48 protein-coding genes (2 of these 48 cut by a window edge) are annotated in these 57,671 nt (G+C 36.0%); 22 read left to right on the top strand and 26 right to left on the bottom strand.

Annotated elements, in window-relative coordinates:
* From OL225_RS02705 to OL225_RS02695, 3 genes are all read left to right on the top strand, one after another.
* On the top strand, nt 1-490 hold the 3' portion of the coding sequence (locus OL225_RS02705) for a helix-turn-helix domain-containing protein (protein WP_264517185.1). Its footprint begins 302 nt before the window's first position; 490 of the gene's 792 nt are visible here — the last part of the coding sequence; its start codon lies off the left edge, out of view; the stop codon is at nt 488-490.
* 151 nt (nt 491-641) lie between these two features.
* The gene (locus tag OL225_RS02700) at nt 642-1,061 is read left to right on the top strand and encodes a DoxX protein (RefSeq protein ID WP_264517184.1); all 420 of its coding nucleotides are present in this window, start codon (nt 642-644) and stop codon (nt 1,059-1,061) included.
* A 19-nt stretch (nt 1,062-1,080) separates the two neighbouring features.
* Entirely contained in the window at nt 1,081-1,434 is a 354-nt protein-coding gene (locus OL225_RS02695; RefSeq protein WP_047378689.1) for a cupin domain-containing protein, read from the top strand.
* Between the two features lie 74 nt (nt 1,435-1,508).
* On the opposite strand, the gene OL225_RS02690 is transcribed toward OL225_RS02695, so the two are convergent.
* From OL225_RS02690 to OL225_RS02665, 6 genes are all read right to left on the bottom strand, one after another.
* Nucleotides 1,509-2,618: a DUF1624 domain-containing protein gene (locus tag OL225_RS02690; RefSeq protein ID WP_264517183.1), complete on the bottom strand. Its 1,110-nt coding sequence runs from the start codon at nt 2,616-2,618 to the stop codon at nt 1,509-1,511.
* Nucleotides 2,619-2,915: 297 nt separating this feature from the next.
* Nucleotides 2,916-4,058 carry a cytochrome-c peroxidase gene (locus OL225_RS02685; protein ID WP_264517182.1) on the bottom strand — a complete coding sequence of 381 codons (1,143 nt, stop codon included), beginning with the start codon at nt 4,056-4,058 and terminating at the stop codon, nt 2,916-2,918.
* Nucleotides 4,059-4,065: 7 nt separating this feature from the next.
* Nucleotides 4,066-5,652: a DUF6850 family outer membrane beta-barrel protein gene (locus OL225_RS02680; protein WP_264517181.1), complete on the bottom strand. Its 1,587-nt coding sequence runs from the start codon at nt 5,650-5,652 to the stop codon at nt 4,066-4,068.
* Complete coding sequence (locus OL225_RS02675; RefSeq protein WP_264517180.1) at nt 5,642-6,991, bottom strand: DUF4876 domain-containing protein; 1,350 nt, start codon at nt 6,989-6,991, stop codon at nt 5,642-5,644. The genes OL225_RS02680 and OL225_RS02675 overlap by 11 nt, the downstream gene beginning before the upstream one ends.
* Nucleotides 6,992-7,011: 20 nt before the next feature.
* Nucleotides 7,012-9,732 carry a TonB-dependent receptor plug domain-containing protein gene (locus OL225_RS02670; protein ID WP_264517179.1) on the bottom strand — a complete coding sequence of 907 codons (2,721 nt, stop codon included), beginning with the start codon at nt 9,730-9,732 and terminating at the stop codon, nt 7,012-7,014.
* 279 nt (nt 9,733-10,011) lie between these two features.
* Nucleotides 10,012-10,455, bottom strand: a complete 444-nt coding sequence (locus tag OL225_RS02665; RefSeq protein ID WP_047379525.1) for a DUF3291 domain-containing protein — start codon at nt 10,453-10,455, stop codon at nt 10,012-10,014.
* Nucleotides 10,456-10,548: 93 nt separating this feature from the next.
* Between OL225_RS02665 and OL225_RS02660 the strand changes: the two genes are divergently transcribed.
* A complete protein-coding gene (locus OL225_RS02660) occupies nt 10,549-10,911 on the top strand; it encodes a winged helix-turn-helix transcriptional regulator (protein WP_264517178.1) in 363 nt (120 codons plus the stop codon).
* Nucleotides 10,912-11,133: 222 nt separating this feature from the next.
* Here the strand turns inward: OL225_RS02660 and OL225_RS02655 are convergent, their stop codons facing one another.
* A complete protein-coding gene (locus tag OL225_RS02655; RefSeq protein ID WP_264517177.1) occupies nt 11,134-11,673 on the bottom strand; it encodes a hypothetical protein in 540 nt (179 codons plus the stop codon).
* A 135-nt stretch (nt 11,674-11,808) separates the two neighbouring features.
* Here OL225_RS02655 and OL225_RS02650 point away from each other — a divergent pair, with 135 nt between their 5' ends.
* Entirely contained in the window at nt 11,809-12,699 is an 891-nt protein-coding gene (locus OL225_RS02650; RefSeq protein ID WP_264517176.1) for a winged helix-turn-helix domain-containing protein, read from the top strand.
* A gap of 125 nt (nt 12,700-12,824) precedes the next feature.
* Here the strand turns inward: OL225_RS02650 and dnaK are convergent, their stop codons facing one another.
* Nucleotides 12,825-14,723 carry a molecular chaperone DnaK gene (gene dnaK, locus OL225_RS02645; protein ID WP_047378697.1) on the bottom strand — a complete coding sequence of 633 codons (1,899 nt, stop codon included), beginning with the start codon at nt 14,721-14,723 and terminating at the stop codon, nt 12,825-12,827.
* Between the two features lie 152 nt (nt 14,724-14,875).
* The gene (locus OL225_RS02640; RefSeq protein WP_081995532.1) at nt 14,876-16,114 is read right to left on the bottom strand and encodes a zinc-dependent metalloprotease; all 1,239 of its coding nucleotides are present in this window, start codon (nt 16,112-16,114) and stop codon (nt 14,876-14,878) included.
* A 345-nt stretch (nt 16,115-16,459) separates the two neighbouring features.
* Here OL225_RS02640 and ppk1 point away from each other — a divergent pair, with 345 nt between their 5' ends.
* From ppk1 to OL225_RS02605, 7 genes are all read left to right on the top strand, one after another.
* Nucleotides 16,460-18,532: a polyphosphate kinase 1 gene (gene ppk1, locus OL225_RS02635; RefSeq protein WP_264517175.1), complete on the top strand. Its 2,073-nt coding sequence runs from the start codon at nt 16,460-16,462 to the stop codon at nt 18,530-18,532.
* On the top strand, nt 18,529-19,413 hold the full coding sequence (locus OL225_RS02630) for an exopolyphosphatase (RefSeq protein ID WP_047378699.1): 885 nt from the start codon (nt 18,529-18,531) through the stop codon (nt 19,411-19,413). Before ppk1 ends, OL225_RS02630 begins: the two co-directional genes overlap by 4 nt.
* Nucleotides 19,414-19,727: 314 nt before the next feature.
* Nucleotides 19,728-20,381, top strand: coding sequence for an NAD-dependent epimerase/dehydratase family protein (locus tag OL225_RS02625; protein WP_047378700.1), 654 nt, complete (start codon nt 19,728-19,730; stop codon nt 20,379-20,381).
* Entirely contained in the window at nt 20,378-20,527 is a 150-nt protein-coding gene (locus OL225_RS02620) for a hypothetical protein (protein ID WP_156118480.1), read from the top strand. The genes OL225_RS02625 and OL225_RS02620 overlap by 4 nt, the downstream gene beginning before the upstream one ends.
* A gap of 140 nt (nt 20,528-20,667) precedes the next feature.
* Nucleotides 20,668-23,706: a choice-of-anchor I family protein gene (locus OL225_RS02615; RefSeq protein WP_264517174.1), complete on the top strand. Its 3,039-nt coding sequence runs from the start codon at nt 20,668-20,670 to the stop codon at nt 23,704-23,706.
* 182 nt (nt 23,707-23,888) lie between these two features.
* Nucleotides 23,889-24,281 carry a DUF3060 domain-containing protein gene (locus OL225_RS02610; protein ID WP_264517173.1) on the top strand — a complete coding sequence of 131 codons (393 nt, stop codon included), beginning with the start codon at nt 23,889-23,891 and terminating at the stop codon, nt 24,279-24,281.
* A 24-nt stretch (nt 24,282-24,305) separates the two neighbouring features.
* Complete coding sequence (locus OL225_RS02605; protein WP_264517172.1) at nt 24,306-25,013, top strand: barstar family protein; 708 nt, start codon at nt 24,306-24,308, stop codon at nt 25,011-25,013.
* Between the two features lie 128 nt (nt 25,014-25,141).
* Here OL225_RS02605 and OL225_RS02600 read toward each other — a convergent pair whose 3' ends face one another.
* The 4 genes from OL225_RS02600 to OL225_RS02585 all read right to left on the bottom strand — a co-directional run bounded on the left by OL225_RS02600 (nt 25,142) and on the right by OL225_RS02585 (nt 29,404).
* Entirely contained in the window at nt 25,142-25,390 is a 249-nt protein-coding gene (locus tag OL225_RS02600; protein WP_002977212.1) for a NifU family protein, read from the bottom strand.
* A gap of 46 nt (nt 25,391-25,436) precedes the next feature.
* Nucleotides 25,437-26,543: an Mrp/NBP35 family ATP-binding protein gene (locus OL225_RS02595; protein WP_047378704.1), complete on the bottom strand. Its 1,107-nt coding sequence runs from the start codon at nt 26,541-26,543 to the stop codon at nt 25,437-25,439.
* A 118-nt stretch (nt 26,544-26,661) separates the two neighbouring features.
* Nucleotides 26,662-27,408, bottom strand: coding sequence for a hypothetical protein (locus OL225_RS02590; RefSeq protein ID WP_264517171.1), 747 nt, complete (start codon nt 27,406-27,408; stop codon nt 26,662-26,664).
* 40 nt (nt 27,409-27,448) lie between these two features.
* Nucleotides 27,449-29,404 carry a hypothetical protein gene (locus OL225_RS02585; protein ID WP_264517170.1) on the bottom strand — a complete coding sequence of 652 codons (1,956 nt, stop codon included), beginning with the start codon at nt 29,402-29,404 and terminating at the stop codon, nt 27,449-27,451.
* 224 nt (nt 29,405-29,628) lie between these two features.
* Between OL225_RS02585 and OL225_RS02580 the strand changes: the two genes are divergently transcribed.
* Complete coding sequence (locus OL225_RS02580; protein WP_264517169.1) at nt 29,629-30,084, top strand: hypothetical protein; 456 nt, start codon at nt 29,629-29,631, stop codon at nt 30,082-30,084.
* Nucleotides 30,085-30,199: 115 nt separating this feature from the next.
* On the opposite strand, the gene OL225_RS02575 is transcribed toward OL225_RS02580, so the two are convergent.
* Nucleotides 30,200-32,542 (bottom strand): TonB-dependent receptor domain-containing protein, encoded by a 2,343-nt coding sequence (locus tag OL225_RS02575; RefSeq protein ID WP_264517168.1) that lies wholly within the window; start codon nt 32,540-32,542, stop codon nt 30,200-30,202.
* A 94-nt stretch (nt 32,543-32,636) separates the two neighbouring features.
* On the opposite strand from OL225_RS02575, the gene OL225_RS02570 reads away from it, so the two are divergent.
* Nucleotides 32,637-35,438, top strand: coding sequence for a GH92 family glycosyl hydrolase (locus OL225_RS02570; protein WP_264517167.1), 2,802 nt, complete (start codon nt 32,637-32,639; stop codon nt 35,436-35,438).
* 16 nt (nt 35,439-35,454) lie between these two features.
* On the top strand, nt 35,455-36,225 hold the full coding sequence (locus OL225_RS02565) for a hypothetical protein (RefSeq protein ID WP_264517166.1): 771 nt from the start codon (nt 35,455-35,457) through the stop codon (nt 36,223-36,225).
* Between the two features lie 70 nt (nt 36,226-36,295).
* On the opposite strand, the gene OL225_RS02560 is transcribed toward OL225_RS02565, so the two are convergent.
* Nucleotides 36,296-37,018, bottom strand: coding sequence for a phytanoyl-CoA dioxygenase family protein (locus OL225_RS02560; protein WP_264517165.1), 723 nt, complete (start codon nt 37,016-37,018; stop codon nt 36,296-36,298).
* 8 nt (nt 37,019-37,026) lie between these two features.
* Nucleotides 37,027-38,277, bottom strand: a complete 1,251-nt coding sequence (locus tag OL225_RS02555; RefSeq protein ID WP_047378712.1) for a dicarboxylate/amino acid:cation symporter — start codon at nt 38,275-38,277, stop codon at nt 37,027-37,029.
* A gap of 220 nt (nt 38,278-38,497) precedes the next feature.
* Here OL225_RS02555 and OL225_RS02550 point away from each other — a divergent pair, with 220 nt between their 5' ends.
* The 4 genes from OL225_RS02550 to OL225_RS02535 all read left to right on the top strand — a co-directional run bounded on the left by OL225_RS02550 (nt 38,498) and on the right by OL225_RS02535 (nt 44,267).
* Complete coding sequence (locus tag OL225_RS02550; protein ID WP_264517164.1) at nt 38,498-38,992, top strand: BON domain-containing protein; 495 nt, start codon at nt 38,498-38,500, stop codon at nt 38,990-38,992.
* Between the two features lie 6 nt (nt 38,993-38,998).
* Entirely contained in the window at nt 38,999-39,418 is a 420-nt protein-coding gene (locus OL225_RS02545; RefSeq protein WP_047378714.1) for an SH3 domain-containing protein, read from the top strand.
* Nucleotides 39,419-39,512: 94 nt separating this feature from the next.
* Nucleotides 39,513-42,278 carry a TonB-dependent receptor gene (locus OL225_RS02540; protein WP_264517163.1) on the top strand — a complete coding sequence of 922 codons (2,766 nt, stop codon included), beginning with the start codon at nt 39,513-39,515 and terminating at the stop codon, nt 42,276-42,278.
* 129 nt (nt 42,279-42,407) lie between these two features.
* A complete protein-coding gene (locus tag OL225_RS02535; protein WP_264517162.1) occupies nt 42,408-44,267 on the top strand; it encodes a CocE/NonD family hydrolase in 1,860 nt (619 codons plus the stop codon).
* A gap of 137 nt (nt 44,268-44,404) precedes the next feature.
* Here the strand turns inward: OL225_RS02535 and OL225_RS02530 are convergent, their stop codons facing one another.
* The 3 genes from OL225_RS02530 to speB form a co-directional block, all read right to left on the bottom strand.
* Nucleotides 44,405-45,013 (bottom strand): alpha-ketoglutarate-dependent dioxygenase AlkB family protein, encoded by a 609-nt coding sequence (locus tag OL225_RS02530; protein WP_264518682.1) that lies wholly within the window; start codon nt 45,011-45,013, stop codon nt 44,405-44,407.
* A gap of 201 nt (nt 45,014-45,214) precedes the next feature.
* Nucleotides 45,215-46,057, bottom strand: coding sequence for a bifunctional helix-turn-helix domain-containing protein/methylated-DNA--[protein]-cysteine S-methyltransferase (locus OL225_RS02525; protein ID WP_047378717.1), 843 nt, complete (start codon nt 46,055-46,057; stop codon nt 45,215-45,217).
* A 69-nt stretch (nt 46,058-46,126) separates the two neighbouring features.
* Nucleotides 46,127-46,984 (bottom strand): agmatinase, encoded by an 858-nt coding sequence (speB, locus tag OL225_RS02520; protein WP_264517161.1) that lies wholly within the window; start codon nt 46,982-46,984, stop codon nt 46,127-46,129.
* A gap of 197 nt (nt 46,985-47,181) precedes the next feature.
* On the opposite strand from speB, the gene OL225_RS02515 reads away from it, so the two are divergent.
* Nucleotides 47,182-47,841 (top strand): HAD family hydrolase, encoded by a 660-nt coding sequence (locus tag OL225_RS02515; protein ID WP_264517160.1) that lies wholly within the window; start codon nt 47,182-47,184, stop codon nt 47,839-47,841.
* Nucleotides 47,842-47,951: 110 nt separating this feature from the next.
* Here the strand turns inward: OL225_RS02515 and OL225_RS02510 are convergent, their stop codons facing one another.
* The 6 genes from OL225_RS02510 to OL225_RS02485 all read right to left on the bottom strand — a co-directional run bounded on the left by OL225_RS02510 (nt 47,952) and on the right by OL225_RS02485 (nt 55,199).
* Nucleotides 47,952-49,346, bottom strand: a complete 1,395-nt coding sequence (locus tag OL225_RS02510; RefSeq protein WP_047378719.1) for a decarboxylase — start codon at nt 49,344-49,346, stop codon at nt 47,952-47,954.
* Between the two features lie 122 nt (nt 49,347-49,468).
* Nucleotides 49,469-50,344 carry a tyrosine-protein phosphatase gene (locus OL225_RS02505; protein ID WP_264517159.1) on the bottom strand — a complete coding sequence of 292 codons (876 nt, stop codon included), beginning with the start codon at nt 50,342-50,344 and terminating at the stop codon, nt 49,469-49,471.
* A 118-nt stretch (nt 50,345-50,462) separates the two neighbouring features.
* The gene (locus OL225_RS02500; protein ID WP_264517158.1) at nt 50,463-51,110 is read right to left on the bottom strand and encodes a thiamine diphosphokinase; all 648 of its coding nucleotides are present in this window, start codon (nt 51,108-51,110) and stop codon (nt 50,463-50,465) included.
* On the bottom strand, nt 51,100-51,669 hold the full coding sequence (locus OL225_RS02495) for a cob(I)yrinic acid a,c-diamide adenosyltransferase (protein WP_264517157.1): 570 nt from the start codon (nt 51,667-51,669) through the stop codon (nt 51,100-51,102). Before OL225_RS02495 ends, OL225_RS02500 begins: the two co-directional genes overlap by 11 nt.
* Nucleotides 51,670-51,861: 192 nt before the next feature.
* Complete coding sequence (locus OL225_RS02490; RefSeq protein WP_047378723.1) at nt 51,862-54,282, bottom strand: TonB-dependent receptor plug domain-containing protein; 2,421 nt, start codon at nt 54,280-54,282, stop codon at nt 51,862-51,864.
* Between the two features lie 332 nt (nt 54,283-54,614).
* A complete protein-coding gene (locus OL225_RS02485; RefSeq protein WP_264517156.1) occupies nt 54,615-55,199 on the bottom strand; it encodes a hypothetical protein in 585 nt (194 codons plus the stop codon).
* A gap of 163 nt (nt 55,200-55,362) precedes the next feature.
* Between OL225_RS02485 and OL225_RS02480 the strand changes: the two genes are divergently transcribed.
* Complete coding sequence (locus OL225_RS02480) at nt 55,363-55,854, top strand: DinB family protein (protein ID WP_264517155.1); 492 nt, start codon at nt 55,363-55,365, stop codon at nt 55,852-55,854.
* A gap of 228 nt (nt 55,855-56,082) precedes the next feature.
* Here the strand turns inward: OL225_RS02480 and OL225_RS02475 are convergent, their stop codons facing one another.
* Nucleotides 56,083-57,036, bottom strand: coding sequence for a helix-turn-helix transcriptional regulator (locus OL225_RS02475; protein WP_264517154.1), 954 nt, complete (start codon nt 57,034-57,036; stop codon nt 56,083-56,085).
* Nucleotides 57,037-57,131: 95 nt separating this feature from the next.
* Between OL225_RS02475 and OL225_RS02470 the strand changes: the two genes are divergently transcribed.
* Nucleotides 57,132-57,671, top strand: the 5' portion of a protein-coding gene (locus tag OL225_RS02470) for a Crp/Fnr family transcriptional regulator (RefSeq protein WP_264517153.1). The gene runs 33 nt beyond the window's last position; the window shows 540 of its 573 coding nt (coding positions 1-540); it begins with the start codon at nt 57,132-57,134; its stop codon lies off the right edge, out of view.

Here is a 57,671-nt window from a genome sequence, read left to right as displayed (position 1 = left end):
TACTGTACAAAATCCTGTATTTTTCACTGAAACCTTAAACACCATTGAAAAAGAAATCCAGGAACAGCCCTATCAATATCTGATCTCAACGCATTCCCTGGTTGAATTATTGTTGGTAGAAATCAACCGCAGTAAAATTGCCAACGGTGATGAAATCTGGAAACCGGATGCCTTATTCTTAAAGTTCCTGGAAAGTGTCAGAAACAATTTCAAAAATAATTATCAGATCTCTCATTTTGCTGATATCCTTGGAACCACTGAAGCTAAACTGAATGAGGTTTCAAAACTCCACACCAGCAAAACCGCTCAGAATGTGATCTACAGCCTCATTATTTCTGAAGCAAAGAGACTTTTGCTCTATGAAAAACTAACAGTGAAAGAAATTGCTTACCTGCTTGGTTTTAATGATCCTTTCTATTTTTCAAATTTCTTTAAAAAACATACTTCTCGTTCTCCTAAAGATTATCAGAAGGCGGTAAAGGAAATCTGAAAGAAGAAATCAGCAGCTTCATATTAACTTCCAGCCTCCAGCTTCCCTTCTCCCTTCTAAATATTATATGCTTTTTCCGGAATCGTCTATTCTTTAGACAATGGTTTTCCCTGAACTTTGTACCTGTAATTAAGACCTAAAAATTATAAGTATGAAAACTCAACAGGACATTGCCGTTTTTTTATTAAGGATAGCTCTGGTATTCGGATTTTTATCAGCTGTAGCAAGCAGGCTGAATCTTTGGGGAGCCCAATCTTCGGGTTGGAAAAAATTTGTTGATTATACTGCTGAAACCAATTCATTTTTACCACAGTCATGGGCTTCCATTATTGCCGTATTGTCCACTGTTGCTGAATTATCAGTTGGCATTCTCCTTTTGGTAGGGTATCAGATAAAAGGAACAGCACGGTGCGCTTCTATCCTTACTTTATTTTTTGCAGTTGCCATGAGTATTTCTTTTGGTATAAAAGAACCTTTGGATTATTCTGTCTTCGCATTCAGTGCCGGAGCTTTTCTCCTGAGTACCTTTCCCCGCTCCCCATGGAGTGTAGACCAATTTTTACATCAATAACAATTTAAATATATATATCATGAACACCAACATCCACGATTACATCGTAAAAACAGAACAGAAAGAATGGCAGCCTTTAATTGAAAAAGGGATTCATTACGAAGGTATTTTTGTAAAATCTTTAAAATTTGATCCGGAGAAAAACCGCTCAACCAGCATTCTTTTAAAATTTGAGCCGGGAGCCAGCTACCCTTATCACAATCATCCTGCAGGTGAAGAACTGTTTATCATGGAAGGAAATGCTGTTATTGCAGGAGCTGAACTTGAAAAAGGAGATTATTTGTACACTCCACCCAATTTCAAACATTCTGTGACATCTGAAAAGGGCTGTACCATTCTTTTTGTAGTACCTGAGGAAGTGGAAATTCTTTAACACGATTACAAAACAAAACCACAGTAAGCCTTTTTACTGTGGCTTTTTATATTTTTTAAAAGATAAAATTGGAACTATTTCAAAGCTGTTTTATCCGGTGATATGGGCCTGAAAACAATCAATGTTTTTTTCTTTCTTATGATATCTACCAAAGTCTGCACTGAAAAAGTGAGAATGATATACAATACAATCAGGGCTGACACATAACCAATTTCATGCTGTCTGTATCCGAAAATACCTTTTCCCCATGAGATCAGTATCCATTGGATCATGTACATTGAGGTTAAATTTTTACTGCAATATTTTAGAACACGCATAAAACCATTTTCTTTAACGTTAGCAGTAATTGTATTGATCAGCCATAAAAACAGTAACGTCCAGCCTGCAAAATAAATAACTCCTCCAGGTCCCATATGGTAAAAACCATTGTAATTATAATCGCCATACAAAAATACCAGCGGTGCTCCTATGCCAATAAATAACAACCCCACATAAAGCATATTTCTAAATATCTGTTTGATATCGTAATTCAGTTCCTGAAACCATTTACCGAAAAACATTCCGATGATAATAAAAGCCATCCATGGAAAAACAGGAAAATAAACATATGCCGGATAATCAGTATTGAAAAGAAGATCCAGAATGTAATTGATTACCGGATAATCAGGATTAATTCCGCTAACTTCTCTGGATATCAATGCAACGAATAAACCTATTGCCAGCATGATATATTTATTTTTCACATACTCTCTGATAAACCCTACAAACAGCAAAGACATTCCCGCCAGCTGTAAAATATCACCTAGCTGTACCAGATAGACATACTGCTGTTCTATAGGCGCATGCCATCCATATTTTTGGATAAAATTATCGGAAGCAAAATTAAAAATCACAGGAATCATAAACTTCATAAAATTCATGAACAAACCTGCAAATACAAGTAAAGCACCTCGCTTCAATGCACTCTTAAGACTTTGATGGCTGGAAGTCATGAAAGTAATTCCCATGCAGATTAAAAATATTGAGGTTCCTCTCCCCAGAAAGACGATAAAACTGCCGATTGCTGTTTCATATTGTGATTTTACATTGGCATACACCAGCAAAGTATGTATGATAATCATTCCGATAACACTTATACCTTTTATTAAATCCAGCGTGAGGATTCTTTTGTTTTGTTGTTCCATAGTTTTTTAGTGAAAATGGTGGATTAGATGGATAAAATTGTATTCATTATTGTTTTTTTAAATAATATTTTTATTTATTCTAAATAAAAATCAAATATACAAATTAAAACTACTTCTTATAGTTCATCAATCAATTTTCATAAAATAGCATTAACCAAATATATAAACTCGAATTAAAGACAGTTTTGGGTAAATAGTTCATCTTATAATTTACATTTGAAACAAAGCAAAAATGAAATAATTAATACCCTATAGATAAAAAAACTCTTCCGGCTGGAAGAGTTTTTACTATAATTGTTATGATTTAGGTAATTCCGGTGGACGCATTTTGTATTTGTAACTGTTCAGGGTTTTTAAAAATGCAACGATATCAAAAACTTCGTCATCCGTCAGGTTTAGTTTTTCTACCATTCCGGATTTGTGGGGAAACTTAGGATCATTGATCTGATCCCCTTTGGGAGTTTCTCTTCCCATTCCTGCGTTGTACATCATGACGATGTTGGCCAATTCAGGGAAAAGTCCGTTATGCATGTAAGGTTTATTCTCAGAAACTTCTCTCAGTGTGGGTGTTTTGAACTTTCCTACATCTTCATTCTTTTTGGTAACAATATATCTTCCCAGATCTTCATATTTTTTTCCGTAGTAGGTGAGTCCAAGATTGTGGAACTTCTGATCAGAAAAATAAGGGGTGTTGTGACAATTGATGCAGTTCGCTTTGGTACGGAATAAGTGAAGTCCGTTGATTTCAGAATCCGTTAAAGCATCCTTTTTTCCGGTAACGAATTTATCAAATTTCGATGGCGGGCTTATCAGAGAGCGTTCAAATGTTGCAACAGCTTTTGCAATTTTCTCTTCCGTTACTTCCCCATTCCCGAAGGCTTTTACAAAGAAAGTTTTATAGCCTTTAATCTTTCTGATATTCTTTGTGGCCATTGACATATGAAGATTCATTTCTACCGGATTTTCGATAGGAGCTTTCACCTGCTCTTCCAAAGTCGCTGAACGGCCATCCCAGAAAAACGTTTTTGCATAACCAATGTTCACTAAAGTCGGAGCATTTCTAGTTCCCGTCTGCCTGTCGTGGCCAAAGGACACCCTGCTTCCGTCTGACCAGCCAATTTCAGGATTATGACAGTTGGCACAGGAGATCTGTCCGCTTTTGGAAAGTCTCGGATCAAAAAATAACATTTTCCCCAGCTCCATTTTATCTTCGGAATAGGGATTGTCATCAGGAAAATTCATTTTAGGTAAAGGTCCTATATCCTGAAACCCTTCTTTCGCTTCGTCAAATAAGTGGGCAGCCGGCCATTTATTCTGATCCCCGCTGCTGTATAAAGTACGAAGCTCTTCCGCGGTATATCCCGTAGGGTCATTTGAAGTATAACTTAATAAACATACTATTCCGGCAATGGCCAGAAAAGCGAGATATCTGTCTTTCATTTATTTTTTAATAATAAACATTCAATCCTACTAAGGCAACATGGTTAGCTTTGCCATTGTAGTTCACTTGATTTTTATACGTACTGTTCATCAGCCAGGTTTGTGAAAAACTTCCAAACAGCTCATACCTGATTTTATTCTGATCGAAAATATAACTTGCGTTAAAATTAAGACCAATCTTAGGCGTTGCATCATAAGCAAAGTCCGGCTGAGCGATTTTAGTTGCAAAGATATTCTCTTTTGTGCTTTGATAAGGCTGATAATTGAATTCTTTTTCCAATGGAACATACAGATTTTGAGAAAGACCAACAGCTAATTTATGCGAAGGTTTTAAAACAAATTCCTTTTCTGCTCCCAGACGGTAATTGAAAAAGGAAAGTTTTCTGTCCATTACTACTGATAAATCTTTTACATGATTTTTCCCATATGCTGCATCAAAAAGGACTTTGAATGCTTCATTTTTATGATTAAACCAAACTACACTATTCTGCCAGAAAAGATTTTTATGTTCCAGACGGTACGATGTGTACTCCAGAGGATAGTTGTAATTGGTATCCAGCTGATCCTGATACGTCATCATGGAAGCCCATTTTTTTCCATTATAATTTCCTAAAAAATTAAGGTAGAAACTGTGCAGATCTGTTTTCAGGCCGGAATATTTTGTATAGTCTTTATGCCAGTTAAAGCTAGCATCCTGATATTCGAAAACTCTGTAGAAACGTTCAATCAGGTTTTTATAATCATATCCGGCAGAGAAATGGGTATCCGCACTGTTAAAAGCATATTCTCCCCCCCAGATATAACCTCCCATTTTATATTCGGAAGTTTTGTACTGGGTATTTCCGATATACTGATTACCATAACCTTCATTATAGCGGATATAAATGCTGTCGTTCGCAGGTACATTTCCTTTCATATTCACAAACATGATATCGTTTCCCTTATAATGGTGTACGTAACTCAGCTTTCCGAAAATGGCATGCTGCTTCCATTTTAACCCTAATTTTGCAAATGCTTTATATTTATAATCGTCTACTTTAGGCCTTGGGTCTGCATTCTGGCGGTAAGATTTAGCATAAGCCCCTTCTCCTCCTACTTGAAGAATCACTGGTTTTACAGGATTATAAGCAAACTGCCCGTTGATAAAATAGCTTTGTTTCTGCCATCTTGCCGAGCGGGAAACCCAATAATAAGAAGGGTTATAAATAAAAGAAGAGTTGGCAGTTCTCTCGTCACTTAGGATATAAGGAACATCTTCTTCAGTAGTTTTGTCTGCTTTAAGCCTTCCTGATAATGCAATTTTATCATTAAGTTGATAAACTCCTTCTGACTGAAAACTAAAGCTTCCTGTTTCTCCCGCGGTCTGTACTCTCTTAAAATTTTGTTTTGTAGAAGAATACTGAAAGGTTGTACGCGAAAAATCCAAAGGCTGAAAAAATGCAATATAAGGATCATTAATCCTGATATTCTTTTCTACAGAACTTATATTAATACTGTCTAACTGAGTTGCCTGTGCATGAAAGAACTGACTGCCTAATGCGGCCAATCCTAATATACCGTATTGAAAAACTTTAATTGTCTTATTATTGTGCATATCCTCGAGGGTTTGCTTTAATCGTTACAAAATCATTGGCAGAATTATTTGTATCCTGCAACACCACACGTCCATTGATAATTTCCTTTGTTTTACGGATTACAGAAAGTCCGGAAAAAGTACCTTCAGCCTGTCCAAGTGTGTTGACAATGAAAGTTCTTGAAGCATCTATATCTGCAGGGAAGTCTTTAGGAACTTTCTGCTCTTTATCGGTAATATCTATTCCGTCAATGATATAGTTTTTAGGAATTTGTAAAAACAGGGTTCCGGCAGGAGCTTTAGGAGCGGCTACCTTTTGCCAGCTTGCCACTTCTGCATCAGTTGCTCTCAGAATCCCCAATCCCAGCATGGAATTTACATTCAGGATTAAGTCATTAGAGGCAATACTCCAGTATGACACCAGCATATCCGGAACCATAATATTCTGAATATCCCATGCAAAAGGTTTCTTACCAATGCTTGTATTATAATCTCCCATATAGGTTTCAAAGTCTGCATGGCTCAAATCAACAGTTCTGTCAGGCTCCTGTATCGCTACACCTGTACCGTTGATATCATCAAAAGGCATTTTATGATTAATGGCTGTTTGAGCTATAACAATACTTTTTCCGGGTAAAATTGGATATTGATTTCCGCTTCCAGGTATTTTAATAAATATATTGGAGTACACATAGTCTGTATTTGCAGCAGACCCGCCACCAGCAGTTTTGCTCCAGTCATACTGCCCGTTAGATAAAGTATAGGTGGTTGGATTGTTATTTATATTGCCTTCCAGAAATACGAGATATAAACCGTCAGCATAAATAGTCTGATCAGAATTGTTATGAATCTCAATAAACTGATCTCTGAAATTGGCTCCTAACTTGTTATCTGAACCTGCATAATAATATTGTTTGATCACAAGATCCCCAAGGTTTCCACTGGTGATTCTGACCAGTTTTGAAGATGTATTGGCATTAACGGTTACTTTTTCATCGAAGCCTCCAAAGTGTACAATTTCATAGATTGTTTCTTCTCCAATCTGCTGTTCATATTCACTTTGCTTCAGCTGCAGTTCTGCCTGAATGCTGTAAGTTCCCGGTAGAACGGCATCCAGTATAAGGTCACCGTCTGCATTTGTTTTTCCTATGATCTGATCTTCTGTTGCAGCATTTTTCAGGATAACGGTTACATTTGCAACCCCTTTGTCTGCAACGGAAGGGTATTTGGAAGCATCATATTTAATATTTACAGTGAACGGAACGGGCTTAATCTCATTATTTCCTCCAAAATCATCATCTCTGTTGCATCCCGAAAGGATCAGAACAGGAATCATTAACAATAGTATTAATCGTTTCATTATTTTTATTTTTAGTATTATTAAAATCTATATGAAATATTTCCTCCAAACGAAGTAGAAGTAAAGTTGCCGTAAACACTTCCTCTTTCATCATATGCCTTTAAATTGAAAACATTACTTACGTATATTGACAATCTGAAACCGCTTAAGAAATCCTTTGTAACTCTTAAATGAACATTATGCAGCGTTTTGTTATATAAACCTGAGAGCTTTTCATCTGAAGGTTTCAGAAACAATCCCTGATATTTTGGATTGGTACGGTCGCTTTCAGGAATCATCTGCATTTCTCCATTATGTTTGATATACCCTATCGGATAAATGTCATTCATTCCTGTTAAAGATCTGTCTGAAAGAAAATGATCTGTTCTCAGACCAATGATTAATCCTGATGAAGGCAGGTGATAGTCGAAGCTGAAACTTGCTCTGGCCATGGATTTTTTATTTTTAATATCATTATAAATCCCATATTGGTAATCCTTATCCATGATTTCTGGTGCGCTGATTTTATAAAGACCTTCATCTTTGTGACCTGAAGTTTCTATATAACTGGCATTAAAACCAATAACAAGATTAAGGGCTTCTATTTTTTTGAAACTGGCCATCAGCTCCAGTCCTTTATCTACAGATTGATATCCATTAACAATTCTGTTCTGGAGATAATTAAATTTTTCAGTTCCTACAATCTCGAAAGTAGGCACATCTGTCCCTGATATATTGACATTAACTTTGGCTTTATCCATTATTTTATGGACACTCATGGTAGTAAAGCCATCAAACAATCTGTTGTAATAAGCGGTAAGGTTAACCGTTGCAAAAGGAAATCTGTAATCCACTCCTACTTCTGTTTTCCAGCTTCGAGATGGTTTCAGATTGGCATTATCTCCCGGAGTTACTACTGTCTGCATAATGGCTGCTGAATAATATCCAGGCAGACGATAATCCCCAAGAAGGAAATCAAAATACCTTGGGGCTGTATAGATTTGATTCAATGAAGGAGCTTTAGAAGTGAGTCCAAAACCTCCTCTCACAGAAAATTTCCCCATCTGATATGAGGTATTAACCCTTGGTGAATAGGTAGAATATGAATTCTGCAGATCATAACGAAGTCCCAGATTGGTTCTTAAAATATGTTTGTTGGCGAAAGCTTTCGTAATATTATCCTGGATATAAAATGCATACTGTTTGGTGGCAAAAACATTATCACGGTAATTAAAATCTCTCATTCCATTGCCCCCCTGTCCTGCAGCATTAATTGTTGTGAACTGTCCCGCTGTTCCGTAACGACCTTTTCCAAAATTATTTCCATATCTGAAATTGGCTCCGATACTGTACATGTGAACCCATTTGGATGCTGTTACTTTACTTCCATTAACACTTAAATCTGTAAAAATATTAAGAGGTTTACCATCCGAAAAAGCCTGGTTCTCATAACTTGGAGGTGTATAAGGAGCGTAATAAACACCATCGGTTGTTGAGTTTCCATAAGGACGCGCACCTTGATTCAACCAATATCTGCGCTCTGTAAGCTGTGTTGAATAGCTGATCCCTACATCTGCACTTATCGTTCTGAAAAATGGTTTATTTCCGTTTCTGTTAAAATTATAACTGATATTATTTCCTAATGAAAAGCTCTTATTATCCACATTAATAATGATTCCGTCAAGATCATCCGGATCTTTCTTTCCTTTACTGGTATTGGTAGAAAATGATGCTGAAAGTTTATTACTGAATCCTTTACTGTTTCTTGATGACCAAAGGAAGTTAACATTCGTTCTGTCATACCCTACCAGACTGGTTCTTGGATCAGAAAGTGAATTCATATAGTCTACAGATACATTAAGCGCATTATTGTTTTTAAGCTTAAAACCTTTGGTAAGACCTACCTGATAAGTTCCTTCTCTGAGAGATGCATCCAATCGAAGCGGTGATGCTTTGGCAATGGTTGTTACTTTAATAAGCCCGGATGTCAGGTCTCCGTATTTAGCGTCCGGAACTCCCTGTATCACTTCAATACTTTCAATATTCTCTGTAGGGATTTCTCTTAAATCAACTCCATAGTTCGGTTGGCTTGGTGTTAAGTTTCCGCCATTAGTTGCAGCATTAAAGCTTATCCCAAAAGGGCCACTGTTTGCAGAATCATAACTCTGCATGTTTTCGTTATTAGATAAGGCAATATCGTTGACCATCAACTGAACTCCAAACGCTCTGTTACCAAAATCATCACCACCGGGAATATTTCCGGAACTGGTGACTGAAGGACCGCTGGCTGTTCTGAATACAATATTTTTAAACTGGGTATTGTCAAACTGTTGTACGTATTGACCTGGTAATTGCTGCAGCACATCTCCGAGAGAGAAAGACTGAAGATTCTGAAGGGCTTCCTGCTGAATTGAAATTTCTGAAAACTGTTTCTTTTTTGCGGTAAGTTGTACCCCTTCAATTCTTATTTCTGATTTTTCTCGGGATGAATTTTTTGATGCCAGGATCTGAAGCTGTAATTCCTCTCCCTCTTTTATTATAATAGTTTCTTCTCTATTGTTGGAATTCAGAAAGACGATCTGACATTTTCCTTTAAGAACCATAAAACTATCTTTCTTATGAAGCTCTTTACAATCTTTCAAACCACCATTGACAAGTTCTCCTTTTTTGAGTTGTCCATTATGATAAAATTCTACTTTTTGAGCAGACAAGAGTCCGCCTGCTGTTAGAAAAACAGCACCTGCTAATAACGATAATTTCACCCTTAAAATATTTAGATGGCAAAATTAATTATAATTATTCTAAATAAAAAGAAAGTTTTTAAAATCCTTAAAGTTATTTTATCTTAAAATAGAGTAGCATACTCATACAATCCCCTATATAAAGAATAAAACCATAACACATAACAACAGTACTCTCCCTCATTAAAAAATGCGTTTTACTATATAAATTGAATATCCCGTATACTTTCATTAAATACACGGGATATTATTACTCTTACATGAAATATCTCTATTCTCTTTATATCATGATACATCTATCTATGGCTTTTGAAAAGCAGACTGAAAATTAAATGCATAAGAAGATGGACCATTTTCCTGTAAATACTCTAATCGTTGCACGGCCTCCTCTATATTTGGATAGTTACCCTCTTCAATCCACCACAGAGCATAATGGGCCTTTCCATATTTTTGAAACCACTCTCTTCTTCTTCTCAGAAAATCAACATGAAATGTTTTATAGGTATAGTCTTCCAATGATTCTATATTTCTCCATACTGATAAATTGATAATAACTTGTTCATCATTAAATGGATTAAAGCTTGTAGCATTATTCTCATCATCTTTCAGCCTCCATATGAATCCTTCACTTTCTTCCGCCAATTGGTTTACCAAATCAAAATGACTGACAAACTCATTCATTACAGGATCTTCTATATTGATTCCTTTCATTCGGGCAACATTAATTTGTGCTAGTTGGTACATTTTTATATTTCTTTTATTCTGGTTAATATTGTGTAAAAATAAATCCTGCATTATTAGCATAAAATAACTATCAATATAGATACTATTAAAAAAATGGAAAAAAAATGTGAGGCCTCATACATCAATGTAGATCAAAAATCGTATCCCTGTGCAGTAAGTTTTGTCATGGATCTCATTGGAGGAAGATGGAAAGGAGTTATCCTCTGCCATTTAAAAAATGGTGATAAAAGGTTTGGTGAACTAAAAAAAGAGCTTTCTTTTATTACAGAAACAACCTTAAGTATTCAGCTGAGACAATTAGAAAGGGATCAATTAATAACACGGACAGTATTTGGAACAAAACCTCCTGTAAAAGTTGTATACAGCCTATCAGATTCAGGATTATCATTTATTCCTTTACTGGATCACATCAATGATTGGGGCAAAACTATTTTAGAAAGTAAAAAAGTGCAATAAATCTGAAAATCAGTCTAAGGAAAATAAAAACCCCGCAGCAAACTTTGTTTGCTGCGGGGTTGGTTTATAATTTAATGTAAGTCTTTACAGCTGCTATTTTACTTTCTGTTGATATAATATAAATTAAAAAACAATATTTTATATTTCACAAAAACCTTTTGGGCACAGCTTCATCCTGTTTCAAAAAGTCATCTACAAAATTGGGTGCACTTTTACAATTACTTAACAGCCTCCTTTACGGGGGACATGTTGAAAAATCACTTTACCATTCCGTTCCAGATATTCGCCCGAAATTATCGGGTATGAATACTTGGGTGCGTGCGATACGTTATGACTTTTTATAATTACTTTGTCATTAACTTTCAAGCTATGTAATTGCTCGAGCTGAGACTTTTCCGGCTCAAATTTGACAATGTAATCATCACCATTAATCCTGACCATTACTCCGAAACCTAATCTTGAGCCTGGCGGAAGAGAAAGAGAAGTTACAACTCCCTCCATACTGATGTAATATTTAATGTTCTTCCCTATTTTAGCTTCAGCGACCTGCACTTTTTTACCTGCCGGAGATGCTTCCCATTTTTTGTACATTCTACCAGCAGGGGTAGCCTCCCATTGTTTCAATGCAGCTTTCCTTTCAGCAGCAGAGAGAGGCTTTGAGATTGGCTTTTCAGAAGTTTCATTTTTAATTTCATGATTAGCAAATACCAGTCCGCTTACCACAACCAGCAGTAAGGTCAGTACATAAATAATTTTTTTCATAGTTTTTTAGATTTAATTAATAACATTTTTATCTCTTTTTAAAGTTGATACAGCAAAATTATTTTAATATTTTCCTGCTGGTAAGTTTAAAATTGTAAATAAAAATGTAAACTTTGTAAATAAACACTTGACACTATGTTTAATAGTAGAAATCTACTTTCAGGAAAACGTAAATATCTGCTCGGATTAATACTTCTATTATTTATCTGGATTATCTATGTGGCTTTCAGCAGTGAGGATAGTGACGATTTTGATTTTGCCAGAAGAGAAGTTTTACTCCGCAAAATCGGACATGAAGTACTTCTGCAATCAGGTGACAGTACATCAAGAGTACTCCCAGTGAAAAAAATTGCAAAAAATGAATATCTGATCAGCTTTGAGAATAAGATTACTTTTCAACCGGATTCTTTGGTAAGTACTACTCAGCGTGTATTAGCCAAAGACCCGTTCGCAAATGATTATGTTGTTAATGTACTTAATTGTAACAACTCCAGTGTAGCCTATGGATACGCTATATCCAAAAATAAGCAAAATGATGTTGTACCATGCAGAGGAAGAAGACAGCCCATCGCCTGTTATACGATCAACATTAAATTTAAACCGACAGGAACAGCTATAGAAAAAAACGGATATCTTCTGGGCGGCCTGTCCTTTTTAGCATTCATTGGTTTTATTTTTTTCAGATCTTTTAAGCCCCGAAAAATTTTACCTGAAAGCCAGCAAACAGATATGCTCACTTTAGGCTCGGCATTGTTCGATGCGAAAAACCGTAAGCTTATAATCAATGAAAATACAATAGAATTAACCGGAACTGAAACCCGTCTGTTACTCATTTTCGCATCATCCCCTAACGAAACCATAGAAAGAAGCAGGTTACAAAAAGAAGTGTGGGAAGATGAAGGAGTTATAGTGGGACGCAGTTTGGACATGTTCATCTCCAAACTAAGAAAAAAACTGGAATTTGATCCGAATATTAAAATTGTTGTTGTACGCGGAAAAGGATATAAACTGGAAATTAACGCTTAAGAAAATACGAGGAAATTCCATATCATCGCAACTTTAATGCCGGTACAAAGAATGTAAAAGCAACAAAAAGCGGGATAAAAAATATTTTATCCCGCTTGTATTAGCTTTATTCTATGTCAGTTATATTACTTTACTTCTTCGAAGTCTGCATCCTGTACATCTTCAGCTCCGGCGTTTCCACCAGCATTCTGAGCTCCTGCACCTGCATCAGCACCTGGCTGTTGACCAGCTGCATATAATTCTTCAGAAGCCGCCATCCATGCTGCATCTAATGCTTCAGTTTTAGCTTTCACATCATCAACATTTTTAGCTTCAAAAGCTGTTTTCAATTCTGCGTGAGCTGCTTCGATAGCTGCTTTTTTGTCAGCAGAAAGTTTTTCACCGAATTCTTTCAATTGCTTTTCAGTCTGGAAAATCAATCCGTCAGCTTTGTTGAAGATTTCAACTTCTTCTTTTCTCTTAGCATCAGCTGCAGAGTTTTCCTGAGCTTCTTTCTTCATTCTTTCGATTTCTTCGTCAGAAAGACCTGAAGAAGCCTGAATTTTGATAGACTGCTCTTTACCAGTTCCTTTATCTTTAGCAGATACACTTAGGATACCGTTCGCATCAATATCGAAGGTTACTTCAATTTGAGGAACTCCTCTTGGTGCTGGTGGGATATCCTGAAGATCGAATCTACCGATTTCTTTGTTATCATTGAACATAGATCTTTCACCCTGTCCTACTCTGATGCTTACAGCCGGCTGGTTGTCAGAAGCTGTAGAGAATACTTCAGATTTTTTAGTTGGGATCGTAGTGTTCGCTTCAATTAATTTAGTGAATACAGAACCCATTGTTTCAATACCTAAAGAAAGTGGAGTAACGTCAAGTAGTAGTACGTCTTTTACATCACCTGTCAATACACCTCCCTGGATTGCTGCACCAATAGCTACAACCTCATCCGGGTTTACTCCTTTAGATGGTTTTTTACCGAAGAATTTTTCTACTTCTTCCTGGATGATCGGGATTCTTGTAGAACCACCTACCAAGATTACTTCGTCAATATCAGAAGTTGACAGACCAGCATCTTTTAATGCTTTAGCAACAGGCTCCATAGATCTTCTTACAAGATCAGCAGATAATTGCTCGAATTTAGCTTTTGTTAAAGTCTTCACTAAGTGCTTAGGACCTGTAGCAGTAGCCGTGATATATGGTAAGTTGATTTCAGTCTGAGGAGAAGAAGATAATTCAATTTTAGCTTTTTCAGCTGCTTCTTTCAATCTTTGTAATGCAATTGCATCAGATTTTAATTCAACACCTTCTTCAGCTTTGAACTCATCAGCCATCCAGTTGATGATCACATCATCAAAGTCATCACCTCCTAAGTGAGTATCACCATTTGTAGATAATACTTCAAATACACCATCTCCTAAATCAAGGATAGAGATATCGAAAGTACCACCACCAAGGTCGTATACTGCGATTTTCTGATCTTTATGGTTTTTATCAAGACCGTAAGCTAATGCTGCAGCTGTAGGTTCGTTGATAATTCTTTCTACTTTAAGACCAGCGATTTCACCAGCTTCTTTAGTAGCTTGTCTCTGTGCATCATTGAAGTATGCAGGAACAGTGATTACCGCTCTTGTAACTTCCTGTCCAAGATAATCTTCAGCAGTTTTCTTCATTTTCTGAAGCGTCATTGCAGAAATTTCCTGTGGTGTATATTCTCTATCGTCGATTTTTACTTTTACAGTATCGTTTGGTCCGGCAACTACTTTATAAGGTACTCTTGTGATTTCAGAAGCATCATCTTTAAAGTGCGTTCCGATAAATCTTTTGATAGAGTAAACAGTTTTTGTTGGATTCGTTACAGCCTGTCTTTTTGCAGGATCACCTACTTTTCTTTCTCCGTCTTCTGTAAAAGCTACGATAGAAGGAGTAGTTCTTTTACCTTCTGCGTTAGGAATAACAACAGGGTCTTTACCCTCCATTACAGCAACACAAGAGTTGGTTGTTCCTAAGTCAATTCCAATTATTTTACTCATAATATTTTATATTTTTTCTATTTTTAATTTAATTTACACTCTCAATTTCTCAATATCTGTACCATTCAAAGAATTGTGACAAAATGACACAATAAAAATAAAAACCTCGATAAAATCGAGGCTTTATATGATTTAATATGGAAATATTTTCATTATTTTTTGATAAACTTCATTGATTTGACGAAGTCTTTACCATTATAAGTTCTTACATAATAGACACCACTGGCAAAATCTTTCACATCAATTTTATCTGTCTCATTTTTAATAAATGCTTTTTTCACAAGTCTTCCTTCAGCATTGAAAATTTCTACTTCATTGATTGGCGCTAAAGGAGAAGCTATAGAAATGTACTGCGTAGTAGGATTTGGGAAAAGATTAATAGAATTTGCTTTTTCCACTTCATTTACTGATAAGAAAGCACAGGCGTTGGAGTTCAGTAGACTAGCTCTTGGACCTGCCATAGTATTAGTTTTGATTGTTTTCTGATCATTGGTAAAGAATGCCATTTCTGTATCTGTCACATAATCCATAAAATTCATGAACATGGCACCGTTTGCAGTTGGATTACACATAAAGCCGTTATCTGGAAAAACATTACCCCCGTAATGGGCATCATTAATAGCAGGAGTATCTGCACAGCCGTCATCATTATCCGGTGTTCCACATACACTGCCATCTTCTCCCCATGGGTGAAGCAATCCGAAATAATGTCCTATTTCATGTGTTGCAGTTCGTCCTCCATTATAAGGAGACACAGCTGCTCCTGTAGTTCCGAAGTATTTATAGCCAATAGCAAGTCCGTCCTCCGGAAATCCTGCTGCATCAGGCAGATAAGCCCACCCCAGATAAGGATTAGGCATATTCCCTACCCATATATTTAGATATTTAGTAGGATCCCAGGCTGTAAGGCCGGTTGATAAATAATATTGGTTAGCAAAATCAAAATTTGAGGCCACTGATTTTCTTTCTATACCTGTAGTAGAAGCACCTGTAGGCGTTTTTGTTGCCATACAGAATGTCAGCTCCATATCTGCAGCATAGGGCTTGAAAACATCAGGAACTACAGAACTAAAATTAGGGTTCAATTTTCTGAAATCATTATTCAGGATAGCAATCTGCGATGCAATCTGAGCGTCGGAAATATTCTGTGCAGCACTTCCATAAAGAACATGTACTACAACTGGAATAGTAACAACAGTCTGACCGTTTTTACCCAATGTATTAGCAGCCGCACTCTTACTGGTTAAATAATTTCTTAAATCTTCTTTTTTTGCCAGAGCCTGTGGATTTCTCGCATAAAACTCCTTCATTTTCAAATCAGTAGCACATTCTCTCTGTCCATATACATTGGCCATTAGAAGGCCAGCAGTCAATAGTAAAATTTTTTTCATGGAAAATAATTATAAAGTAAGCGATAAATATAACCATTCCTAAAAAAAACACTCTGAAGGTAAAAAGTACTTTATACTATATATCTTGACAATAATCACACTTATTAAAATATTATGGATTATAATGAGAAAAAAATCAACAAAAAAATTACAATATAGAATATTTTACATTTTAAAACTTTTTCCACAATACATATTTTTGTCCAAGAACTGGGAATATCATAGCTTACAATAGCACTTTTATTATCAATTCACCAATCTTTAAAAATTAATCAAAGTTTAATCTAAGAAATAGAGGCAGAATCTTTACGAATTATTATTTTTGATAAAATATACACATTTAGAATGTCATTACACTTTAATCCACGAGATATTACATGGCTGGCCTTTAATGAAAGAGTTTTGCAGGAAGCCATGGATGAAAAAGTTCCCTTACATTTAAGAATACGTTTTCTCGGAATTTTCTCCAACAATTTAGATGAATTTTTCAGAGTACGTGTTGCCGGATTAAAGCGTGCCATGGATTTTAAGGAAAAAGTGATTGCTGAATCTTTCTACCAACCACCCTCCAAGATCCTTCAGAGAATCAATGAAGTTGTCATGAGACAGCAGCTGAATTTCGATAAAACCTGGAAAAAGATCCAAACCGAAATGGCTGATCATAAAGTTTTCATTAAAAATTCCAAAAACCTGACAACAGGACAAAAAGAATTTGTCAGACAATATTTTGATGAAGTGGTAGAATCCAATGTAATTCCTATTCTTCTTCATGAAAATACACCAATGCCCTATTTAAGAGACAAAAGTCTTTATCTGGGGGTAGCGATGAGAAAAAAAGACTGGCAGTATTCCAGCAATTATGCTATTATTGAGATTCCCTCCCGTTTTGTAGGGAGATTTGTATTGCTTCCAACAGAAGATCCTGAAGAGAAAAATGTAATGCTTCTGGAAGATGTGATCACTTTCAATCTTCCGCACATATTCTCTTATTTCGGATATGATGAATTTTCTGCTAATGCTTTTAAAGTAACAAAAGATGCAGAACTGGATCTGGACAATGACATCAGAACCAACTTCGCAGAAAAAATAGAAAAAGGACTCAAAAACAGAAGAAAGGGAAAACCTACCCGTTTCGTTTTTGATAAAGATATGGATAAAGCGCTGCTGGAACTCCTTATCAGAAAACTGAATTTAACGAAAAAAGACAGCATTATTCCGGGAGGAAAAATTCATAACTTCAAGCATTTCATGGATTTTCCAGACGTTTTTGAAGCCTATGAAAGACCTGTGGAAAGAAGCTCTTTTACGCATCAGGCATTTGAACATGGTGAAAGAGTGACAGATGTTATCTTAAAAGAAGATGTGCTTCTTAGTTTTCCTTATCACAAATATAATCCAGTGATTGATCTTCTCCGTGAAGCAGCAATGGATCCGGATGTAAAATCTATACAGATCACCGCTTACCGTATGGCAAGCAGTTCAAAAATTATCAACGCGCTCATCTATGCCGCCAGAAATGGTAAAGAAGTGACTGTAATGCTGGAACTTCAGGCAAGGTTTGATGAAGAATCCAATTTGAAATGGAAAGATATGCTTGAACCGGAGGGAATTACAGTTCTTGTGGGAATTCCCAACAAAAAAGTACATGCTAAACTATGTGTTATCAAAAAGAGAGCGCATAATAAAACCATCCAATATGGATTTGTAAGTACTGGAAATTTCAACGAAAAAACGGCAAGAATATATGGTGATCATCTGCTCCTTACAGCCGATCGCGGCATCATGGCAGATATCAATAAAGTATTCAATGTGCTGAAAAAACCGAAGGATGATTTTATTCCGATTTTGAAAACTTGTAAAAATTTATTAGTTTGCCCTCAGTTTATGCGTGAAAAGATTGTTCACCATATTGATAAAGAAATCGAAGAAGCCAAAGCAGGCCGAAAAGCAGAGATTATCATCAAGGTAAATTCTATGAGCGACAGACTGCTGATAGAAAAGCTATATGAGGCTGCTAAAGCTGGTGTGGTAATCAGACTCATCGTAAGAGGAATCTATTGTGCCGTAAACCAGAAAGAATTTAAAGAAAAAATAAAAGCTATAAGTATTGTAGATGAATACCTGGAGCATGCCAGAGTAATGTATTTCTACAATAAAGGAACAGAAGACATGTACATTTCTTCCGCTGACTGGATGACCAGAAACCTGGATTACAGGATTGAAGCCGCTGCTAAAATCACAGACAAGAACCTTAAAAAAGAATTAAAAGATATTCTTGATATTCAGCTTAGGGATAATGTAAAAGCCAGAATTCTGGATAAAAAACTCAGCAATGAATACATAAGAAATGATAAAAAAGAATGCCGTTCACAAATAGAAACCTATAAATATTTAAAAGCTAAAACAAGCAAAAAATGAAGATAGCAGCGATAGACATAGGGAGTAATGCAGCCCGCCTTCTTATCAATGAAGTTAAGATTAATAACAGAAAACCTGAATTCATTAAACTCAACCTTCTCAGAATTCCTCTGAGACTGGGAATGGATGTTTTTACCATCGGAAAAATAGGTCCCGAAAGAGAAAAAATGGTCATTGATTCCATGAAAATTTTCAGTGATCTTATGAAAATATATAAAGTGGATCATTACAGAGCCTGTGCTACCAGTGCTATGCGTGATGCTGCCAATGGTAATGAAATTATCGGCCTCGTAAAAGAAACATCCGGAATCAACATCGAAATCATTTCCGGTGACGAAGAAGCTACCCTGGTCTATGAAAACCATGTTGCTGAAGGCCTTGATAAAGAATTCGCCTACCTATACATCGACGTTGGTGGAGGTTCTACAGAACTTACCTTCTATGAAAACGGTAAAATGGTTTACGAAAAATCATTCAATATCGGAACGATCCGTCTTCTCAACAACCTGGTTACAATGGATAACTGGAAAGAGATGAAGGACGAGATCAATAAAAATATCGTCAGTAAAAAACCAATTGTAGCCATTGGATCAGGGGGAAACATCAATAAGGTGTTTTCCATGAGCAAAACCAAAGACGGGAAACCAATGTCATTATCTCACCTGAAAAAGGTCTATAAAGAATTCAATGAGTTGTCTGTGGAAGAAAGGATGACCAATTACAACCTTAGGGAAGACCGTGCTGATGTGTTGGTACATGCCCTGAGCATCTTCAACAATGTGATGTCATGGTCTGATATCAACAGAATTTTTGTTCCTAAAATATCTGTAGCAGACGGATTGATCCATAATATTTACAGTCAGTTACAACACAAAAAGTAACAACAAATCACAATATTGTAAACCAGCCATTGAGCTGGTTTTATTTTGGGGAGCTGTTTTCATCTTTCCAACATATTAGCATTTCGAGGAACAACGCGACGAAGCAATCTCTGGATTTTCACATGTATTTTCATATAAAATGTGTTTCTGTTGTTAAGTTTTGGCTAAAGCCAGTGGAAGATTAGTGTACAGGCAGGCTAAAGCCCACCCCTATTGAAATTTAGCAACAATTTTTTACTTTTTAATAAAAACTTTTATAAATTTTAAAGTAAAACCCCGTCCCCATTCGTCATACCATTATCAATAGCAAAACAATGAATCCAATCAAAATAATTCTTACAGGAGCTACAGGGATGGTAGGCGAAGGCGTTTTAATGGAATGTCTTGAGAATCCCAATGTTTCTGAAATCCTCAGCATAAGCAGAAAACCTTGTGGAAGATCACATCCCAAACTGAAAGAATACCTTGTACCGGACTTTTTATCCATAGACATTCATGATGAAAAACTGAAAGGCTATGATGCCTGTTTTTTCTGTGCAGGAATCAGCAGTGTAGGCATGAATGAAGAAGATTACACCAGAATCACCTACGATACAACCTTACACTTTGCAAAAGCTGTTTTGAACCAAAATCCGGATATGGTTTTCAGTTATGTTTCAGGGGCAAGCACAGACAGCACAGAGAGCGGAAAAATGATGTGGGCAAGAGTAAAAGGCAGAACCGAAAATGATTTGAAAAAAATGAATTTCAAAGGAGCGTACAATTTCCGTCCCGGATTTATGAAACCTGTTGACGGTCAATTGAATGTAAAATGGTTTTTTAAACCTTTTATTTGGATTTTTCCTGTTTTTTTCCAATCAAAATCCTTAACTTTACAGGAAGTGGGTAGAGCAATGATCAATGTGACAAAAAAAGGATACCCTACATCTACTTTAGAAATTAGAGATATTAAAAATTTAGCGATATGAGAGACATGTTAAGAAGGATTATTCTGGTTATTTTTGTACTCTTGCTTGTGACTGCTGTTTCAGGATATTTTTATATGCAGAAACATCCATTGGAAGGGAATAAGTCCGGAACAATTTTAAATTTTTCAGGAAAATCAGGAAAATAAATACATCCTACGAGCCTTCATCTAAACATTATTTTATCTTTTATCGGAAACAAACCTATTTTTTAAACATTTCTTAAAATTCCATTAAGATAGTTGCGAAACATAAAGTTCATTTTTGCATTTAACTAATTAAAGTAAAAATGATCAACAACTACCTATTAAAAGGGTCTGTGATTGCCGCATTCTTTTTTCAGAGCGGTCTTTTCGGACAGACACTGATTCATTACTGGAATTTTAATAACAATACTTCTGCCGCCACAGTCACTACACCTTCTTCTACTATGGTAAATGGTTCTCTTACAGCTATAGCAGGAGGAACAAGTGTAATAGATTTTGCCGGGGGTACCGGACAGAATTTTAGTGATGAAAATTTAAATGCCAGAAATGGAGATGCAGCCGGAACCCATTTAAGGTTCAATAATCCGATTGGAGGAGGATTACAGTTTAATCTGCCTACCACAGGATACAATAATGTCATTATTAAATTTACTACCAGAAGATCCGGCCAGGGAGCAGGTACCCAGACATGGTCTTATTCAACAGACGGAACTACTTTTGTGCAGTTTCAGACTGTGAATCCTCAGGATGCCAATCCTCAGTTGATTACTCTTGATTTTTCTAACATACAGGGAGCCAATAACAACCCCAATTTTAAATTAAAAGTTGAATTCTCAGCAACAGGAGGCGGAACAGGAGGAAATAATCGTTTTGATAACTTTACGGTAGATGCAACTCCTGCCGGTGGTTCTGATATCACCCCACCAACCGTTGCCTATCTTCCTGCTAATAATACCAATAACGCTTCAACTACTGTAAATCCTACATTATCTTTTAATGAAAATATAAGATTAACAGATAATTCTGCGATCAATAATTCTAATGCTCAAAACCTTATAGAGCTCCGCCTTGGGAATGCTTCAGGCACACCAATTCCTTTTACAACAACTTTCAGCAACAATATCATTACCGTGATTCCAACTTCAGGGCTGATACCGGGACAAACTTATTATGTTGCGCTTAAACCCAATACAGTAGAAGACTTTAGTGATAATGGGGTTACTGCCGCTACATCCAGTACTTTCACTACAGCCGGAACAACAATTTCTTTGGAAAAGAATTTCATCAAGGTCAATGAAAACTCAGGAAATCTTGCATTTAAAATCAATATCACCAATCCTTCAACAGCTACGGTAAATCTTGTGGTAAAACCAGCACCATTCAGTACAGCTGATGCTAATGATTTTACTTTAGCCAACCAGACTATTAACATCACTCCATCTACAACAAGTTATACAGTTAACATTCCGATTATTGATGACACCGTGGCAGAGCAGCAAGCCGAATATTTTGTTGTAAGCCTTGAAACCCCTGCAGGAGCAACTATTTCAGGAGACAATTCTGCAACGGTTTATATTGTAGATAATGATAAACCGGCACCGGTTCCTTCCAATCAGATCCAATTGAATTATCTCCTAAGTTTTGATCCTTCAGGAAACAATAACAGTTCTACGGAAATTGTGGTTCATGATCCGTCAACACAACGTTTATTCACAATCAGTTCCATTACGGATGTTTTTGATATCATTGATTTCAGTAATCCGGCAATTCCATCAGTAGTAAAAACAGTGAATATGGCTCCTTATGGCGGTATCACAAGTATTGCTGTAAAAAACGGAATCATTGCAGCCGCTTCTCCCAATACTGATCCACAGCAAAACGGTTCTGTGGTATTCTTTGATATTAACGGAAACTTCCTGAAACAGGTAAATGTAGGAGCATTACCGGATATGATTACCTTCTCCCCTGACGGAACAAAAGTGGTTACCGCAAATGAAGGAGAGCCTAATGACACTTACACCGTAGATCCAGAAGGAACAATCAGTATTATTGACATCTCCGGCGGTATTGGAAACCTTACACAAAGTAATGTAACGACTCTTAATTTCAACAGTTTTGATTCTCAGTTGGCAGCGTTAACGTCTACCGGCTTAAGAAAAGTAAGAACCAACAATACGCTTTCCCAGGATCTGGAACCTGAATACGTTACCATCAGTGCAGATAGTCAGAAAGCATGGGTAACACTACAGGAGAACAATGCCATTGCTGAAATTAACCTGGTCACTAAAACCATCACAGGAATCTGGGGATTAGGTAAGAAAGATATGAGCCTTCCGGGTAATGGCTTTGATGCTTCAGATAATAATGGAGAGGTTTTAATTGCCAACTGGCCGGTAAAAGCTTATTATGTTCCGGATGCGGTACAGAATTATAAGGTAGGAAGCACCCATTATATTGTAACAGCCAACGAAGGTGATGAAAAAGACCTTTCAGGATTCAGTGAGAGAACCACTGTAGGGGCAAACAGCTATATTTTAGATCCTGTACTGTTCCCGAATTCAAGTATTTTAAAGGCATCCTATAATCTGGGAAGATTCAGGGTTTCATCTGCCACAGGAAATACAGACGGAGATGCAGAATTTGAAGAAATGGCCGCTTTAGGGGCACGTTCGTTCTCTATTTTCAATACTGACACCAAACAGATTGTATATGATAGCGGGGATCAGTTTGAGCGATATATTGCAGCTAATCACCCGTTAATTTTCAATGCAGATAATGAATCCAACGGAGCTAAAAACAGAAGCCGTGCAAAAGGTCCTGAGCCGGAAGGGGTAGCACTGGGAAACATCAACGGACAGACTTATGCTTTCATCACATTAGAAAGAACCGGAGGAGTTATGGTGTACAATATCACAGACCCTAACACCCCTACTTTCACCGATTATAAACATTCCCGTTCTACTTCAGCTTACGGAGGTGACAACGGTCCTGAAGGAATTATCTACATCGCTCCTGAAAATACAACCACCAATAAAGGTTATGTGATTGTTGCCAATGAAATCAGCGGAACTCTATCCATGTATGAAGTGGCAATGCCGGCTACACTTGGAACAGGTGAGATAAAAACTGAACAGGCAACCTTCAACGTATTCCCAAATCCTGTCAACAAAGGAAATACACTTTACTTTAACAGAAAACAGGATTACGAATTGTATGATATGTCCGGAAAGTTAATCGCAAAGGAAAAAAATGCTTTAACAATAAGCACATCTAATCTTTCTACCGGAGTTTATCTTGTAAAAACTTCAGAAGGACAGATCAAAAGAGTCATTGTAAAGTAAACATAAATTACGGTATACATTCTATTTAGTTAAAGCTTCGGATTTTCCGGAGCTTTTTTGTTATTGAAAAATTTGAAGTCAGCTAAAATATAAAACTCATTATTTAAGATGATTTAACTTTTTGACATGCCAGAAAAAATCATTTTATTTCTATATTTACCTTCAACAAAACCAAATTCATAATGAAAAATATTAAAACTGCTGGAATTCTGGCTTTCCTTTTATTCGGAACAGGAACAGCTTTTTCACAATCCAGAAAAGTAGAATCTGTAAAAGGAGTAGAAAAAACAGAAAGTAATAAAGTCGTACATGTAGAAGGTGTAGGTCATACACTCAATTATGCCCTTAGTGGAGGCGTTGTTGAGGTAGAAGGTGGTGATAATACATTAACAGTCAAAGGAAGTGCAAAAAAAATTACTGTTTCGGGGACTGGTAATAAAGTATACATCGACAAAGTGGATAAAATATCCATGGAAGGAGGCGGCAATATAGTCTTCTACCGAACTTCCGGAACAAAATCAGGAAAACCTGATGTCTCTATTGAAGGGGTAGGAAACAAAGTTGTAAAACAATAAAAATAATTAGAAAAGATTAGTTGCATGTTTGGATTTGCATTAGATACTGGAAATGATCCTGAAATCATTACATTAATAGATCAGGTAAAGAATATTGAAGGATCTAATCCTATTGCTTATAAAAAAATTAGGCTGGTGAATGTTCATAACATTTCCAACCTGATTTCTGCTATAGAAAATGCCTCTAAAATTTACCAGAATAATGGTTTTATTTGTAAACTTGAGCCACAAAACAATATTATATCAAGTACTTTTATCACCAGCATTAAAATAAGTAAGTCCAAAAAAAATATTATTCTAACCGGTTTTGCGTGGACAAGTCCAAAAGGGTATCAAAAAGCTCTGGATATGAAACTCAATAATGAAATTAATGAAAAGAATATCTGGAAAAGTTTCAGAAAAGATGAACTACAGGGATGGCTTGTTTATGCTTTACATTCTCAGAATCCTGAAATAAACAGGCAAAACATCAACATTCAGATCGATGGAAATGAATTTCACAGCTTAGATGGTTTTTTTTGCACTCTGGGAGAAGAAATTCACGGAATTCTGGGATACTTCGGACGTAATCTATATGCATTGTATGATTGTCTCCATGGAGATTTCGGAGTAGAATCCATTTCAGAACTCAACTGGATCAATCATAAAAGAAGTAAAACAATACTGAAAACAAAATTTACCCAGATCGTTGAGATTTTTGAAGATCACAATGTCAAAGTTCTGCTGAACTAATTTTGTCATCAAAAACCTAACAGGTTTTAAAAACCTGTTAGATTTAATTTATATTTCACTTATTATTTCAACAAAAAAAGACAGGTCTTAAACAAGCCTGTCTTTTTAAAAATATCTCAGATATAATTTTACTCTACGTTGATTACCTTTTCGATTTCCGGTGCATGTTGTTTGATGGTATTTTCAACACCTAGTTTCAGGGTTGAAAAATTCAACGAACATCCGGAACAGTTACCCAAAAGTTTCACAAACACCTGATTATCTTTCACATCAATAAGCTCAATATCACCACCGTCTTTATTCAAAAACGGTCTGATGCTTTCCAGAGCTTCCATTACTCTTGTTACTGTATCTTCGTGCGTTATGTTTGTTTCCATATTTTTCAGTTCAATTTGGTTCTTTCAAATGTATTGAAAGGTATTATTATTTTGCTTTTGGTGAGCATCCTGCCATTGTTGAAATCTTTACCGCTTCAGTAGGAGGAAGACTTTTGTTTCTTTCCACTAAACTCTCCACCATTTTTCTTGCCGTTTCTGTGTAGATATCTGCAATTTTTGATCCTTCCTGAAGCGCGGCTGGTCTTCCTACATCTCCTGCTTCTCTGATGCTTTGGATTAATGGAATTTCTCCTAATACAGGAATTCCAAGATCTTCAGCTAAATATTGTGCTCCCTGGTTTCCAAAGATATAATATTTATTTTCAGGAAGTTCTTCCGGTGTAAAATATGCCATATTTTCTATTAATCCAAGAACAGGAATATTGATACTTTCCATCTGGAACATTGCAATACCCTTTCTTACATCTGCCAATGCAACATGCTGAGGTGTACTTACAATCACCGCACCTGTTACAGGTACTTCCTGAATGATAGACAAGTGAATGTCACCCGTTCCCGGAGGAAGGTCTATCAATAAGAAATCCAGTTCTCCCCATGCAGCATCTCTGATCATCTGGTTCAAAGCTTTTGAAGCCATCGGGCCTCTCCATACTACAGCCTGATTAGCTCCTGAGAAGTATCCTATTGAAAGCATTTTTACCCCATAGTTCTCGATAGGTTTCATAAGATTCTTACCATTCACTTCCACAGAAATTGGCTTTTGCCCCTCTGTATCAAACATGGTAGGAACTGAAGGACCATAGATATCAGCATCTAATAATCCTACTTTAAAGCCCATTTTAGCTAACGTTACTGCCATATTTGCAGAAACCGTAGATTTTCCTACTCCTCCTTTACCGGAAGCAATAGCAATAATATTTTGAATTCCCGGAATTTGTTTTCCTTTGATCTGACTTTGCTGAATTTCACTAGGCTCCGGAGAAACGATTTTAAGTTTTAAATGAACGTTTTCTCCAAACTCACTGGCAAAAGCCTGTTTCATTGCAGCCTCCAGTTTTTTCTTTTCGTGCATTGCAGGCGAATGAGCAGTCATGTCAATATAAACATCATCACCCATAATCTGAAGATTATTCACCAAATCGTCTACTTCTATTTCTTTAAGGAAATCCTGAACCTTTTCTTTCGTCAACATATAAATATAAATTGTTTACAAATTTACGCATTTTTCACCTATTTAGAATAAGTAAACACAATCATAGATAAATTCTTTTGTAAACACAGACCTTCAGCCCTTTATATATCGGCAATTATTATCTGAAATAGGTTACTAACGGAATATTTTTATTCCAGAATTCACTGGATTTTAGCAGCCAGGAGGTAGAAAAGAAAAACAAGGATGTGGTTTCAAAAATAAGAGTAGAATAGGTTAAAAATTGATTGGCAGAAGCTGAATCATCCCCTAAAATAGCAATAAGCCCAATACACGCTAGACTGATGAGTATTCCCCAGCCACAAATTTTATAATACAGATTTCTGCGGCTTTTCTTAAGCGCTTCTTCTTCGGAAACAGGTTCACCATCCTGTTCTTTATCACTTTTCTGAAAGAAATAGAGACAAAAAACGGCAAAAGACAAGAAAAGCAGCCCTGCACTGATATAGTGTACCCAGCTGAACCATTCCTGATAATTCGCTTTGTCTATCGTAATATAAATATTCCCTCCATACCCTTGAAATCTGGTTGGGAATACAGCAACCAACACCGCCATTACTCCGGCAAAATTTGAAAGCATATTTTCATATTTATCTTTTCCTCTGTAAGTGGCAAACAATCCACCCAGAATACATAATGTTCCTACGAAAATTATGTGTCCGAAACTGTAGTAATAATGGCTGATACTTACTTTGAGCGGATGTTCATCATTCAGGAAATAGGTCGTCGAAAAAAGAAGGAATGAAAGAAGAAATCCAAGTAATCCGATAAACATTCGAAGTTGGTAATAAGAGATCAATACTCCGTTATTATCATCCTGAGCCGTTTTTTTTAAGTTAGTTTCCATGAGGTTCGTTTTTGAGGTTATCGTTGTTTAGAAGCTGAGGTTATAATGAAATTGTTATTTTATCAATAATTTTCACATTTTTGTCCGGATCCAGCTTGAAATTGTTTTTGATAAATTTCTTTGGATCCTCGGTAAGCATCTCTTTTTGCAGACTGGAAACCTGTTTCTTTTTTAATAAATTCATCCATTGGTATGTTTTTTTTATGGCAACTACATAGATGACGATTTCTTTATCTGTTATTTTAAACTTCAGAAAGTTTTTATTTCCTGTATTTATTTTCCCTGATGAAATTTCGGTGACATACAATTTAAAAAAATGATATCCGAAAAGAATATACCATCCAAAAAGCATGGATTGCAAAAGAGCGGAAATGATCAGCTGAGAGACAAAATAATTACAGCCCGCAGGAATTTTAAAGAAACTTTTTATTTCATTAATATGGATAAAAGACAAATGACTGTCCTCTAAAAAAGCAAATCCATAAGTGGGAAGTTTCATATATACAAACCACTGAACAGCAAACGATAACACAAACAAAAATCCCCTCAGAATTTTACTTGTCCATTTTTCCTTTTCGGAACATTCTGTATTGGTGACTTTGGTGATGGTAAAATGAAAAATCACAGGAATTAACAATAAAATTAAACCTTTCAAAATAGAATCTGAGTAACAATGGGTATAGGTAACGATTAAAGAGAGCAAAAACAACAATACGGTAAATTCATAATTGATGATAAAGAAAATGAGGTTCCAGAATGTTTTTTTACCGGATTTTTCTTTGGACGGATATCTGCCATCCAGTTGATATGTGAGTTCTGTAGTCGTTGTATTCTGCAGGATGGGAAGAGTGATTGTCTCTTTTAAAAAATCGGTAATATGTCCGAAAGCACCTCCTCCTCCTGATGTAATATAATGTTTGATTTCTTTATCATAGCCTTTCTCATTTTCATCCAATTTGTAATGTGAATAATGATGAATATCTCCTGTAAGCACGACATCAAAAATAATTTCCGACTTTATATTACTTGCCTCTAATTTTCTCACAGCTTCTTTCATCGTTCTGATGATATATTCCAGACTATCCATACGCTGTCTTCTCTTGTGTCTGTCTTTTATCTGATAATTGTACCAGTACGGTTCTGCAATGAGCAGGATAATGTGGTTGGTATCATTTCCTTTTGATATTTTCTCTACATATTCCGTAAAAAAAGTCATCTGAGGAATATCAATATCCCCCAGCAGCTGATTGTCAATACCCATTAAGTGAACATTCTCCCTTAGTGAATAGGCGAAATAACTTCTGTTCTGTACCGTTCTGTAGTCACTGATTTTACTTTTCTGGCACATCAGCCTGAAAAATGCACTCAAACCGTCATACCAGTCATGATTTCCTGGTGTGGCAATCAGTATTGGGCCTGCCTTTTTTGTATCAGGAGCAACAAGCCTCAGCGGTCCTTTGAAGCGGTCTCTGTAATTGATTTCAGAACCTACGGGATATACCAGATCGCCTCCTACTACCAAAACAGATCCCCTTTTCAACCTGATTTCAACCTCATCCTCAACATCTCTGTTGAATTCATTTTTAAAAGAATAGGTATAGCTGTCTCGTGTCAAATGGTAAAAAATACTGGTAGTTGCATCAAAGCCATCGCCGGTATCTGCAATGAAATCAAACCAGAATTCATCTTCCGGTTCATCACAGTTATTCTCTGTCAGCTCTCTTCCCGTATCTTTTCCCAAAGCGGTCTGCATTTCTCTTTTATCAATGATAGAAAGGATATCTGCAGAAAGAGAAACCATTCTGAAACTATTCATAAGCCCTGTAAAATCAAACCATTTGACAGGTTTTCTGGGAATAAAGTAATAAGGATATTTCTCATCAATATCTTTGAATATTTTCACTTTTTTAGCAGTGTACAGACTGTCTTTAAAGTAAAAAATCAGAAACGCAGCTGCAGCAAGCAGCAAAAGGTAAAAAAGCAGTGTTTCCATCATGTTATTGAGTTTGTATTGATGTTCCCAATGCTTTTGACATTAAGGAACTTCTTTAGCCTGTCACACCAGAAATTATTAGTTTATAATCAAATTTACGAAATTTGAAATTCGATTCATATAACACTTTTGTGGTATTTTATTCGTTGATAAAAATATTTATGAGTAGGTATTTAAAATAAAATAATTAGATTTATTGACACCATTATCATTGCAAAACAATTATTATGAAAACCAACACCTACCCTTCCAAACATGCACTACCAAAAGGAATTTTCACCGTTGGAAAAACGAAATTCAAATGGTACGATCTGGCTGATGATCCGGCCGAAATTTCTCCACAGGACATCCATAATGCCCGGCTGTGTATTGAATATGCAGAAGAAGACTTTCAGAATATTGATGATCTGGGATTTGTCATCATGCATCGTTGCGGAGAAAACTATCTTCTCCTAGTATGTACATGGCGAAGTGAAAATGAATTATGGGAAAGTGTTTATTATGACGGTTCCGGCAACTTTGAAATATGGGACAGAAGCAAAACCCACCTCCCTACTTACTGTGTCTGGGAAATGGGTATTGTTTATCATGAATCCCAGTCCTGGAAAAAATATCTTGGCTCCGGACGGGAAGAAAAAGACAAAGAGGAATATCTCAATGCTGTCTTTGAAGGGGAAGTGTAAGTATTTACATTGCCATTCTGACGAATGAAGAATCTTATAAAAGAAGAGATTCTTCATTCCACTCCGTTTCATTCAGAATGACATAAGGCATAAAAACAATTTTAAATTCAGAGTACTAATTGGCTCTGTTTTTTTCATCAAACTTTACATTACGGTCCATTCCTTTTACTTTTTTATTTCCGAAAGTATAGGTTGCGGATACGGTAAGTCTTCTTGCATCGTAATAATTATTATAAGAGTGTGTTCCTGTGGTATAATAGATTTCACCCTGGCTTTTCCCTTGCTTCAAAATATCAGAAACAAATACATTCAGCTGAAGGCTTTTTTCCATAAGGTTTAGTTTCAGTCCAGATGTAAAATTCCCGGCAAACTTCATATATGAATTTCCTGAGTTGGAAGGCAGACGGAACCAGTAGTTCAGAATCAGCTGTATGGTTTTGCTTGAATTGAGTGATATATTATTCTGAAAATCGAAATCATAGCTGTTTCCTTTTCTGGAAAGAGCATCCGTTGCAAAAACATCGGTATTCATATAAGAATAATTGGCCGAGTAATTAGCTTCCCATTTTTTGAAAAAAGTATCTGAGTAATTAAGCGAAACACCCAAACTGTTCTGATTGTAGTAATTTTCAAAGGTACTCACCCTGTTTTCCCCTTTCAGATTAGCGAGCTGGCCAAATGCATCCACTGATCTCTGAAAATAAGCAGACGCTGAGAGTTTTCCTTTATAAACATAAGAAAATTCAAAATTATGATTGATAGACGGCTTCAGGAAAGGATTTCCGGTAAAATAGGAATTGATGTTGATGTACCAGCGGTATGGATTAATTGCACGAAACCCCGGTCTGTTGATTCTTTTGGAATAATTCAGGTTGAACGTATGATTTTCATTGCTTTTATAGCTGATATAAGCTGTTGGAAAAAACTTCCCGTAAGAATTTTCGGTCTGCTGCCCGGATGTTAAAGAATTTCCGTTGACTACAGAATATTCGTAACGTAAACCTGCCTTTGCCGACCATTTTTCGCTAAATGATTTTTCAAAACTGATATAAGCGGCGTAGTTTTTTTCATTGTACTCAAACTCATTGCTCTTCAGGGGATCTGTGATATATTGTCCGTTCTTTAAATTCTGATAAAAGATATTGGAGTTATTATCAAAATTTGTGAACTTCACTCCTGTTTCTGTTTTCGCAAACTGATAAGGCAGTGTAAGATCTGCCTGCCCGGAATAAATTTTATAATCCACCATGGATGGTGATTTTACGATAAAGCGGTCTCCGGAACTTTCTGTGGTGGTAAAATCAATGATCGTTTCCGGAGTATTGGAAAAATAATTTCCGGTAATACTCAGTTTATTATCCTGTTTCCCGAATTTAAGATCATAGTAAGCACTTGCCGTATGCTGTTTACCTGTAGCTCTGTGTTCCGCATAAGTGAGTAAGGTATTAGTATAGTTTCCATTTTGAAAATAGTCCGAAGTGTTGGTAATATCCATATTGGAATGTCCAAATCCGAAATCATAAATAAATCCGATATTGGAACGCTTACCCAACTGATAATCCAGACTTAAATTGGCACCCAGCCCATCGCCAAAATCTCTTCTGTTATCATTGCTTTTAAGGCCGTCTGCTCCTTCTATCCAGTAATTTTCATAAGAATGTTTTTCATTTTTATTCTGTCTTAATTTCAATGAAGTGTGCAGTTTTTCATTCTGATAATTCAAGGTTACACTATTTGAATTCCCGGTATAGGTCTGCTGCTGAAGGCTAGAGGTAAGACTTCCACTCCATCCCAGATTCTGATTTTTCTTTAAAACAATATTGATCAGGCCGCTGTTTCCCTGCGCTTCATATTTGGCGGGAGGTGAGGTAATGACTTCAATTTTTTCTATATTTTCGGATCTGAGACTTTTCAGGTAAGTAACGAGTTCTGCATCTGACAAATTCAGAATCCTGTCATTGATCATTACTGCTACACCACTTTTTCCGACAATGGAAACTCCGGTATTGTCATCTACTTTTACCAGAGGCGTCGTTGCAAGAGCATCTGCTCCATCCATTCCCTGTGAAGCCACGGAATTGGAAACATTGAAAACTAATCTGTCTGCTTTTCTCTCAATCAGCTTTTTTCTGGCGGTAAGTGTAACGCCTTCTATCTGTTTTTCTTTCTTTTTTTCGATAAAAAAATCGTGTTTCATCTCACCATTTACCGTCAATTCATTATTAGATATTTCTACACCGTCCTGGATAAGCTTAATATGGTAGTTCCCGTTTTCCGAAAGTTTCAGTGAGTAATTTCCTTTTTCGTCCGAAATAGCTGTCTGCTTCTTCTGATTTTTTTCTGCAACCACCTCAACGTAAGGAACAGCCTTTCCGGTTTGGGTAATCTTTCCTGTTATCATCTGGGCAAATGCAGCTGCCGGTAACAGCATGATTACAGCAAGTAACGTCTTCTTCATGAATTATATCGTTTTTAATAAGACAAGCCGTAATCGACTTTTATTACATCTCTTTTACTGTTTTTCAATATCTTCGCTATTATAAAATCAGAACATGAAAAAAGGGCTTATTGCATTTTCAATATTTATTACTCAGATCATTTCCGCACAGAATTATTCTCAATATGTCAATCCAATGATAGGAACCGGGGGGCATGGCCACACTTTTCCCGGTGCTATTGTTCCATTCGGAATGGTGCAGCTTTCTCCCGATACAAGAATAGACGGAAGCTGGGACGGATGCAGCGGATATCATTATTCAGATTCTGTGATCTATGGTTTTTCTCATACCCATCTGAACGGAACCGGAGTTTCAGATTACGGAGACATTATGCTGATGCCCACAATGGGAAATCCAAATCTGAACAGCAAAGATTATTCCTCAAAGTTTTCACATAAAAATGAAAAGGCAACCGCCGGATATTATACTGTTAAATTAGATAAACATAATATTGGAGTACGCCTTACAACAACAAAAAGAGTTGGTTATCATGAATACACCTTCAACAATGCAGGTGATGCCAATATTATTTTAGACCTCAACCACAGGGATAAGCTTCTGGAAGGTGAAGTAAAAATCATTGATGATAAAACCATTGAAGTTTTCAGAAGAAGTGAAGCCTGGGCTACCAACCAGTATATCTACGCCAGAATTGAGTTTTCAAAACCTATGAAAATTTCAAAAAAAGAAGTCAACGGAAAACAGGAAAACCATCTTTTTACCGGAACAAAGCTTACGCTGGCATTTTCAACCAATGTCAAAAAAGGAGAAAAAATTAATGTGAAAGTTTCTATTTCTCCCACAGGATATGAAGGAGCAGGCAAAAATATGCTGGCAGAAGGACAATCAAAGGATTTTGATGCTGTAAGAAAACAGGCAGAAGCTAATTGGGACAAAGAGCTTTCAAAAATTGAAGTGAAGTCTGATGATAAAAATAAACTAGCCGTTTTTTACACTGCTCTTTATCATGTTTTTACACAACCGAACATCAATATGGATGTTGACGGAAAATACAGAGGCAGAGACAACAAGCTGTATAACGCAAACGGTTTTGATTATTATACCGTTTTCTCACTTTGGGATACTTTCAGAGGGGCTCATCCGCTGATGACTTTAATTGACCGAAAAAGAACCGCAGATTTTATCAACACCTTCATCAAACAATACGAACAGGGCGGAAAACTTCCGGTATGGGAACTGGCTTCCAATGAAACGGAATGTATGATTGGCTATCACTCCGTTTCTGTGATTGCGGATGCTATGGCCAAGGGAATTCAGGGGTTTGATTATGAAAAAGCATTTCAGGCTGCCAAAGGCTCTGCAATGCAGGATATTTTCGGATTGAATGCTTATAAGCAGAATAATTATATCAGCATAGATGATGAGCATGAAAGTGTTTCCAAAACCGTAGAATATGCTTATGATGACTGGTGCATTGCTCAGATGGCAAAAATTTTAGGCAAAAAAGAAGACTATCAGTATTTCATGAAGCGTTCTCAAAACTGGAAAAACCTTTACAATCCTAAAACCGGGTTTATGCAGCCAAGAAAGAATGGAAACTGGTATGAACCATTTGATCCGAGAGAAGTAAACAACAATTATACAGAAGGGAATTCATGGCATTATTCTTATTCCGTGCAGCAGGATATTCCGGGACTTATTGCTGCACATGGCGGAAAAGAAAAATTTGAACAGTTCATTGATGCCATCTTCACTGCTCCTGATAAAACAACAGGTAGAGAACAGGTAGATATCACGGGATTGATGGGACAATATGCTCAGGGAAATGAGCCAAGCCACCACATCGCTTACCTGTACAATTTTGTAGACAAACCAGAAAAAACAGATGTCAAAATAAAATATATCCTTGATAATTTTTATAAAAATACGCCTGACGGACTGATCGGAAATGAAGACTGCGGCCAGATGAGTGCATGGTATATTCTAAGTTCTATGGGAATTTACTCTGTGACTCCAGGATTACCGGAATGGGAAACAACTACACCTTATTTTGATGAAATTAAAATTCACCTTGAAGACGGTACTACAAAAACAATTACCAAAAATACCAGCAGAGCTGAGCTTAAGAAACTTGGTTTTGAAAATGTAAAACCTTCTAAGGACTTTAAATATTCAGAGAAAACAGCTTCACCAGTAATTGCTGCAGACAGAATTTTCGATTTTTCTACCAAAGTTGAAATCACTCCTTTACATCCAAATGACAAGGTGTATTATATGACCATGGATGAAAGCGACAGCAATAAAAGAAAGACGTTCTCTTCTTACAAAGGACCGTTTTCTATCACCAAAACCACTCAGGTAATGGCTTATGCTGAAAGAAGCGGAGAAAAAAGCTCTGTCACCATTGCTCAATTTAACAGAAGACCTAATTACTGGGATATTAATATTCTGTCAAAAGTGACTCCGCAGTACAGCGCTACCGGAAATCTTGCTCTTATTGACGGAATCAGAGGTGATGTCAACTGGAGAAAAGGAGAATGGCAGGGATATCAGGGACAAAATTTTGAAGCTATTATTGATCTTAAGTCCCCTCAGAACATAAAATCTTTATCTTCCACTTACCTTCAGGACAGCAGAGCATGGATTCTGATGCCTAAAAAAGTAGAATATTACGCTTCCATGAACGGAAAAGATTTTATCCTTCTGAAGACCATTGACAATGATATTGATCCTAAGGATGAAAAAGTACAGATCAAAGATTTTTCTACGGAAATTCTTCCTACCGAAGCCCGATATGTTAAAGTAAAAGCTTACTACTTCGGAAAACTTCCGGAATGGCACCAGGGAGCAGGAGGAGATGCTTATATCTTTATTGATGAGATTGCTGTGAAATAAAACAATGAAAACACCTATGAAAAAATTATCATTACTACTCTTTTTACTTTTAAGTACCATAAAAGTTTCAGCCTGTAAATGTGTATATGAAACATTATCACAGAATTATTTAAATGCCAGCATTGTGGGCATTATTAAAATTGTAAGAGTGTATGATGAAAACACCGAGCAAAGAACATATAAAGCAGATATTGAATTTGAAAAAGTATATAAGGGAACAACAACATTTAAAACAATGAATGTAAGAGGGCTAATTGGAAACTCCTATTCCGGAGCTTGTGAAGTTGATGTATTGCCCAATGAAAGATATTTGATCTTTTTAAACCAATCCAATAACACCTACTCCATCTCATCCTGTACTCCAAAATCAAAATTGGGAAATAGACCAACAAAAGCTGAAAAATCGTGGCTTAAAAATCAGGAAAAAGTCTTTACCTACTTAGATAATAATAAATTCAGGTTTATGGGCTTACAGTTTACCCGTTGCTATGATGAATTCCAAACTGAATATCGATCTGATCTATCAAAAATCAGTGGATTTAAACCTAAGCAGCCTTTTGCGATTTATAAAGTAAAAATAAATGAAAGATCAAAAATTCAGGAAATTACTTCTGTTACAACTTTTGGAAGTAAGGATAGTACGATAGAAAAGATACTGAAAACTAATATGATCGTCTCCACGCCTGTATCTTTCTGGAATCCCAACCCAAAAGAAGCTCTGCTCTTTCTCTCTTACAACAAAGAAAATATAAATGACCCATACGGTGAAGTCATATCTTGTGACTAAAATAATTCATTCTTTCAGCATTCAACCATAAAAAACGTGCCCTTCGAAAATTCGAAGGGCACGTTTTTTATCAATTCATTCTTTCGGACCATTGCAGAACTTCCGGAAGTTCAATATCAGAAAATTCGATGTGGATGACTCTCCTTTTCTTTCCGTTGGTTGTCCGTTTTGAACCATGAAGAGTTAACGGCTTCATGATCATGATTCCGCCTTTTTCAACGTTGCAGATTTCTTCTGTTTCTACAGTCCAGTCGATGGTTTCCGGTCTGTAAATACCTTTTGTATGAGATGTGGGAACTACTTTCAAAGCTCCGTTATTTTCATCGGTATCATCCAGATGGATTCTGATAGTATAAATGTTTTCCAAAATATTCAGTGGAGGCTGTACTGCAAACTGATTCTTTTTAGTTGTCCATGGACCAAAACCGGGAAGATCCAATTTTTTATCAACAGAAATAGTCAGGTCCTGATGATAGGCTACATACCAGTTGGAAGTTTCAGGCTTATCAAAATAAATACTTTTGACCACAAAATATTTTTCTCCGAAGATTTCTTTGACTACTTTCTGAATGTTTTCATTAAAAATCAGGTCTTTGATTTCCGGAACTTCTTTTAAAAACTGTCTTATGGCAAAAAGGTCTTCAGACTTTCTGAAATTCTCTTTTGAAGTATCTATATTTTGAAGAACAAGGTTTATTTCTTCAAGCTCTTTCTGTGAAAATACATTATTGATAACAGCAAAGCCATATTCAAGAATATGGCTTTTATTATTTTTAAAATTATTTAAACTCATTGAGCTATTTAAATTTTGTCTAATGGCTCTGTCAATTGTCCTTCCCATTTCGAAACCGCTGAAGTGGCCAATGTATTTCCTAATACGTTAGTCATACTTCTTCCCATATCACAGAAATGGTCAATTGGTAAGATCAAAGCAATTCCTTCCGGTGGAATACCGAACATGGAACACGTTGCCACAATAATTACCAGAGAAGCTCTCGGCACTCCCGCAATTCCTTTTGAGGTAAGCATTAATACCAATAGCATTGTAATCTGCTGTCCAAGGCTCATTTCTATACCGTAAATCTGTGCAATAAAGATGGAGGCAAATGTCATATACATCATACTTCCATCCAGATTGAATGAATATCCTAAAGGTAAAATAAAGGATACTACTCTGCTGTTACACCCAAATTTTTCAAGCTCTTCTACCAATTTCGGGAACACTGCTTCTGAGCTAGTTGTAGAGAAAGCGATCAGTAATGGCTCTTTAATTCTTTTTAAAAGGTCAAAAAGACGATTTCCTAAGATAAAATATCCTACCAGTAAAAGTACCAGCCAAAGAACTCCTATAGCAAAGAAGAAGTCTCTCAGGTAAATAGCATATACTTTAAAGATTTCAAAACCATTGGTTGCCACTACTGCTGCAATAGCTCCCAATACTCCAAGTGGAGCAAACCACATAATATACCCTACCATTTTAAGAATCGCATGAGCAATGATATCAAAAAGCTTCACCACAGGTTTAGAATATTCTTCTCCCAAATTCGCAAGTGCAACTCCAAACATCACCGCAAATATCACGATTTGCAATACTTCATTGGTAGCAAAGGCTTCAAATAAACTTTTAGGAATCATATGCTTAACAAAGTCTTCCATGGAAAAACTTTTACTGCTTTTAAGAAGCTCATCAGCAGAAGATACGTCCTGAATCGGTAGTTTTGTGACATGTCCCGGCTCCAGCCAGTTAACGAGAATCAACCCGATGAAAAGGGAAATCAGAGAAGCGGAAATAAACCAAAGCATTGCTTTTGTTCCTACTCTTCCAATCATTTTGATATCACTCATTTTGGCAATTCCCACTACTAATGTCGTAAAAACCAATGGAGCAATAATCATCTGTACCAATCTGATAAAAACCGTTCCTAACAGTTTTATGTTCTTGGAAAAAGGTTCTGCATTCTCAGGATATTTCACGTGTACAATACCTCCAATTCCAACTCCCACAAGAAGGGCAATGATAATTGCTATAAAAAGTTTATTCTGTCCTTTCATATATATAGTTCAATTTGCGCAAATATAATGGTTTTTCAATTGGCAGAAGATTTTCTTCAATGAGCATTAATTTTACATTAAGTTTTTAATACCTAAAAATTAAAAGCCTGGTTTAGAAAATATTGTAAAAAAATTAAGAAACATTTATTGAATTTTTATTCTTTTGGTACAAATTTTATTATTACATTTGATTGTATAACAACATTAATAAATATACAATATGAAAAAAACTATTGCAATGGCTGCATTAGCTGTAGCTGTATCTTTCGGTGCTATTTCTTGTAAAAAGAAAATTTCTGATGCCGATCTTCAGACTCAGGCTACAACGGTAGTAACTTCTAATCCCAATGCTTCTGTTGAAGTAAAAGAAGGTGTAGCTCACTTAAGCGGTACTTTCGCAGATCAGCAGTCTAAAGATGCGATGATCGCAAAACTAAAAGCGATCAACGGAGTAAAAGACGTAATGGATATGTCTACTGTAGCAGCTGCTCCTGCTCCTGCTCCTGCACCTGTTGAAACCACTTCTGCTATAGATCCTGCTGTTCAGAAAAAAGTTCAGGATGCGGTGAAGGATTTCCCTTCTGTAAAGGTAGAAGTTGTAAACGGACAGCTTACTCTTACAGGAAATGTTTCCGGCCTTCAGGCTAGAAAAATCAAAGAATCCGTAGATGCTTTGAAAATCGGAAAGTATAACAACAACCTAATCGTAAAATAATTTAAAATGAGCGAATTACAAGATAAATATTCAAGCGTAGTTTCAGCGGCACAGTCTGCAGGGATTTCAAATCTTCAGGTTCAGGAGCAGGACGGGATTCTTTATGTTTCCGGAAACGCTTCCAATACTGCGGCTAAAGATGCTGTATGGAATGCTTTAGGAGCTATTGATTCTACTTATTCTGCTTCAGATATCAATATTGATGTACAGGTTGCAGGTCTTACTTCAGGAGCTTCTTTAACAGTAGCAACGGAAGATTCTAATCTGAATATCAGACAGGAACCTTCTACTGAAGCTGCTGTAGTAGGTAAAGCGGCTAAAGGTTCTTCTGTAACTCTAATTGAACAAACTTCTGATGACTGGTGGAAAGTGAAAACAGCTGAAGGTCAGGAAGGATATGCTTATTCAAGATATTTAAGAGCATAATTTCTATTAAAATATAATAAATTTTCATAAAAAAAGCATAGAAACATCCCACCTTTGGGATGTTTTTATATTTTTACCGTCCTGGAAAAAAACAATGAAGAAAACTCTGTTGCTACTGGCTTTGATGTTCACAGCATTTATTCTGCATGCACAAAAATTACACATCGATGGAAAAATATCAGATTCTGAAAAGAAAGCGGTACAAAATGCCACTGTTTATCTTTTGAAAGAAAAAGATTCATCCATTGTCAATTACACGGCAACTAATAAAGAAGGTAAATTCTCACTGAAGATTGATGATATGAAAGAGCCTTCCATTCTAAAAATTGATGCCGAGAAACAGTCTCCTTATTCGAAAAAATTTGAGAAAATAGATCAGTCTATATCTTTAGGAGATATTCAGCTTGAAAAACAAAGTATTATCAACAATATTGATGAGATAAAAATCACGGCATCACCGGTAAAAATTAAAAAAGATACCATTGAGTTCAGTGCGTCTGCAATCAAAGTACGGCCTGACAGTAAAATAGAGGAGCTGCTGAAGCAGATTCCTGGTGTTGAGATCAGCAATGAGGGAAAAATTACGGTTAACGGGAAGGAAGTGGATCAGATTATGATCAATGGTAAACCTTTCTTTGATAAAGATGGCAAAATTGCCCTTCAGAATTTACCTGCAGATATCATCAAGAATATTCAGTTTACAACAACCAAAACAAAGGAAGAAGAACTTAGCGGGAAAGCACCCAAATCTCAGAATACCACCATCAACTTTAATATTGACGAAAAGAAAAATAAAGGATTGCTGACAAGACTTACAGTTGGTTACGGATCAGATAAGCGGTATGAAGCAAGCGGATTGGCCAGTTATTTTAAAGGGGACACAAAAGTAAGCATCCTTGCTTCTTCCAACAATATCAATTCACAGGGATTTTCCAGAGATGAGGTTTTTGACAGTATGGGAAGCGGCCGGAATGCATGGATGATGCAGGGCGGATCAGTCTCAACGGTAGGAAGTACGACGTATTACAATCAGGGAGGCGGTACAAAAGGGATTCAAAGATCTACAACCATAGGATTGAATTACAGTGATAAAATGGGAAAAGATGCTGATCTGGATTCTTTCAGTCTGATGCATTCCGATTCTAATACAGAAACAAGATCCAAAATTTCAAGATCTACCCTTCTACCGGATTATACCCTTCAGACCAATTCTGAGAGTAATGGAGAAAATGAATCCAAACAATACAGCTTTGATACTTCAGTAAACGTTAAACTGGATTCCCTGACAAGTATTTATTTTTCTCCAAGATTTTCAAAAAACAGCAGCTTTAGTTTTAATAACTCACGATCATCTTCTTTAAAGAATGGCAGCCTTCTGAATGAAAGTAATTCATATTCAAGTAATGATTCTGAAAATAATTCATTTAATCCAAACATCTATTTTTCAAGAAGATTCAAGAAAAAAGGACGTTCTGTTTCAGCTAATATAAACAGTTCTATTTCTGAATCTAAAAGGGATAATCTGAATCAGTCTCAGAACACCTTCTATCAGCAAAGCGGCACTACTGTTGACAACAGAGATCAGTTAGCCAAAAATAAAAATCAGAATAATACGTTTAATTTCAATGCGGGATATACAGAACCCATTTCCGATTCGTCCAGTGTAAGTTTTGAAGTAAAATATGAAACAAGATCATCCAGAGATCTTAGAAATGTAAATGATTTTGATAATGCAACAGGTGATTACACCAAATATAATCAACTTTTATCCAACAATATGAGGCAGAGAATCAATCAAATCTCTCCTGAACTAGCTTATCAGATCAACAAAAACAAACTCAACTTCTGGGCTTCTGTGCATCTTAATATTTCGGATATGAAAGTAAATTCTATCTTTAACGGACAACAATATGATCTGCAGAAAAATTTTGTACTGCCTGAATATGATCTAAACCTTTACTACCAGCTTGGTGAAGGAAAAAACCTAAGTATTTACAACTCCTCCAATTACACGATCCCAACGGCAGAACAGCTTACTCCATATAAGGATGAAACCAATCCTTTGGCAACCTATCAGGGAAATCCTGATCTGAAAAACACTTGGACCAACAATCTTTCTCTATATTTCAGCAATTATAACAAGGTAAAAGATCTCAGCTATTATATCAATGTGGGCTTTACCTACAGAAACAATGATATCATCAATTTTACGAAATATGATAATGCAGGAAAACAAATTGTTACTTATGATAACGTGAGCGGAAATAAAAGCATTAACGCCAGCGGAGGATTAAGCAAAACCCTGAAATGGAACAACAACAAACTTACCATCAGTCCAAGGTTCAGTATGAATTATGCCTATAATAATGGTTTTATCGACGGCCAATCGTTCACCAGCAATTCATACAATCTTAATCCGGGACTTAACCTGGTCTATGAAATCAAGGATAAAATGACGATTAAACCCTCTTACAGACTTGGGTACAGCTTCTCAAACTACACCAATTATAATATAAGCAGAGTAAATACGGCTAATCAGTCATTAAAACTGGAATTGACCAATTACATGCTGAAGGGCAGATTTGTATTTGGAAATGACTTTGAATATAATACCAGCTCAAATATTGCTCCGGGCTTTAAAAAGGATTTTTATTTCTGGAATACCAGCCTTGGGTACTCATTCTATAAAAAACAGTTTACAGCAAAAGTGAAGGTCTATGATGTATTAAATCAAAACCAAAGCGTAAAAAGAACCATCACAGATTCTTATTTTGAAGACCGTGAAGACCTGATTCTGAAACGATACATCATGTTCTCTATCAGCATGAAGCTGAATAAGTTTGCAGGTAAAAAAATGTAATAATACAACACCATACTTTTATATATATATTTTTGATAATGGCCGGATCTTTCCGGCTATTTTTATGAATACAACCAAGATGTATCAATAAACGTGTTTTTATTTTTAAATTAGCAGCAAATTTTTTTTATGAAAATCCATATTTCAGTATTATGTATTCTTTTTTTCATTCTTGGAAAAGCTCAGAAGACGGAACAGAAAGATACTTTCGTTAAAGACAATTTCACCAAGAAAGAATTTTATATTCCGATGCGTGATGGAGTGAAACTTTTCACAGCCGTATATATCCCGAAAGATATATCAAACAAAAACAAATATCCGTTTCTGATGCAGAGAACCTGCTACAGCATTGCCCCATACGGAGAGAATGAATATAAAACAAAGGTAGGTCCCAACACCTATCTGATGAAAGACAAGTATATTTTTGTGTACCAGGATGTACGCGGAAGATATATGAGTGAAGGTACTTTTACCAATATGACTCCTCAGGTAGAGAGAAAAACAAAAAAAGATGTTGATGAAAGTACAGATACTTATGATACCATCGAATGGCTTTTGAAAAACATCAAAGATAATAATGGAAAAGCCGGTCAGTTCGGAACCTCTTATCCTGGGTTCTATACTGCTGTAGGAACGTTGTCACAACATCCCGCACTGGTAGCTTCTTCCCCTCAGGCCCCTATCTCAGATTTCTGGAATGATGATTTCCTTCACAACGGAAGATTTATGTTAGGCTATTTCAGAACATTTCCAGTTTTTGGAGTTCAGAAAACACAACCTGAGAAACAGGCTTGGTATATGGATTCTTTCGTTAAACAGACTTCTGAAGACGGATTAAAGTTCTACAGAGATATGGGTACTCTAAAGGACGGATATGAAAAATATTACAAAAATAATTTCTTCATGACAGAAATTATGAATCATACCAATTATGATGAATTCTGGCAGAAAAGAGGGCTTCTTCCTCATCTGAAGAATATCAATCATGCTGTAATGACTGTTGGAGGATGGTTTGATGCAGAAGATCTTTCCGGTCCTTTGAATATTTATAAAACTATCGAAAAAACAAGTCCTAAAGCTAAAAATACAATTGTAATGGGACCTTTCTCCCATGGTGGCTGGTCTCAGGAGCAGGGTAAACATTTCCACAGCGAAACCTATTTTGGTGACAGTATTGCAACCTATTATCAGAAAAATATTGAAACCAGATTCTTCAATCATTATTTGAAAGGCAACACAAAAGAAGATGCAGGACTTCCTGAAGCGCTAATGTATGACACCGGAGCTAAAGAATGGAAAGAATTTGCTTCTTATCCACCTAAAAATGCTCAGAAAGTTAATTTTTATTTAGCTGATAAAACCTTGAAAAAAACTTCCGGACAAGGATATTCAGAATATTACAGTGATCCTAACAATCCTGTTGTAAGCTCAGATCACTTAAAAGATTTCAATGGCTTTACTCCGAAAAATTACATGTCGGAAGATCAGAGATTTGCTGTAGGAAGACCTGATGTATTGACTTTCACAACAGATGTTCTGACAGAAGATATTGCATTTGCAGGAGAGATTATGGCCAAACTGAACATTGCATCCACTTCTACAGATGCCGATTTTGCCGTAAAACTAATTGACGTTTACCCTGAAGATTTTAAACCTGCAGAAAAGAAAGATGGTGTTATATATGGTAACTATCATCAGATGGTAAGAAGTGAAATAATGCCTGCCAGATTCAGAAATACGAGAGAAAAGGGAGAGGCTTTGATTCCTAATCAGAAAACGGCTGTTAATTTCAGACTTCAGGATGTGGTTCACACCTTCAAAAAAGGACATAAAATCCAGATTCAGATCAGCAGTACGTGGTTCCCGCTTTTTGCAATCAATCCTCAGAAATTTATGGACAATCCGAATTTTGCCAACAAAGAGGATTATACCAAGGCATTTATTAAAATATATGATGACAGCTCCATTGAAGCTGAAGTTTTAAAATAAATTGAAAAAGCTGTTCGTCTGAACAGCTTTTTTGTTTTTAGGAACTGTTTTTTAGGTTTCGGCTAAAGCCAGATGAATCTGTTTTTTTATTTAAGTGGGCTAAAGCCCACTCTTATTGATAAAATCCTGAAAATAAATTATTCTTCAATGGTTCTAAAGGTCAGGTTTACTCTGGGAGTTTTCACCTTTGTCGTGGGCGGAAGCCTGTGAAGCCAGTTATCCTGTGTAGTTCCTTTCATAATTAATAAGCTTCCGTTTTCCAGGAATACTTCTGTCTTTTCTTTGGATGTTTTATGTTTAAATAAAAACTTTCTTTCCGCTCCGAAAGTCAGAGAAGCAATGGCTCCGTGTTTTTTCAGATCTGTTTCACCATCACTGTGGTAGGCCATTCCTTCACTTCCGTCATGATATAAATTGAGTAGACATGAATTGTAGGTTTCTCCTGAAACTTCCTCACATTTTTTCTTCAGTTCCAATAATTCCGGAGTCCAGAATTTTGCATATTTTGTCCGTTTAGAATATGTATATTCAAAAGGTTTTTCTCCGAACCAGGCCACTTTTCTTTTGGTTAAAATCAGTTTTCCAAAGATGATTGCTTCATCATTTTCCCATGGAATCTGTTTCAGTAAATAGGTATAAAAAGAATCTGAAAGTTCTTTAGAAAAAACCTTTCCGTAATAATGAACAGTTCCGTCATGTGGAAGTATATTGATCGGATAGTCTGATATTTCTTCAAAGAGGCTCATCATAGTTTTTTAATTAAATGCTTTATTTTGTAAAAAGTACAATGTAAAATGTATTTATTATTCTTATAGTTAAACACAAATTACACCAATATTTTTCACAAATGACACAGTAGAATTCATCAATAGGAATGGGTTTTAGCCCGTTTAATCAGGAACAAGAAACACATTGGCTTTAGCCAAAACCTATCAATACATGGTATTTTAAGAATAAATATGTGAACCTTCCCAACCTACAATCAGCTGTTTCCTGTCACTTCCCCAACGGTATCCGCCGAGATGTCCGGTAGACTGGATCACACGGTGGCATGGAATAAGAAATGCAACAGGGTTACTTCCAATAGCTGTTCCCACCGCTCTGGATGCTTTAGGGTTTCCTATTTTTTCGGCAAGGCTGCCATAAGTAGACAATTTTCCCATGGGGATTGTCAACAGGCTTTCCCAGACTTTAAGCTGGAAATCGGTTCCTTTTAAATGTAATTTTATAGTATTGAGTTTTGTCCAGTCTTTATCAAATATGGACAGTGCATTCTTTTGAAGGTCATCTTGCAGTTCAGTAAAAGAAGCATTGGGGAACTTCTGTTTCAGCTCCCCTAATGCTGTTTCTTTATTGTCTTCAAAAGCCATATAGCAGATTCCTTTTTCTGTAGAAGCTACTATTATATTTCCGAAAGGACTTTCAGAAAAACTGTAATGAATACTAAGGCTTTTTCCGCCATTTTTATATTCTGCCGGAGACATTCCTTCTACCTTTACAAACAGGTCATGAAGCCTGCTGGTACTGGAAAACCCTGTCTCGTAAGCGGTATCAAACAAACTTGCTTTTTCTTCCTTCAATAGGTTTTTAGCGTGTTCAAGACTAATGAACTGCAAAAACTTTTTCGGACTTGTTCCTGCCCAATCTGTAAAGATTTTCTGAAAATGGGCGGGACTTAAGTGAATATTCTCTGCCACTTCCTCCAAACTTGGCTGAAGCCTGAAATTGCTCTGGATATATTCTATCGCCTTAGCAATTCTGTTATAATCTATCTGATTTTGTGTGGACATTGTATTATTATTTTACCTCACAAATTTCCAAAGAATATACGGCAGAAAAAATCCGATTCTTGCGGAATATTAGTTGTTGTTATAAATATCGTTATAAGCAAGCATTTTATAATATAACTTAGCGGCAAGGAAAGCTGTTGGCTTAGCCATTGGGGAATCCATTAATTCTACAATGTCAAATGCTACTACATTACATTTTTCAAATACTTTTCTTAATAATTCCAGTGTTGGATACCATTGTAATCCACCTGGTTCAGGAGTTCCTGTAGAAGGAGCAATGGAAGGATCAAAAGCATCTAAATCAATCGTGATATAAACGTTTCCTGAAACTTTTTCCAATACATCATTCACCCAGTTCTCGTTGTTCGCAATCTCGTGAGCAAAGAATACTCTTCCTTCCGGTAGATATTGAGCTTCTTCAGCATCCATAGAACGGATTCCCACCTGAACCAAGTTATGTTTCTGGTTCGCTTCAAATACAGCACAAGCATGATTAGAAGTAGAACCATGGAACTCAGGACGTAAATCTGTATGAGCATCTAACTGAAGAACGGTAAGGTTTTCAAATTTCTCTCCTACTGCACGGATAGAACCGATAGACACAGAGTGTTCACCTCCAAATAAAGTAAATACTTTCCCTTCATTGTTCAAAAGTTCTTTTGTTTTCTGGTAAACAGCTTCTGTCATTGCTTCCGGGCTTGAATTTTCAGAAACTTCTCCTGCCAGATATACTCCCTGAAGATAAGGTTCTGTTTGGGTTTCAATATCATAAAGCTCCATGTTTTCAGAAGCGTTTAAGAATAATTCAGGACCTTTATCAGCTCCTTTTCCCCATGTTGAAGTTCCATCATAAGGAACAGTTACCAACATTACTTTCGAATTCTCTAGCGTTGCGTTTTCCTCGGGAATTCCTGCGTATGTTTTCATATATAATTATTAATTAAAAAATTAAATGATTGAAAAATTAATAGATTCCACAAAGATACAAAGAGTTTATGAGTTGGAGAGTAAGAGTGTCGGAGAGTTTGTGAGTTACAAACCTGCTACCTACTACCTATCATCTATTACCTTTATTCATTTTCCATTCTCAGCTCAAATAGTTATTTTTGTACAAAACTCATTATATGCCTTTAAAAGCTGTTCTTTTCGATATGGATGGAGTGATTGTAGATACAGAGCCATTGCATAGAAAAGCTTATTTCAAAACGTTTGATGAATTGGAAATTGCTGTTTCCGAAGAACTGTATACCTCTTTTACCGGGGCTTCCACCAAAAGAGTTTCTGAAACTTTGATCAATGAATTTAATTTAAATCAGACTTATGAATCCATTGCGGGAATCAAAAGGTCTCATTTCAAAGATTATTTTTATAATGATGATGAATTTGATTTAATCCCAGGGGTAAGAAAACTGATCGAACATTATCATGAAAATGGAATAAAGCTTATTCTGGCTTCTTCAGCCACCATGGTAACAATCAATATGGTTTTTGAAAAATTCGGGTTGGAAAAATATTTCAGCGGAAAGATCAGCGGTGCCGATTTAAAAGAATCAAAACCTCATCCTGAAGTTTTTTTACTGGCTGCAGAAATGGCAGAAGAACCTGTTGAAAACTGTATGGTGATTGAAGATTCTACCAATGGAATTCTTGCTGCACACAGAGCCAAAATTTTCTGTGCAGCTTACAGAAGTCCTCATTCAAAAAATCAGGATTATACGCTGGCAGATACTGTAGTTACTGATTATGAAGAATTAGAACTGGATAAGATCTCAAAATATTTTTAAATAAAAAGCTCTCAGAATCTGAGAGCTTTTGTTTTATAAGTTTTGGCTAAAGCCAATTGACTTTTCTATTGATTGTAAATGGGCTAAAGCCCATTCCTATTGATCATAAATTATTTATACCCAAGAATTTTCAGGATATCTTCCGGTTCCTGCTTCTCACGGAAAATTTCATATTGTAATTCCCCATTTTCATCCTTTTGAATCAGGACGTGTCTCGGCTGAGGCATCAGACAATGATGTACTCCACCATATCCTCCAATTGTTTCCTGATAAGCTCCAGTATGGAAGAATCCAATATACAATGGCTTAGTATCACTGAAAACCGGTAAATAAATTGCGTTGGTATGCTGTTCGGAGTTATAATAATCATCTGAATCACACGTCAGTCCTCCTAAGAATACCCTTTCATAAGAATCTTCCCAACGGTTAAGCGGAAGCATGATAAAGTGTCTTGAAATCGCCCATGTATCAGGAAGAGTGGTCATGAAAGAAGAGTCAATCATATTCCATTTCTCCCTGTCATTCTGACGTTTCTGAGAAATGATTTTATAAAGATTCGCTCCGCTTTCTCCTACAGTAAAGCTTCCGAATTCTGTATAGATATTAGGTTCTTCTACACCTTCTTCTTCACAGAATTTTTTGATCTGAGAAACGATCTCTTCTACCATATACTGATAGTCGTAATCAAAATTCAAAGAAGTTTTGATTGGAAAACCACCTCCGATATTCAATGAATTTACTTCCGGAGCAATTTTTTTCAAACGTGCGTATACACGAAGACATTTATACAATTCGTTCCAGTAGTAAGAAGTATCTTTGATCCCGGTATTGATGAAGAAGTGAAGCATTTTCAATCTTGCATTCGGGTGTTCGGCAATCTTCTGGCTGTAATAAGGAATAATATCTTTGTATCCGATTCCTAATCTTGAGGTATAGAATTCGAATTTCGGTTCTTCCTCTGATGCAATTCTGATCCCGATATTGAAGGTAGAATCAATACTTTCCGTAAGTTTATCTAATTCTCTGTAATTATCAAGAATCGGGGTAATATTTTCAAAACCATTGTTGATCATATCTGAAATATTTGTCAGATAATCATCTGTTTTAAAACCATTACAGATTACTTCAATGTTTTTATCTACTTTCCCTTTTTCGTAAAGGGATTTTACAATATCCATGTCATAAGCAGAAGAGGTTTCTATCGAAATATCATTCTTCAGAGCTTCCTCCAATACGAAATTGAAATGACTGGATTTTGTGCAATAGCAGTAGGTATAATTCTTTTTATATCCGGTTTTTTCAAAAGCTTCTTTAAACCAGCTTTTGGCCTTCTGAATATTTTGAGAAATTCTCGGCAGATAGCTAATCTTTAGCGGAGTGCCAAATTGTTCAACTACATCCATCAATGGAACGTCGTGAAACAACAAATTGTTCTCAGATACATTAAATTCCTCCGTAGGAAAATATAATGTCTGATCAATAAGTTCCGAGTACTTTATTTTCATTTCTAAACAAGTGAATTAAGAAATGCAAAATTGCTAAAAAAGTTTGATTTTCGGGTGTTAAAATTATTATAATTTTAAATAAAGACCCAATATTGTATCTTGCAAAAATTTATCTCTGATAATCAATAGGTAAACTTTTGAATATACTCTGTTCTTTTGATATCTGAAATTCCTAATACCTGCTGAATATAGGCATCTGTGGAACCATATTTTTTATCAATCTCACCAAAAGCGGCATCAAGGTATCTTTTTTCTACCCAGCTCAGTTTTTCCAGCACCTGTAAATCCATCTTTGGATAGATAAAATGTAAGCTATTGGCAAGGCGAAGTCTTTTCTGAACCATATCTTTTCTATAGTTGTTGGATAGAAGATATTCATTATAAATAGTCTCTTTATCAAACTTCAGTATAGTTAAGATGAGCGCTGTGGTAATTCCTGTTCTATCTTTTCCTGCAGTACAGTGGTACAAAACAGGATCTTCAGATTCCAGTATCTCAGTGATGATTTTCTTTATGATTTCCGGGTTTTCCGTAACGTATTCCCGATAGAAATCTATCATTCTCTTGTCTGCATCAGAAGCATTCACTTTACCTTTCAGAACCAGTTTTTTTGCCTGGGCCAGCTGATCTCCCTCATCTTCAAACGCTGAATATTTTTTGTAAACTGTACGTGAAGGAAGCTGATCAGGTTTCTGAGCAATTTCCTTTGAATTTCTAAGATCAATAATTTCTTTGATTCCCAATTTTTCAAGATCGTCAAAAGATTTCCTTTTAAGTTTATTAAGATGGGCACTTCGGTAAAGTTTTCCTTCCTTCAGTGTTCTTCCTTCTGTATTTTTAATATTTCCTACCGTCCGGAAATTGGTTACTTTCTTGATATGAATCACTTTTTCAGTCTCACTTTTTCCATATTCAGGGGTTTCAAAATGCTGTGTTTTGCATGAGAAAACACTGCATAATGAAATGGTGAAAACTGATATTTTGATTAGTTTATTCAATAATTTTTATTTTATGTGAGAATTAGTAACAAGCCTGTAAAATCTTTTCATTTGCCAACTTTCTAAGTTTTGGCTAAAGCCCGTTTCTATTGATTGGGTAACTGCTCGATAAAAAACTTTAATAGATTGCAGGATATTCTATTTCATTGATTCCTACAAATAACAAGACATCACCCGATTCATATTCTATGGAAACTTCATCTTCAACGGCAAAATTCCGGGTTCCTATTCTCGAGGTAATACTTAGGATTTCATTTGTCAAAGGCCAGTTGAGTCCTTTTGTTGTAATATTATTCACTGATGGAAATGGATAGAGAGAAATCATTCTATTTTTCACTCCTTCTAATTTAAAATAATTGGGAATAAAATAATATTCTGAAAATTCGTCATAAAATTTAATGTTCATCCGGTCTTTGAATGCATAGGCAACGGTAAGATTTCCCAGAAAGTGATCCTGTTCACCTCCACTTCCTCCGAAAACATCAATCTCCAAAAAGCCTTTTTCCAAAATGATTTCCAAAGCTTTATGAAAATCTGTTTTCTCCTGATCCAATGTAAGGATAAATTTTCCCTGATACATATCTTCATCTGATCCGGAATGTGAATCAAAATCCCCGGATATAAAATCCAGCTTACCCAGAGGAAAATTCATTCTTTTTAAATAATGAAAAGCACCGTCTGTACAGGCAATCAAACTATAGTTTTCCGGATTGGGTAGCGATTTTGGAGCATCTCCGTTGATGAAAAGTAATGCTTTATCTCTCATTCGGGTTCCAGTATTCTTCCGGTTCGTTGTTCAGTTTTGAAATATATCTTGCCAACACAAAAAGATAATCTGAAAGTCTGTTTAAATATTTAATCAATTCAGGACGCACTTCTTCGGATTCATTCAAAAATACCAATGAGCGTTCTGCTCTTCTGCAGATGGTTCTTGCAGCATGTAAAAAAGTGGCAGATTTTCCACCTCCGGGAAGAATAAAATACTGAAGTGGCTCCAGTTTGTCTTCAAAAGCATCCATCCACTGTTCCAGCTCTTCGATTTCTGTTTCTGAAATAATAATCGGAAGGCGTGATTTTCCGTTTGCCAGCATCAGTTTATCTGTTGGCGTAGCAGCCTCGGAACCTACAGTAAACAAATCAAACTGTATTTTCTTAAGTTGTTTTAAAACTTCTTCATCTGCGATATGACTTTTGGCAATCCCGATGAATGAATTCAGCTCATCTATATTTCCATAACTGTCTACTCTGGCACTGGCTTTAGAAACTCTTGTTCCGCCATATAATGCCGTCTGACCTTTATCTCCTGTTTTCGTATAAATTTTCATAGTACTAAAATACCTTTTTTTGTATAAAGTACAATGTAAAAAGTACCAATAACTGCCTATTCTGCCTGAAAAAATAATTAGCTGACATTAATTCTAATGTCAGCTAATATTTGTAGGTGGGTTTTATATCTTTTGAAATTACCTGTCCTTTTTAAGTATGACAAAGCAAATGTTAATTCTCTTATTTAGAGATTAAAAAGTATAATTAACATTGAGCTGAAAAGTTGTTCCGTTAAATCCGAACTGATTCACCTCCCAAGGATACTTAAATCTTCCTCCAAGATCTGTTACTATATCTCCTTTGCTGTCTATGACATCCGGATAAATATTAAATAGATTATTTACAACTCCGGAAACTTTAAGATCTTTGGTGATTTTATAGGTTAAAACTATGTCTGTAATGACCTTTCCAGAAAATGTCTGATCTTTAGCAGGATCAGTTGCATGCTGCCAGGTAACAGACCCAAAGTAAGTATTATTAAGGTTAAAATTAAACTTTGAAATGTCATACGAAAGACTAAGTATAGTTTTTGTTTTGGGTCTTGCAGAGGTAATTCTTGATTGTTCTTTTCTATCAAAAAAGTTTTCTGAGTACCCATTTTCAGCCAAAATATTCGGAACGGCAATATTATCTACTATTTTAGTTTCGTTATAATTGAAAGCTGCAATAACTCCCAATCTTCCTTTACCAATGGCGGAAGTATAATAATTTGCAACGAAATCTACCCCCTGGGTAACTGTATTTACAGCATTGGTGAAAAACTTCAGGGAAGTTATTTTATTATTGTCTAATATTACTTCCACAGGGTTTGTTAGATCCGGACTCCCAGGAGCACCTGTTTTGTAACCAATATCTCCCGAGAAAAGTACCCTGTCTTTAATTTTTATTCTGTAATAATCTGCTGTAATCGTAAGGTTTTTAAAAGGTTTTACAGCAAATCCTCCAGTAATGTTAAAGGCTTTTTCAGCATTTAATTTGGGTACACCAAGATCCGATCTTACAATTTGAGAGTCATTATTAAAAGTACCCTGATTAGCTACAGTATTCCCTGTAATTTTGGTTTGAACATTGGAATAATAAATCTGGTGTAATGAGGGTGCTCGGAATCCTGTAGAAACAGACCCGCGGAAAACTAATTTATCATCCAACAATTTATACCTCGCATTTCCTTTCCAGGAAACATTATTTCCAAAATCACTAAAGTTTTCATATCTCACAGTTCCTCCAATCAACAGGTTTTTCGTAATATCCCATTCAGCATTCATATAAGCTCCAATATTCTGACGATTTTTATTAACTTCATTTTGAGACTGCAGTCCTGGAAATGATTCAGCACCACTTCCTATATAAGATGCCTCTTCCCCTGCCCTTGCTTGATAATTTTCATTGCGCACTTCTGCTCCAGCTCCTAAAACAAGCGCACCAAAATCCCGGCTGACATCTATGTTTCCTATAATATTACTGAACTGGTGTCCACCTGCTTTAAAACTGGTTGGTGAATTTGCACCCAAAGAAACATTAATGGTATTTCCCACAACATAGTCTACTGCATTAGAACCAAAAGTTGCACTCCCATCAAAGCTCCATTTTCCAAACATACCTTTCCAGCCTGAGGTTAAATTATAATCATAAACATCCGTTTTAAATTCAGGCTGAAATCCATTGTAAGGTTGTCCTTTTGGAGTTAATAAACCAAAATCGGAAGTTACCCAATAAGGTGTTCTATACAAACCATAACTGGTCCCATTCCTGTAAGTTGTACCACCAAAAGCATAAAATTTACCTGTTTCACTTGTTGGCAACTCAAAATTGACAAACATATTAGCAACTTTTGTGTCCGGCTGCCCTATAATCATTCCTAAACCAGGATTAGCTTGTGTCCAGGCATTATCCACACCAAAAAGTTCATCTTTTGTAACAGAACCTGCACGGTTTGTTCTATTTTGGGATGAAAATCCTAAGGTAAGGTTCAGACTTCCATTTTTTGCAACCTTGATTCCTGTATTAAAATCTGCTCCGATATTAAAACCATCTCCTTTTGAAGTAATACCTGAAAAAAGATTGACTGTACTTTTTCCAACGCTGTTCTTAAGAATAATATTGATCACTCCTGCAATAGCATCAGAACCATACTGTGCAGATGCACCATCTCTCAATACCTCTACATTCTGTAAGGCAGCAGATGGAATACTTTTCAGATCCGTACCTACCTCACCTTTTCCCGGTGTATCATTGACATAAATGAGAGCGCTTTGATTTTTTCTTTTATTATTGACTAACACTAATGTTCTGGATGGCCCTAATCCTCTTAAATCTGCCGGATCAAAATGAGCCGTTGCATCAGAAACGGTTTGCTGTGACGAATTAAAAGATGGAACAGCGTAGGTTAAGGCTTTATCAAAAGTAGTTTGCCCTGTGGATTTTAATTGTACAGCAGAAATATTATCAATAGGAATTGCTGAGGTAATAATGGTTCTGGGCTTAGTTCTACCCGTTGTAACCACAACTTCATCTATTTTATTTTGTTTTATGCTGTCCTGAGCATATCCCATTGCACCAGCTCCGCTTAATACTAATACACAGATTTTTTTATTAAATGATTTCTCTTTCATGTGATTTGATAATTATTCAATAAATCTAATGAAAATATTAATATTAAACATAAAAATAAACCATATGGTATGAATAATATTCCATAAATCCACAAATAGTATTTATTTACAAAATAGAAGCAAATTCACAAACATCAAGTAATTTATTAATAATATTAAAAGAAACGTAGTAATAATTTCCTAATTATGTCTGGAAAAGTGATTAACTTACATTAGGAAATAAATATGATTTCATTCTTTCTGAAAAGTAGTTTTCGTAGCTTGAGATTGCTTCACCTATAGCTCGCAATGGCTGTATACAAAAAATGGCCGTTGAAACGGCCATATCCAAATTATTTATTTACCTCTACGTATTGTATGATGGTCTGATTTTTTGGGTTGTAGATAATTGTACTACTGTTGGGAAACCTTTTCAATTTATAATATTGAATGTTTTTATCGGATTTTATATCTTCCAGAATACTGGCATCAAAGGTATTATCAGGAAGAAATTTTGATAAAAGACTTATTTTATCAATGATGTTTTGCCCATCAATTTTGCGGGCTTTCTTTTCTGATTTACTTTCATTAGAAGTAGGCTGTCCCTCTAAAAATGGGAGTAATACTGCAATGTCTGCTTTGTATTTAAAAATGTAACCTTCTGATCTTCCCGGGATTTTAATTTTTTTCCCTTTTTCTTCAGATACAATGTCAGCACCTTCACCGGGAAAAACAGTATTAAACTTAACGTCTTCGGAATTAATTAAAGAATTCACAGATTCATTGACCGTTTTCTTCACTGTTTCTTCTACAGCCTGCTGTGCTTTCTGCTGCACAGTTTCGGTTGTTTTTTGAACAGTCTGATCAATTTTTTCTTCAATCTTATTGCATGATACTAATAAAAAAGTGGTGACAACAGGCAAAATATACTTCTTCATAATAGCGATTTTTGTTATTAATATCCATCCTTCTAACGCAAAAACAGGTCAGGATATTTTAGCAAAGAAAAAAATATTTTTTCAATATCAAAAATCCTGCTGACAAACTGTTGTCATAACCCTGTCTTACCTTTGTATCAACAACAAACAAAAACAAAACATTATGACAACTACAGCAACAGCCACTAAACAATTCATGACTTCTGAGCAGTTATTAAACGACTGGCAGGGACACAGAAGTCTGACAAGAAGAGTAATTGAATCTTTTCCTGAAAAAGATTTGTTTGAATTTTCAATTGGCGGGATGAGACCGTTTGCAAAACTGGCAGTTGAGCTGATTGGCATTGGCGGTCCTGCTTTAAAGGGAATTGTTGAAGGAACTATCGAAGCTTACAATGAAGAAGCTTTTAATCCAAAAACAAAAGAAGAGCTTTTAAAAAAGTGGGATGAAGAAACAGAAGTGATTAATCACTATTTTAATCTGATTTCTGAGGAACGTTTCCAGGAAACTTTCAATTTGTTTGGAGAATATGAATTTCCGGTATATCAGAACATCCTTTATTTTGTAGATAACGAGGTTCACCACCGTGGGCAAGGATATGTTTATCTGAGAGCTTTGGGAATTGAACCTCCTTTCTTCTGGGAAAGATTTTAATAAAAGCGAAGAGGTAAGATTGCAAAAAGGAGAAAACCCTGAGAAAAAATTACATCTGCAATGTCATTTATTAATAGTGATTTTCTCAATTCAATCTAAACAACTTATATCATTTTTTGCGACAAAACAAATTTAGCTTTTTTGCGATCTTGCCTCTGGCTTATTAACCATTTCATTTATTCGCCTCAATTAAGTCTTTAACCTCAACAGCTGTCTTGTTGAGGTTTCTTATTGATGTCTTTCTGTCATTTTTACAAGCAGTTCGTTTAGCCTGGCGCGGAGACTTTCCGGCTCCAGAACAGTAGCATAATCTGCGAAAGTAATAAGCCAGCGGGGAAATCCATCACTGATCCATTCTGTTTCAAAAGTAAGTTCTACTCCTTGTTCAGTTTCTACTTCTTCTATCAGTCCGTAATATTTTTTGGAATTCACCAGATGAGACATTATTTTTTTGTCTACCAAAAGTTTGGCTGTGACTTTATTTCCGTTTGATTTTTTACGGTAATCATTCACCTGTCCGTACTCCTGTAAAAAGGGATTCTGGGTTTTTGAGATCTCTAAAATTCGGTCTATCCGAAATTGCCTGAAATCTTTTCTCAACGTACAGAATGCCATGATGTACCAAAAATTAAACTCAAAGAACATCCCGACAGTTTCAATAGTTCTGTTGTCTACCCTTCCATCTACCGTCTGATATCTTATGTTCAATTGGGTTTTGTCTGCAATGCTTTCTAAAATAATAGGAATTACATTTTTGAGAGAATCTCCGGAATCGGTATGAAAACTAAAAACATCAATCTGTTTTTCAATATTCTGGATCAGATTTTTATCAGAATTCCGCAATACTGAGCGCACTTTTTCCATGGCTGCCTGATAATGGTTTCCTAAACTTTGATGAGAAAATTTCTGCATCAGCTTTTCAGCGGTAATGAAACTTAAGACCTCTTCTTTGGTAAACATAATGGGAGGAAGCTTGTACCCGTCCATTAAAGAATAGCCATTACCTGCTTCACCTACAATAGGAATACCGGCATTTTCCAAGGTTTTTACATCACGATAAATGGTTCTGATACTTACATCGAACTTTTCAGCCAGATCCTGTGCCCGGACAACAGGTTTAGACTGTAATTGGGTAAGAATAGCGGTTACCCGATCGAGTTTTTTAAGATAGTGATCGTTCATGATGTAGCAAAGCTAAAATTCTTTTTCGAGGTATGTCTTATCAATGGGACTGCTTTTTTTATTAATTTTATTTTTCACAAAACAGTTTCTTCTTTATGCGTCATACTCATTTTGTACAGTCTATTGAAAAAGTTTTAAAACCAGAGCAAGCAGTCATGGATGAACTTGTTTCTCATCTGGAATCCAAAACTTACAGAAAAGGAGATTTTCTGTTAAAGGCTGATGAAACCTGCAGGTATTTTTATTTTATCGAAAAAGGACTTGTCAAACTTTTTTTTGACAATGGTGACAAGGATTTTATCATGACATTTTTTGCTGAAAATGCTTTTTTCACTGAACTGAGTGGTTTTCTTACCGGACAGCCCTCAAAATATATGATCGTTGCCCTGGAACCTACTGAAGTTCTCCGTGTACACAGAGATGTAGTTGAAGGGTTATGCAAAAAATATCACACTGCAGAAACACTTTTCAGCAAGCTTTATTCAAAAGCTCCGGTGAATATGATGGGAAGGATCAGTGAAATGCTGGAAGACGATGGTAAAAAGCGTTATCATAATTTCATGAAACAAAGGCCTGATCTTACCCAGCGCATCAGCCTTGGAGATCTGGCAGACTATATCGGGATCACTCAGGTT

This window comes from Chryseobacterium viscerum (genome assembly GCF_025949665.1).
GTDB classification, from domain to species: Bacteria; Bacteroidota; Bacteroidia; order Flavobacteriales; family Weeksellaceae; genus Chryseobacterium; species Chryseobacterium viscerum_A.
Note: the sequence above shows the minus strand (reverse complement) of the source record. Positions and strands in the feature narration are given on the sequence as shown.

Coding starts and splice junctions, on each gene's coding strand:
- ppk1 (WP_264517175.1), top strand. CDS start 16,460: ATGTCATTACACTTTAATCCACGAGATATTACATGGCTGGCCTTTAAT.
- OL225_RS02495 (WP_264517157.1), bottom strand. CDS start 51,669: ATGAAAATTTATACGAAAACAGGAGATAAAGGTCAGACGGCATTATAT.
- OL225_RS02515 (WP_264517160.1), top strand. CDS start 47,182: ATGCCTTTAAAAGCTGTTCTTTTCGATATGGATGGAGTGATTGTAGAT.
- OL225_RS02685 (WP_264517182.1), bottom strand. CDS start 4,058: ATGAAAGACAGATATCTCGCTTTTCTGGCCATTGCCGGAATAGTATGT.
- OL225_RS02665 (WP_047379525.1), bottom strand. CDS start 10,455: ATGTACCAACTAGCACAAATTAATGTTGCCCGAATGAAAGGAATCAAT.
- OL225_RS02555 (WP_047378712.1), bottom strand. CDS start 38,277: ATGAAAGGACAGAATAAACTTTTTATAGCAATTATCATTGCCCTTCTT.
- speB (WP_264517161.1), bottom strand. CDS start 46,984: ATGAAAACATACGCAGGAATTCCCGAGGAAAACGCAACGCTAGAGAAT.
- OL225_RS02695 (WP_047378689.1), top strand. CDS start 1,081: ATGAACACCAACATCCACGATTACATCGTAAAAACAGAACAGAAAGAA.
- OL225_RS02660 (WP_264517178.1), top strand. CDS start 10,549: ATGGAAAAAAAATGTGAGGCCTCATACATCAATGTAGATCAAAAATCG.
- OL225_RS02530 (WP_264518682.1), bottom strand. CDS start 45,013: ATGAGCCTCTTTGAAGAAATATCAGACTATCCGATCAATATACTTCCA.
- OL225_RS02525 (WP_047378717.1), bottom strand. CDS start 46,057: ATGTCCACACAAAATCAGATAGATTATAACAGAATTGCTAAGGCGATA.
- OL225_RS02590 (WP_264517171.1), bottom strand. CDS start 27,408: ATGGAAACTAACTTAAAAAAAACGGCTCAGGATGATAATAACGGAGTA.
- OL225_RS02565 (WP_264517166.1), top strand. CDS start 35,455: ATGAAAAAATTATCATTACTACTCTTTTTACTTTTAAGTACCATAAAA.
- OL225_RS02540 (WP_264517163.1), top strand. CDS start 39,513: ATGAAGAAAACTCTGTTGCTACTGGCTTTGATGTTCACAGCATTTATT.
- OL225_RS02500 (WP_264517158.1), bottom strand. CDS start 51,110: ATGAGAGATAAAGCATTACTTTTCATCAACGGAGATGCTCCAAAATCG.
- OL225_RS02630 (WP_047378699.1), top strand. CDS start 18,529: ATGAAGATAGCAGCGATAGACATAGGGAGTAATGCAGCCCGCCTTCTT.
- OL225_RS02620 (WP_156118480.1), top strand. CDS start 20,378: ATGAGAGACATGTTAAGAAGGATTATTCTGGTTATTTTTGTACTCTTG.
- OL225_RS02545 (WP_047378714.1), top strand. CDS start 38,999: ATGAGCGAATTACAAGATAAATATTCAAGCGTAGTTTCAGCGGCACAG.
- OL225_RS02485 (WP_264517156.1), bottom strand. CDS start 55,199: ATGAAGAAGTATATTTTGCCTGTTGTCACCACTTTTTTATTAGTATCA.
- OL225_RS02690 (WP_264517183.1), bottom strand. CDS start 2,618: ATGGAACAACAAAACAAAAGAATCCTCACGCTGGATTTAATAAAAGGT.
- OL225_RS02575 (WP_264517168.1), bottom strand. CDS start 32,542: ATGAAGAAGACGTTACTTGCTGTAATCATGCTGTTACCGGCAGCTGCA.
- OL225_RS02625 (WP_047378700.1), top strand. CDS start 19,728: ATGAATCCAATCAAAATAATTCTTACAGGAGCTACAGGGATGGTAGGC.
- OL225_RS02700 (WP_264517184.1), top strand. CDS start 642: ATGAAAACTCAACAGGACATTGCCGTTTTTTTATTAAGGATAGCTCTG.
- OL225_RS02560 (WP_264517165.1), bottom strand. CDS start 37,018: ATGAGTTTAAATAATTTTAAAAATAATAAAAGCCATATTCTTGAATAT.
- OL225_RS02595 (WP_047378704.1), bottom strand. CDS start 26,543: ATGTTGACGAAAGAAAAGGTTCAGGATTTCCTTAAAGAAATAGAAGTA.
- OL225_RS02675 (WP_264517180.1), bottom strand. CDS start 6,991: ATGAAACGATTAATACTATTGTTAATGATTCCTGTTCTGATCCTTTCG.
- OL225_RS02680 (WP_264517181.1), bottom strand. CDS start 5,652: ATGCACAATAATAAGACAATTAAAGTTTTTCAATACGGTATATTAGGA.
- OL225_RS02550 (WP_264517164.1), top strand. CDS start 38,498: ATGAAAAAAACTATTGCAATGGCTGCATTAGCTGTAGCTGTATCTTTC.
- OL225_RS02600 (WP_002977212.1), bottom strand. CDS start 25,390: ATGGAAACAAACATAACGCACGAAGATACAGTAACAAGAGTAATGGAA.
- OL225_RS02510 (WP_047378719.1), bottom strand. CDS start 49,346: ATGAAAATAAAGTACTCGGAACTTATTGATCAGACATTATATTTTCCT.
- OL225_RS02655 (WP_264517177.1), bottom strand. CDS start 11,673: ATGAAAAAAATTATTTATGTACTGACCTTACTGCTGGTTGTGGTAAGC.
- OL225_RS02585 (WP_264517170.1), bottom strand. CDS start 29,404: ATGATGGAAACACTGCTTTTTTACCTTTTGCTGCTTGCTGCAGCTGCG.
- OL225_RS02570 (WP_264517167.1), top strand. CDS start 32,637: ATGAAAAAAGGGCTTATTGCATTTTCAATATTTATTACTCAGATCATT.
- OL225_RS02605 (WP_264517172.1), top strand. CDS start 24,306: ATGTTTGGATTTGCATTAGATACTGGAAATGATCCTGAAATCATTACA.
- OL225_RS02650 (WP_264517176.1), top strand. CDS start 11,809: ATGTTTAATAGTAGAAATCTACTTTCAGGAAAACGTAAATATCTGCTC.
- OL225_RS02480 (WP_264517155.1), top strand. CDS start 55,363: ATGACAACTACAGCAACAGCCACTAAACAATTCATGACTTCTGAGCAG.
- OL225_RS02475 (WP_264517154.1), bottom strand. CDS start 57,036: ATGAACGATCACTATCTTAAAAAACTCGATCGGGTAACCGCTATTCTT.
- OL225_RS02640 (WP_081995532.1), bottom strand. CDS start 16,114: ATGAAAAAAATTTTACTATTGACTGCTGGCCTTCTAATGGCCAATGTA.
- OL225_RS02580 (WP_264517169.1), top strand. CDS start 29,629: ATGAAAACCAACACCTACCCTTCCAAACATGCACTACCAAAAGGAATT.
- dnaK (WP_047378697.1), bottom strand. CDS start 14,723: ATGAGTAAAATAATTGGAATTGACTTAGGAACAACCAACTCTTGTGTT.
- OL225_RS02535 (WP_264517162.1), top strand. CDS start 42,408: ATGAAAATCCATATTTCAGTATTATGTATTCTTTTTTTCATTCTTGGA.
- OL225_RS02490 (WP_047378723.1), bottom strand. CDS start 54,282: ATGAAAGAGAAATCATTTAATAAAAAAATCTGTGTATTAGTATTAAGC.
- OL225_RS02610 (WP_264517173.1), top strand. CDS start 23,889: ATGAAAAATATTAAAACTGCTGGAATTCTGGCTTTCCTTTTATTCGGA.
- OL225_RS02615 (WP_264517174.1), top strand. CDS start 20,668: ATGATCAACAACTACCTATTAAAAGGGTCTGTGATTGCCGCATTCTTT.